The organism is Sphingomonas sp. PP-F2F-G114-C0414, assembly GCF_003688595.1.
GTDB lineage: Bacteria > Pseudomonadota > Alphaproteobacteria > Sphingomonadales > Sphingomonadaceae > Sphingomonas.
The window spans coordinates 574,070-631,740 of the sequence record NZ_RCWT01000010.1 but is presented as its reverse complement, the minus strand read 5'-3'; the positions used below and the strand labels follow the sequence as shown (position 1 = coordinate 631,740).

Below are 57,671 nucleotides of genomic sequence, written 5' to 3'. Positions count from 1 at the left end.
CGGTGAAGGCGATCCGGCAGCCTACCCTGATCGTGTGCGGCGGTGAGGATCAGGACAACGGGTCTGCGCCGGACCTCGCGGCGGCCTTGCCACACGGCGAATACGTCGAGACGCCCGGTGGGCACATGAGTGCGGTGGTGAAGCCCGAACTCGGTCAGGCCATCGCGGATTTTCTCGCTCGTTAATAACGAGCGCCCTTAGCCGGTCATCTTGGCGAACGTCGGGTTTAGGGAGACGAACCGCAAGCTTGCTTACTTCTGGTTCCCCCGCGAAGGCGGGGGCCCAGGGTTACAAACGCTTCCGTGGTCTTAGCTGGACCCCCGCCTCCGCGGGGGAACGGTCGGCAGCGCGGCTCTTGTGTTTTACCGCCCCGGCGAAGGCCGGGGTCCAATTGGGAAACGCCGCTAACGGAGCGATGAGCTTAGTTACTCAAGACGTTCCAATTGGGCCCCGGCCTTCGCCGGGGTGGAGGCTTGGTTTGGCAGCGTGCCCGGCACCTACTCCGGAACCGTTCCCGGATCGGCGATGCCGGCATCGAACGACTTCGACGAGTCTGCCCCGTCAGCCTGATGCGCGTGCTTGCCCTTCGGTTTGGGCGCCGGCTGTCCCTTGGGCGTGCTGCCTCGCAAGGTCAGCAACGCGCCAACCGCCGCTCCGGCAACCGCGACACCACTGAAGATCGCAGCCGCACCCCATTTGCCGCGGGTCTTTTCCGGTGGCTTGGCGACCGGGACCGGCGTCGCCGAGTTGCGCGCGGGTACCGGGCGCGGCGTGCTGCGCTTGGTCGAGCGCGGCTTTGGCGTCGGCTTGGCTGCGGGCTTTGGCGGTGCGGCGGCCACGGGCTTGTCGGCAACCGGTTTTGCCGCCGGCACCGGCTTCGACGCGACCGGCTTGGCGGACGACGTGGCGGCCGGAGCCGCTTTCGGCGCACTCGCCTTGCGCGGTGCGCGGCGGCGGGTGACGGGCTTCTTTGCTTCCGTATCGGGCGTGTCGGTGTCGGCCACGGTTATCTTCCCTCAGCAATGATTGCGGATGCGTAACCCATTCTCGCGCGATCCGCTCCGATTTTTACCGAAAAGGTGGCTCGTCGAATGCGCGGAGCTTGCGGCTGTGGAGCTTCGGTCCCTCTAGGCGGAGCTGTTCGCAGGTCTCGATCCCGATTCGGAGATGCTCGCTGATCGCGCGTTCGTAGAAGCGGTTGGCCTGGCCCGGCAGCTTTAGCTCGCCGTGGAGCGGCTTGTCCGAGACGCAGAGCAGCGTGCCGTAGGGGACGCGGAAGCGATAGCCTTGTGCGGCGATCGTCGCCGACTCCATGTCGATGCCAACCGCGCGTGACAACGAGAAGCGCAAAGCCGACTTCGAATAGCGCAATTCCCAGTTGCGGTCGTCGGTGGTGACGATCGTGCCGGTGCGGAGGCGGCGCTTGAGCTCCTCGCCCGATTGGCCCGAGACGATCTCGGCCGCCTTGGCCATGGCGAGCTGGACTTCGGCGATCGCGGGGATCGGGATTTCGGGGGGCAGGACGTCGTCGAGGACGTGGTCATCGCGCAGATACGCGTGTGCGAGGACGTAATCGCCGATCCGCTGGCTTGGACGCAGGCCGCCGCAATGACCGATCATCAGCCACGCCTCGGGGCGCAACACCGCGAGATGGTCGCAGATCGTCTTCGCGTTCGACGGGCCGACGCCGATATTGACCAGCGTGATGCCGGTGCGGTCGTCCGCCATCAGGTGATACGCCGGCATCTGGTGACGGCGCCAGGCGCTGTCGGAGATGATCTTGTCGATGTCGTCACCCGACGAGATCGTGATCCCGCCCGCGCCCGACAGGCTCGTGAAGCGCGAGCCTTCACCAAGCTGCGTTCCCGCCCACCGGACGAACTCGTCGACGTAGCGGTGATAGTTGGTGAACAGCACGAAGCGCTGCGCGTGTTCCGCCGGCGTGCCCATGTAATGACGCAGGCGGGCAAGGCTGAAGTCCGTGCGCAGGCCATCGAACAGCGCGAGCGGACGCGTCTCGTCGTTGGCGACCCAGAGGCCATCGGCGATCTCGTCGCCGATATGCGCAAGTTCGGTCGCGGGGAAGTGACGCGACAATTCGGTGGCGGAGACCTCGTCGAGGCTCAGCGCGTGGCCGGGCTCGATCACATAGGGGAACGGAATTTCCTGGCGCCCCTCGACGGCTTCGACGGTGACGTCGTAATCCTCGATCAGCAGCGTCAGCTGTTCGGTCAGGTATTCCGCGAAGATCGCCGGCTTGGTGACGCTGATGCGGTATTCGCCTGCGTTGACGAGCCGACCGAACGAGCGGAGCGGGGTGGGCCGGTCGACACCACCCTTATAGGTGAGGCGGATCTCGGGATAGGCGAACGAGCCGTCCGTGCGGCTGGCCGGATCTGGCGTCGTGCCGTCGGCGATATAGGCGCTCATCGCGGCTTGGAGGCGCTCGACGGAGGCGCGGTAGAGGCGGTCGAGGTCGGCGACGAGGTCGGATGCGATTGTCATCGGGCAGTGTTAGGTGGCGGACGTTACGGTGGCAAGACTTCGAAATCCTCCCCGGCACGGGGAGGGGGACCGTTCGCGAAGCGAAGGGTGGAGGGGGCGTGCCGCACACGGTACGTTCGCGGAGAGCCCCCTCCGTCAGCCCTGACGGGCTGCCACCTCCCCGTGCCGGGGAGGAATGATCAGATCTCGCTGAGCAGGTGCTCGGCCGAGCTGACCTTGAACTCACCCGGAGCCTCGACGTTCAACTGCTCGACGACGCCGTCGTTCACCAGCATCGAGTAACGCTGGCTGCGCGTCCCCATGCCGAAGCCCGAGCCGTCCATCGTCAGCCCGATCGCCTTGGCGAAGTCGCCATTGCCGTCCGCGAGCAACGTGATGTCGCCGGCGCCTGCCGACTTGCCCCAAGCGCCCATCACGAACGCATCGTTGACCGAAACGCACGCGACCTCGTCGACGCCCTTGGCCTTCAGTTCGGCTTCCTTCTCGACGAAACCGGGCAAATGCTTGGCCGAGCAGGTCGGCGTGAACGCGCCGGGGACCGCGAACAGCGCGACCTTGCGGCCCTTGAAGAAGCTGTCGGTATCGACCTGATCGGGGCCATCCGCGGTGGCCTTGACGAGAGTGGTGGTGGGAAGGCGGTCGCCGACGCTGATCGTCATCTGAAATCTCCTGTGCCGCGCGGTCGTCGCGCGCGGTCCGTACCTTGGACGCCGGGCGCCGTATTTCAAGCGTGGCGACGGAGTACGCGCAACGCTATGTTCCTGGTCATGGACAAAACGCGCTTTCTTTCGGGACAATTCCTGCTCGCGATGCCGGGCATGAGCGACCCACGCTTCGCCCGCGCGGTGATCGCGATGTGCAGCCATGACGATAATGGCGCGATCGGGATCGGGATCGGCGCGACGATCGACGGTTTGGGCTTCCACGACCTGCTCGAACAGTTCGGGATCGAGCCGGGCGATGCGCCGAACGCGCCGGTGCATTTCGGCGGACCGGTCGAGCCGCGGCGCGGGTTCGTGGTGCATTCGTCCGACTGGGGCGGGCAGGATTCGGTCGATGTCGCCGGTCGTTGGAAGCTGTCGAGCACGGTCGACGTGCTGCGTGCGATCGCCGATGGGAAAGGCCCATCGGAGTGGGTGGTGGCGCTCGGTTATGCCGGTTGGGATGGCGGCCAGCTCGAGGGCGAGCTGTCGCGGCCGGGGTGGTTCAACGTGGCCGGCGATGCCGAACTGCTGTTCGAGACCGCGGCGGAGGATCGCTGGACGCTGGCCTTCGCGCAGGCTGGCGTGGATCCGCGGTTGCTTGTCGCGGAGACGGGCCGGGCGTAATCTTCCCCCCTCCCTGGAAGGGAGCCGAAGAAGGGCAACGCGACTTGCACAGCGTGCATCCCTAACCATCATATAAAGATATCTTTATATTTGATTTGGGGCCTCCACTCTCCTATGATGCAGTATCCGGCACGGGCATGAGGCTCGCCGATCACGATATTCTCAGGAGACTCCTCGTGGCCACCACGCTTGCGCCTACGAAGACCGACGCCAAGGCCGACTACGTCGTCGCCGACATCAGCCTCGCCGATTTCGGCCGCGCCGAGATCAACATCGCCGAGACCGAAATGCCCGGCCTGATGTCGCTGCGTACCGAGTTCGGCGCAGCACAGCCGCTCAAGGGCGCGCGCATCACCGGCTCGCTGCACATGACGATCCAGACCGCGGTGCTGATCGAAACGCTGACCGCACTCGGCGCCGACGTCCGCTGGGCGACGTGCAACATCTTCTCGACGCAGGACCACGCCGCCGCCGCGATCGCCGCGACCGGCGTGCCGGTGTTCGCGATCAAGGGCGAGAGCCTCGCGGATTACTGGAACTATGTCGGCGACATCTTCTCGTGGGATCGCGACGTAGAGGGCCAGACCGCCAACATCATCCTCGACGACGGTGGCGACGCGACGATGTTCGCACTCTGGGGCGCCAAGCTCGAAGCCGGCCACACGATGCCCGAGCCCGAGAACGAGGAAGAGGTAGAGATGCAGCGTGCGCTCAAGGCGTACGTCGCGAAGAACCCGGGCTACCTGACCGAGACCGTCAAGAACCTGAAGGGCGTCTCGGAAGAGACCACCACGGGCGTCCACCGCCTGTACGAGATCGCCAAGAAGGGCGAGCTGCCGTTCCCGGCGATCAACGTCAACGACTCGGTCACCAAGTCGAAGTTCGACAATCTCTACGGCTGCAAGGAATCGCTGGTCGACGCGATCCGTCGCGCGACCGACGTCATGCTCGCCGGCAAGGTCGCCTGCGTCGCCGGCTTCGGTGACGTCGGCAAGGGCTCGGCGCAGTCGCTCCGCAACGGCGGCGCGCGCGTGATGGTCACCGAAGTCGACCCGATCTGCGCACTGCAGGCGGCGATGGAGGGCTTCGAGGTCGTGACGATGGAAGATGCCGTGTCGCGCGCCGACATCTTCTGCACCGCGACCGGCAACGCCGACGTCATCACCGCCGATCACATGAAGGCGATGAAGCCGATGTCGATCGTCTGCAACATCGGCCACTTCGACTCGGAGATCCAGATCGCCGCGCTGTCGAACTACGACTGGACCGAAGTGAAGCCCGGCACCGACCTGGTGAAGTTCCCGGACGGCAAGCAGATCATCATCCTGGCGAAGGGTCGCCTGGTGAACCTCGGTTGCGCCACCGGCCACCCGTCGTTCGTGATGTCGGCCTCGTTCACCAACCAGACGCTCGCGCAGATCGAGCTCTGGACCAAGGGCGAGAACTACAAGAACGAAGTCTACGTCCTGCCGAAGCACCTCGACGAGAAGGTCGCGATGCTGCATCTCGAGAAGCTCGGCGTGAAGCTGTCGAAGCTGTCGGACAAGCAGGCCGGCTACATCGGCGTGCCAGTCGAAGGCCCGTTCAAGCCGGACCATTACCGCTACTGATCCGCAGGATTCCGTGGGGTTTTCGAAAGCCGCGTCCGCCACCAGGCGGGCGCGGCTTTTTCGTTGCGGATCCGTGTTGCAGCGATGCAACATGTTTGTAATGTTTCGCCACCCCCGTTGATAAAGCGGCATAAAAGGTGTCCTTTCGGCCCGTAAAAAAGATTGTAAAAGGGGTTCGTCGGCATGGTTGGTATACCGCTTCTAAAGTCAGGGCTGTTCGTCACGGCGTCCACCGTGGCGTTCGTATTGGCCGCTGCAAATTCTGCGAGTGCCCAGACGACAGCGCCGGTCGAAGCCCAAACCCAGATGGAGCAGCCTGACAGCGCCGTGCCCGTTGATGCCAAGGCCGCGACCGATTTGCCGGAGACTGCTACATCGGACGCAAAAACGGGCGGCGATATCGTCGTTACCGGCTCACGTATTCCGCGCCGCAACCTGGATAGCGGACAGCCGACGTTAGTCGTGGATAGTCAGCTTATCGAACAGCGGGGCTATTCGAATGTTGCCGACGCGTTGCAGGATCTTCCGTCGTTCGGCGTGCCGGGCAGTAGCCGTGTCGGCGCCCAGGCCGGTGCGTTTGGATCAGGGCAGTCGTTCCTGAATTTCTTTGGATTGGGTGATCAGCGCACGTTGACCGTCGTCAATGGCCGTCGCTTCGTCAGTTCGAATACCTCTTCCATCTTCGGACCGACCGGGTCTGGTTCCCAGGTCGACTTCAATGTAATTCCAACGCTGTTGGTCGACCGGGTCGAGACGATCGCAGTCGGCGGTGCGCCAATCTACGGGTCCGACGCGGTAGCGGGAACGATCAACGTCATTACCAAACGCAAGTTCAGCGGATTGCAGTTGGACGGGCAATATGGGATCGCTGATCGCGGCGACGCGCCGGAATACCGCGTGCGCGGACTGGCTGGCTATAACTTTGCCGGGGGTCGAGGCAACATCACAATTGCCGGCGAATATAATAAGCAGTTCGGTTTGACGCTTGCTGATCGTCCCAACAGCCGACTCAATTCATCGTTCACGACGCCGCTCGACCCAGCGTCGCCGTTCAAGAATGCCTATATCGCGGACCGGCGCCTTCCCGCGCTGAACGAATTTGGCGCGCCGCTAGTTACCGACTATTTTCCGATCTCGGCTGGTCAGGTCGCCAATTTCGGGTTTCAGCCAAGCGTCACGAATGCCGCGGGGCAGGCCGTTGCTTTCGACAAGACGGGCAATCTTGTTCCAATCGATTTTGGCCATCAGACCGGAAACCAGATCAACTTTAACGGCGGCAATGGTTTCGTTATCCCAGGCAATCTTCTGACGCCCGTCCAGCGCTATCTCGGGACCGCGCTTGCCGAATTTCAGGTGACCAACAACGTGCGCATCTTTGGTGAAGGATGGTACGCTAACAGCAAGGGCAACCAGCTCCGCGATCAACCGGTCTACAACACAGCATTGTTCGATACAGCGGGCAGACCAGACGGGAACCTAATTCTTAGCGTTAACAATCCGTTCCTCAGCACAGCTGCCCGCAATACGATCGTCTCCGCACTTGCCGCCAATCCTGCGTCCGACTCCCAAGATAGTTTCTATCTTGGCAGGGCCAATACCGATCTCGTGTCGGGCGCTGGCTCATCGACGGTGGAACTGTACCGCTTCGTTGCGGGTGTCGACGGGAACTTCAATGCGCTCGGGAAACAGCAGAAATTCGAAGTGGTCGGCAATTACGGTCGATCGACCACGCAAGGCAGCGAACGTGTGCTGGTCCAGCAGAATTTCCAGAACGCGCTGAACGCGGTCCGTGACGCCAGCGGCAACATCGTCTGTGCCCCGGGCTCGGTAAATGCCAATATCGCGACGATCAGCAGCACGTGCAGCCCGATCAACCCGTTCGGCCAGCAGATCAGCCAGGCAGCGCGCGATTACGTCACGGCGGTCGCAAACCCGCGCGCGGTGAACGAACAGTGGGTCGTCACGGCATCGCTGTCGGGCGAATTGTTCGATGTCTGGGGCGGTGGCGTCGGCTATGCACTTGGTTATGAGCACCGCAACGAGAAGGCATCGTTCGATCCCGGCACGTTCTATTATGGCGAGGTCGATCCCACCGACCCGACTGGTGGGCGCACGCAGTTTGGTCGGACGATTCCGATCGATCCCGTCATGGGCAGCTTTCACACCAACGAGGTGTTCGGCGAGTTGAACGTACCGCTCATCGGGCCGGATCAGAATATCCCTTTGGTAAACCGGTTCGAGCTGCACGGGGCTGGCCGCTACATTGATAACTCGCTTGCGGGTGGCGACTGGACCTACACCGGCGACGTACGGTGGGAGCCGATCAGTGGTTTGGCGCTGCGGGGCAATTACACCCGCTCGGTACGTGCCCCGGCGGTGACCGAATTGTTCAACCCGACGAGCCAGATTTTCACGACGGCTAACGACCCGTGTGACTCGCGGTTCATCGGTGGTGGTCCCAACCCGACGCAGCGGGCTGCAAACTGCGCAGCGGCGGGCCTTCCGGCAAACTTCCAGTCGAATATTGTCGATGCGACTGCGCGCGGAACGATCTCCGGCAACACGGATCTCCGCAACGAGACCGCGAACGCGAAGACCTTCGGCGTCATCCTGCGTCCGGCCTTTCTCCGCGGGTTCAACGCAACCGCGGACTGGATCGATATCAAGCTGAAAGATGCGATCCAGACACTCGACGCGGATCAGGTACTTCAGGGCTGTTATGACAGCGCGAGCTATCCCACCGCACTCTGCTCCAACTTTACCCGCACCGGAGCCGGCCAGATCACGTTCATCCAGACCGGCTATGCCAACGCCGCGTCGACGAAATTCCGCGGGCTCGTCGCGCAGATCGGGTATCAGACGCGTACGCCGTTCCTGGGCGCGGAAAGCTCGCTCAATTTCACGGGGAGCTACCAGTATACCGACAAGCTGGAGACCCGGGTTGGTGATGGTGATCTGACGACGCTGCGCAATTCGATCGGCTATTCGCCACATAAAGGATCGGTAAACGCAACCTACTCGAATTCGGGCTTCAGCCTGTCGGGACAGTGGTTGTATATTGGTAAAACCAAGGTGGACCCGGATCAGCCCGACACGGCGTATGAGTATCCGACGGTGAAGGCGATCAGCTATTTCAACTCGACGATCGCCTTTAACGTCAACAGCCAGTTCGGATTGCGCCTGATTGTGGACAATATTTTCGACAAGGGGACGCCCTTCCCGACCCCTGCAGGCGGGGGAACGACCACCTATTTCGATGGCATTTTCGGCCGCGCCTACAAGTTCGGCACGACGCTAAAATTCTAAAACGCGACTTCGCACCGGGTGAGGGTTGGATTAAGCGGGAGATCATGATGCTTCCGCCCCCACCAATCACCCGGTCGTCGAAATGATCGTCACCGGTATGTTGGCTTTGGTCGGCGTGGCTTTGTTTGTCGCCCTCGCGGTAGCCGTTACGATCTTTTTCTTCGGCTTACGCGCGCGCAACGCGGCCGCCGAAACGATCGAGGCCAATGCGTATCTTCGGACGCTGCTCGACGGATCGCCAGCGATCGTCACCGTGATCCGCTCCGGCGGGCGGATCGAGATGACGCAGCGGATGGCGGATTGGCTTGGGTTGGAGATGCCGCCGCGTTCGATCGCCGAATTGGCAACCGGCGGGACGGGGCTGTCCGCCGACGACGCAGCGCGGTTGATTGCGGATATCACTGCGGCGCAGCGCGCGGGGCGGACGTTCGTGCGGTCGGTGCGACTGGTCGGCTCGACCCGGGCGATCACGTTTCGTGGTGGCCGTGCGCCCGGCGAGATGGGCGCGGCGGGGGCGGTTTTGCTGTGGGCGTTCGATGCGACCGACAGCGAGGCGGAGATCGCTCGGCTCAGCGCCGAAACCACGCGGCTGGGATCGGCGTATGACTCGCTGACCGGGCTGATCGAGGCGGCGCCGATGCCGATGTGGTACCGTGCCAACGATCTGCGTCTGACGATGGTCAACACCGCCTATGTCGATGCGGTCGAGGGGCGCGATGCCGCCGACGTCGTCGCGCGTGGGCTGGAACTGGTCGAGGGATCGGGCCGCGGCGGGCCGCTGGCCGGCGCGGCGGTCGCGCGCGAACAAGGTCGGCCGCACCAGCAGGTCTTGCCCGCGACGATCGACGGCGCGCGGCGCTCGTTGCAGATTTACGACGTGCCGCTGCCGAGCGGTGGCGTGGCCGGGTTCGCGATCGATATCGAGGAACTGGAGCAGGCGCGGTCCGGCGCCAAGCGCTTTGCCGAGGCGCAGCGCGCGATGCTCGATCGGTTGTCGGCGGGCGTGGCGCAGTTCGGCGGCGACCGGTCGCTCGTGTTCTGCAACCAGCCGTTCAGGCGGATGTTCGCGATGCGCAGCGAATGGCTAGCCGATCGCCCCGAATTCGACCGCGTGCTGGAACGGATGCGCGAGGCCAACCGCCTGCCCGAGGTTCGCGACTTCCCGAGCTGGAAGGCGGAACGGCGCGACTGGTTCCTGCAGACCGGCGGATCGCAGAGCGGCCCGGTCGGCGGGGGCGCGATCGAGGAGAACTGGCATTTGCGCGGCGGCACGCATCTGCGCGTCGTCGCCCAGCCGCTCCCCGATGGCGGGCTGCTGCTGATCTTCGAGGATCGCACCGAGCAGGTCCAGCTTGCGAGCGCGCGCGACACGCTGTTGCGGGTGAGGACCGCGACGTTCGACAATCTGTTCGAGGCGCTCGGCGTGTTCGCGGCCGATGGCCGGTTGCAGGTCTGGAACAACCGGTTCCGGCTGTTGTGGGGGCTCGAGGAGGAATTCCTCGCTGCGCACCCGCGCGTCGATGCGTTCGCCGAGGCGGTGGGCGGCAAGCTCGCGACGCCGAGCCGTTCGGCGCTGATCCCCGATCTGGTCCGCTCGGCGACGGTCGAGCGGCAACAGCGCGGCGGGCGTGTGGCGTTTGCCGACGGGCGCCATTTCGAGTTCGCGGGGGTCCCGCTGCCCGATGGGAATGCGCTCTTCACGATGCTCGACATCACCGACAGCCGGCGCGCAGAGCAGGCGTTGCGCGACCGCGCCGATGCGCTGGAGGCCGCCGACAAGGTGAAGACCGCGTTCGTCGCCAACATGAGCTACGAGCTGCGCACGCCGTTGACCTCGATCAGCGGGTTCGCGGAGATGCTGCATGGCGGCTATGCGGGCGAGATGACGCCGCAAGCCGTCGGGTATGTCGGCGCGATCCTCGAGTCGGTCGAGCGGCTCGGGCTGCTGGTCGACGACGTGCTCGACCTGACCCGCGCCGAGAGCGACCGCGACGAGACCGACCGCAGCGACGTCGATCTCGCCAACACCGTGCGCGCCGCGGCCGAGACGATCCTGCCGTCGGCGAAACGGCGCAAACTCGACTTCGCGGTCGAGGTCGCGCGGTCGACAGGGCGCGTCAACGGCAATCCGAAGCGGCTGAAGGAGGTCGTCGAGCACCTGTTGCGACATGCGGTCGCGGCGACGCCGGATGGCGGACGCGTGCTGTTGCATACCGACGGCAATGCTACGTCGGCGCGGATCGTGGTGTCCGACGATGGGGTCGGGATGGATGCCGAAGCGGTGGCGCATGCGTTCGACCGGTTTGCGGAGTCGAAGCCGATGGGGGATCGGGCTTTGGGTCTCGGACTGCCGTTGGCGAAACAGTTCGTCGAGGCGCATGGCGGGACGATCGAGCTCGTGTCCGAGCCGGGAGCGGGCACGCTGATCACCGTAGAATTGCCGCGTCGATGAGGGTGTATCTTCTGCTCCCTCTCCCCTCCGGGGAGAGGGGCGGGGTGAGGGGTCGCCAAGCAATGTACCACTTGGAACTGCCCCTCACCCAACCCTCTCCCCGAGGGGGAGAGGGCTCGTGCGCGTGATCCATTTACCCGACCCGCAAGCTACCGAAGCGTTCGGGGCTATGCTTGCCGAGCTGGTCCGAGCCGGCGACGTCATCACGCTTGTGGGCACGCTCGGCGCCGGCAAGACCAGCGTCGCCCGCGGTCTCCTCGCCGCACTCGGGCTCGCCGGCGAAGCGCCATCGCCCAGCTTCGCGATCGTCCAGCCCTACGAGCCGCCCGAAGTGCGCTTCCCCGTCCTCCACGTTGACCTCTACCGGATCGACGACCCCGCCGAGATCGAGGAATTGGCGCTCGACGACGCGCGCTATGATTCGCTGTTGCTGGTCGAGTGGCCGGAGCGCGCGGGTCCCGATCACTGGCCGGATGCGCTTCGCTTGACCCTGACGATCGAGCCGGACGGCACGCGCGGCTTGACAGTGGGAGTCCCGGAAGCTTGGAGGTCGCGATGGCCGACATGACCCCGCCGCCCGGCGCCGCCGCTTTTCTCGACGCTCATGGCTGGGGTGGGGCACAGATCCTCCCGGTCGCCGGCGACGCCTCGTTTCGGCGCTATTTCCGCGCGATCGAAGCAGGGCGGCAAGCGATCCTCATGGACGCGCCGCCGCCACACGAAGATCCCCGCCCGTTCATCGCGGTCGCCAAATGGCTCGTCGAACGCGACTTCGCGGCGCCGGCGATCTTGGCGTGCGACTTCGACCAGGGGCTCGTGCTGATCGAGGATTTCGGCGACGATCGGTTGCGAGAAGCAGTCGACGCTTCACCGGACGAAGAACTGTCGCTGTATGCGCCCGCGATCGACCTGTTGGTGCGGCTGCGTGCCCAACCGGCTGGGCCGGTCCCCCCCTATGATCGCGCGGTGCTGAAGCGCGAGGCGGGGCTATTCGTCGAATGGTACTGCCCGGCGGTCGGCATCGAGCCTGATCTTGCAGGATGGGACGCGGCTTGGGAGTCGGTGTTCGACCACGCCATCGCCGAGACGCCGGTCACTGTATTGCGCGATTATCACGCCGAAAACCTGATGCTCGTCGGGCCGGAGCGATCGCTTGGCCTGCTCGATTTTCAGGACGCTTTGGCGGGGCATCCGGCCTATGATCTGGTGTCGCTGTTGCAGGATGCGCGGCGGACGGTCGATCCGGCAGTCGAGGCGGCGATGCTGGCGCGATATCGCGCGGCGGCGGACGCGGGAGAAGAGTTCATGAACGCGTATCACGTGCTCGGCGCGCAGCGGAATGCGAAGATCCTCGGCATCTTCACGCGGCTGTGGAAGCGCGACGGCAAGCCGCATTACGCGACGATGTGCCCGCGCGTCTGGACGTATCTGGAGCGCGATCTGGCGCAGCCGGTGATGGCGACGGTCGCGGCGTGGTTCGCGGCGAACGTGCCGCCCGCGCTGCGCGGCGATCCGCTGGCCTTGAGCGCGTGAGCCGCCAGCAGACGATCCGCCCTGTTCCTCGCGGGATCGTGCCCGAAACGGCGATGGTGATGGCGGCGGGACTGGGCAAGCGGATGCGCCCGCTGACGGCGACGCGACCCAAGCCGCTGGTCAAGGTCGCGGGCAAGCCGTTGATCGATCACGTCTTCGAGCGGTTGCAGGCCGCCGGGATCAAGCGCGCGGTCGTCAACGTGCATTACCTCGCGGATACGCTGGAGGCGCACGTCACCGACCGGTTCGACGGGATCGACGTGGTGATCTCCGACGAGCGGAAAATGCTGATGGAGACGGGCGGCGGGCTCGTCCAGGCGCGGGGTCTCCTCGGCGATGCGCCGGTACTGGTCGTCAATAGCGACAACCTCTGGATCGACGGGCCGGTCGACGCGATCAGGCTGCTCGCGTCGCGCTGGGACGACGCGAAGATGGACGCGCTGCTGCTGATGGTGCCGCTCGCGCGCGCCAACAATCACTCTGGGATGGGTGACTTCTATCTCGGCAGCGACGGGCGGATCGTCGGCCGCCGCAAGCCGGGCCGCGTCGCACCATTCGCCTATACCGGCATCCAGATTATCCACCCGCGGTTGATCGCGGACTGGCCGGAGGGACCGTTCTCGACGAACATCTTCTGGGACCGCGCGATCGCCGCCGGCCGCGCTTATGGGCAGGTTCATCAGGGTCTGTGGTTCGACGTCGGCACGCCAGCCGCGATCCCGAAGACCGAGGCGATCCTCGCGGATGGCTGATCTCGTCGCGACGGATCACCCGACGCTCTACACGATCCCCGCGCACCGGGCGTTTGCGGATGCGCTGGTCGCCGGCCTGACACGGCGAGCCGGGCGCGATCCGTTGGCGCTCGCCCGAGCGCTCGTCGTGTTGCCAAACAACCGCGCGGTGAAGGCGGTAACGGAAGCATTCGTGCGCGCGAGCGGCGGCGGGCTCGTGTTGCCGCGTCTGGTAGCGCTTGGCGATCCGGAGATGGGCGAGGCAGTCGGCGCCGCGCTCGATCCGGCGGACGACATCGATCCGCCGCTGCCCGCGGTGCCGCCGTATCAGCGGCGCATGATCCTCGCGCGACTGGTGTCGGAAGAGCGAGCGCGCGAAGGCCATCCGGTCGATGCCGCTGAAGCGGTGCGCCTCGCAGGCGAACTCGCGCGGACGCTCGATCAGTTGCTGGTCGAGGAAGTGCCGCCGACCAAGCTGCGCGATATCGAGCTTGGACCCGAACTGACCGAGCATTGGCGCCGCGCACTGGCGACGTTCGAGATCGTCCTGCAACGCTGGCCGGGCGAACTCGCGCGGCTCGAACGGATCGACGCAGCGACGCGGCGCTCAGCGTTGCTCGACCGGCTCGCCCAGCGCTGGCGGAATGCGCCACCCGCCGGGATCGTCTGCGCGGCGGGCGTGACCGATTCCGCCCCCGCGGTCGCGCGCCTGCTCCGGTGCATCGCCGACATGCCGCAGGGCATGGTGGTGTTCGCGGGCCTCGACCTCGCGTTGCCCGACGAGGAATGGGACGCACTCGGCCCGCATGATCCGCACCCGGTGACCGGGCTCACGCGGCGATCGATCGAGACGCATCCGCAGTTCGATGCCAAGCTGATGCTCCTGCGCATGGGCGTCGCCCGAGGCGAGGTGCAGACATGGCGCGAGGGCGGCGGGCATGACGCCGACCCCGCGCGCGGCCGGGCGATCGCCAACGCGCTGGCGCCCGCGGACTTCACCGGCAAATGGACGCAGATCGCTGCGGAGGATCGCCGCTTGAAGGGGGTGACTGCCGCGGAACTCGCGACGCCGGCGGAGGAGGCGCAGGCGATCGCGCTCGTGCTGCGGGAGGCGTTGGAAGTGCCGGAGCGGACCGCCGCGCTCGTCACGCCGGATCGCGCGCTGGCGCGACGAGTGGCGGCGCATCTCGGGCGCTGGGGCATCGGTATCGACGATAGCGCGGGGCGGCCCTTGTCGATCCTGCCGCCGGGGACGTTGCTGCTCGCGCTGGCCGAAGCAGCAGCGCAGCGCTTCTCCCCCCTCGCGCTGCTGGCGTTGCTGAAGCACCCCTTGGTGCGCGCGGGTGACGATCGCTTGCTATGGCTCGACGGCGCACGCGCGCTCGACCGACGGTTGCGCGGGCCAAGGCCGGCGGCGGGGCTCGACGGCATCACCGGGCATCTGGAGGAGCGCAAGGGCACGGCGGCGACATGGTGGACCGATGTCCAGCCTCTGCTGACGCCGCTGGCGAACGCGTTCGATCAGGGGCCGCAGCCCTTGGCGTCGGTGCTCGCCTGCCTGCGCGAGACGGCGCAGACCCTGTGCGGGGACAATCTCTGGTCGGGCCTCGCAGGGCGTGCCGCAGCCGAGTTCCTCGCCGATCTGGAAGCCGAAGCACCCGCCGGACCGCCGCGGATAGATCCACGCGAGCTGCCGCAACTGTTGCGGACGTTGCTCGACGAGGTCGCTGTGCGACCAGCGCCGGGCGGTCATCCGCGGCTCGCGATTTATGGCCTGATCGAAGCGCGGTTGCAGACCGCCGACGTCATGGTGCTCGGCGGCTTGAACGAAGGCGTGTGGCCGGGGAGGCCTGCGCCGGATCCTTGGCTCGCGCCGCGCATACGCATGGAGCTTGGCCTGCCGGGTCTGGAGCGACGTGTCGGCACAGCCGCGCATGATTTTGCGCAGGCGTTAGGCGCACCTCGGGCGGTAGTCACGCGGGCACGCAGGGATGCGAAGTCACCCGCTCTGGCCTCGCGCCTCTGGCTCCGGTTGCAGGCACTCGCGGGCGATCGGTTCGAGCGGGCTTCGGCGCTGGAAGGCTGGACCCGGGCGCTTGACGATCCGGGCGAGCATCTCCCCGCCGACCGTCCCGCCCCGTCGCCGCCCGCGCTACTGCGTCCGAAGGCGATTTCCGTCACCGAGGTGGATCGCCTCAAGGCTGACCCCTACGCCTTCTACGCACGCCGCGTGCTCGGGCTTATGCCGCTCGATCCCGTCGATGCTGATCCGAGCGCCGCGTGGCGCGGCACCGCGGTGCACGACATCCTCGAGCAATGGTGGAAGCAGGACGGGTGCACCGTCGACACGCTGAGGCTGCGCGCGAAGGCGATGCTCGACGACGAACGCACGCATCCGATGATGCGCGCACTCTGGCAGCCGCGGTTGCTCGAGGCGATAGACTGGATCGCGGGCGCTATCGTCGCGCAAGGCGAAGACGGCCGGACGGTCGCCAGCGCCGAGGGCAAGGGCAAGGTCGAGATCGCCGGCGTGACCTTGTCAGGTCGCTACGACCGCATCGACAAGCTGCCCGACGGACGCCTCGCCGTGATCGACTACAAGACCGGCAAGCCGCCTTCGCCGACCGCAGTCCGCGCCGGCTACAGCCTCCAGCTCGGCCTGCTCGGCCTGATCGCGGAGCGCGGCGGGTTCCCAGACGTCTCCGGCACCGCGGGCGCGTTCGAATATTGGTCGCTCGGCAAGAAGCGCGACGCGTTCGGCTATATCGAGAGCCCGGTCGATCCCGAGGGTAAGCGCGACAAGATCCCGACCGCCGAATTCACGTCGATCGCCGCGCACAACTTCACCGAAGTCGTCGGCGAATGGCTCACCGGCAGTGCCGCGTTCACCGCGAAGCTCGTCCCCGAATACGCCCCCTATGCCGAGTATGACCAGCTGATGCGACGCGACGAATGGTATGGCCGTGAGCGGTGACGCGCTCGCCACGCTGCCCCGGCTGAGGGGAGCGCAGGCCGATGCGAGCAACCCGGCCTCGCACGTCTGGCTGTCCGCTTCGGCCGGCACCGGCAAGACACAGGTGCTGGCGGCACGCGTGTTCCGGCTGCTGTTGCGGGGTGTCGATCCCGGCGCGATCCTGTGCCTGACCTTCACCAAGGCGGGCGCGGCGGAGATGGCGCAGCGCATCAACGGCCGGCTCGCCGCATGGGTACGAATGCCCGCGCCGGCGCTGGCGGCGGACCTGATCGCGCTCGGCGAGAGCCCTATACAGGCGTTGCAGGACCGCGCGCGCACCCTGTTCGCCAAGGTGCTCGATGCGCCGGGCGGGGGCCTTCGTATCCAGACGATCCACGGATTTTGCCAGGGATTGCTGGCAGCATTCCCGGTCGAGGCCGGGCTGACGCCGGGGTTTCGACCGCTGGAGGCACGCGAAGAGGCGGGGCTCGCACGCGAGGCGCTGGCGACGATGCTGTCGGACGCCGAGCGCGAGGGCCGCGAGCGTCCCGTCGAGATCGTCGGACGCCTGTCGCTGCGGATGGGTGAGGGCGGGGCGGAGGCGTTCCTGCTCGCCTGCGCGCGCGCGTTGCCGGCTTTGGAGGCCCTCCCGGTCGGCATCCAGCCCTGGCTGCGACGTGAACTCGGGCTTCCGTCAGGAGATATCGACGAGGCAATCGCGGAATGGTGCGACGCGCTCGACCTCGACGCGATCGCGCGCATTGCCGCGGCGAACCGCGCGTGGGGGACGGCCACCGGGCAAGCCGCGGCGGCGACCGTGCAGCGGTGGCTCGACTCAGAGGATCGCGCGGCGACCTTGGACGAGCTCGCCAGCGTCGTGCTCACCGGCACGGGCACGCAGCGCAAAGCCTCGAAGAAACTGATCGATGCCGAGCCCGACTACGAAGTCCTTGCGCGTGACCTCGGCGAGGCGTGCACCGACGTGCTGTCGATGGTCCAGCGCGCGACGTACTGCGACCTGCTCGCCGACGGGCTTGAGGTCGGGCGCGACTATGCGCGAGGCTATGCGCTGGCCAAGCGGCGCGCGGGCGCGGTCGATTTCGACGACCTGATCGCGACGACGGTGGCGCTGCTCGACCAGCCGGGGATCGGCGAATGGGTCCGCTACAAGCTCGACCAGGCGACCGAGCACCTGCTGATCGACGAGGCGCAGGACACCAACGGGCATCAGTGGCGGATCGTCCGTGCGCTGGCGGACGAGTTCTTCGTCGGCCGCGGCATCTATGCGCCGTCGACGCGCACGCTATTTACGGTCGGCGATTACAAGCAGGCGATCTTCGGGTTCCAGGGGACCGATCCGCTCAATTTCCTGGCGGCCGAACAGTATTTCGGCGGTCGTGCGAGCGAGGCGGAAGGCGATGACGGTTGGCCCGAGGAGGAACGTGGGCTCCCCTTGGCGCGGCTGTCGTTGCGGCACTCGTTCCGGTCGACGCGGACCGTGCTGGAGTTCGTCGATGCGGCGATCGATGCGATCGGTGAGCCGGGGCTGGGCATTGCCGGCGAGGTCGAACGTCACGCTAGCGAGGTCGCGGGTCCGGGCACTGTGACCTTGTGGCCATCGGTGTCGGCCGGCGGTAGCGAGGACGATGAAGAGGGCTGGGTCGACGACGCGGTGCGCAAACTCGCGAGCGATATCGCGCGCGCGGTGAAGGGCTGGCTCGCCCCCGACACCGGGCTCATGCTGGAGAGCAAGGGGCGGCGGCTGCGGCCCGAGGACGTCATGATCCTGGTCAAGCGGCGCGGTGACCTCGCCTCGCTGATCGTCGCGCGGCTCTATGCCGAGGGCGTGCCGGTGGCGGGCGTCGATCGCCTGCGGCTGAACGCGCCGCTCGCGGTGCAGGATCTGCTCGCAACGATCCGCTTCGTGTTGCAGCCGGAAGACGATTTGAGCGTCGCGGCGTTGCTCGTCTCCCCGCTGATCGGCTGGACGCAGGATGAGTTGATGGCCGCCGCCCCGCGCGAGGCCGGACCGTTGTGGCGCCACCTGCAACGCACGCAACCCGCGGTTAGGCTCGCCCCTTTGCTGGCGATGCTCGCGCGCGCCGATATCGCCACGCCGTACCAGTTCCTGGAGGAACTGCTGTCGGGGCCGCTCGACGGTCGCCGGAAACTGATCCGCCGCCTCGGCACCGAAGCACGCGATCCGATCGAGGAACTGCTCAACGCCGCGCTGACCTTCGAGAGCACGACGACGCCGTCGCTACAACGCTTCCTGGACTGGTTCGACCGCGGCGATGTCGAGATCGTCCGCGATCCGTCCGCCCCCCTCGATGCGGTCCGGGTGATGACCGCACACGGCGCCAAGGGGTTGCAGGCGCCGCTGGTAATCTTGGCGGATGCGACGGCCGACCCGTCGGCGGCGCCGCGCTCGATCCTGAAATGGGCGCCCGAGCCTGGGGCTGCGCCGATCCCGGTGTTCCGGCCGCGGTCGAGCGAGCGTGGCGGCCCGCTGGATGCGGTCGTATCGGCCGCCGAGCAGCGCGAACTGGAGGAGCATTGGCGGCTGTTCTACGTCGCCGCCACGCGCGCCGAAGAGCGGCTGGTGATCGCCGGTGCGCTCGGGCCTCGCGCGAAGGGTGTGCCGCCAGAGAACAGCTGGTACGCCGCGTCCGATCGTGCGTTGACGGCGCTGGAGGCGCCGGTAGGCGAGGGCGCGCGGATTTTCGCCGGGGTCGAGCCTCAGCCTGCGGTGATCGCCAAGGCTCCGGCTTCGGTCGAGATTGCGGCGGACGCATACCTGCCTGCCTGGGCGCATCAACCTGCACCGCAAGAAGCACGACCGCCTCGTCCGCTGTCGCCGTCTGCGCTGGGTGACGACGCGGTGTCCGATCCGCCACCGACCCCAGCGATGCGCGTCGCGGCGGAGCGGGGCCGGCTGATCCATGCGCTGTTCGAGCGTCTGCCGGCGGTTGCTGCTGCCGACCGCGCGGTGAAGGCCGATAGCTGGCTGGCGAAGGCGGGGGGCGTCGGTGATCCCGCTGCACGGTCCGAGATCGTGCAGAGCGTGGTCGCAGTGCTCGACGATCTCCGCTTCGCCGAGCTTTTCAGCGCGGATACGCTTGCCGAAGCGCCGATCGCCGCGACCCTTGCGAATGGCATGGTCGTGTCAGGAACGGTCGATCGCCTGTTGATCGAGCCCGACCGCATCCGCGTCGTCGACTTCAAGACCGGTCGGCGCGCACCGCGCGGCCTCGACGACGTCCCGGAATACCATCTGAAGCAGATGGCGGCCTATGCCGAAGCCTTGGCCGTGATCTTTCCGGGTCGGTCGGTCGAGGCGGCCTTGCTGTACACGGCCGGCCCGCGGTTGATCGTGCTGAACGACGAGACGCTGGCCGCGAACAAGCCGCACTATCGGCCCACGGAGCAAAGCTAGCCTCCCGGTGGTTGAGCGCACACGCGAGCGACCTTAGATACGTCTCAACCAAGGAGAATTCACGATGGCGACCAAGCAGATCACCGATGCCAGCTTCGATGCGGACGTACTGAACGCCGACGGCCCCGTACTCGTCGATTTCTGGGCGGAATGGTGCGGCCCGTGCAAGATGATTGGGCCATCGCTCGAGGAGATTTCGGAAGAACTCGGCGAGAAGGTGACGATCGCCAAGCTCAACATCGACGAGAACCCCGACGCGCCGGGCAAGTACGGCGTCCGCGGCATCCCAACGATGATCCTGTTCAAGGGCGGCGCACCGGCTGCAACTAAGGTCGGCGCCGAGCCCAAGGGCCGGTTGAAGGCATGGCTCGAGGGTGAGCTGGCCTGATGCAATATCCGCCCGATTGCGCTAGATCATCGCCATGACGATGATGGGGCACAATCGGGCGGGCGCGTCCCCCTCAAAGCGAGGGGGCAGCATGTACGCGATTGTGTTCGATCTGGACGTTTCGATGCTGGAGCAGATGTATCCCAATCCGTCATGGCGAAACGCGTACCGCGATGTCGGAGATATTTTAAATAAGCGCGGTTTCGAGCGGCAACAGGGCTCGACCTATTTCGGGAACGAGAACATTTCGGCGATCGACTGCGTGCTCGCCGTGCAGGAACTGAACCGCACCTATTCGTGGTTCAGCCCTGCGGTGGGCGATATCCGGATGTTGCGGATCGAAGAGAATAACGATCTGTCGCCCGCGTTGCGGTGATTTAGCTCCGATAATCGGCGTTGATCGAGATGTAACCGTGCGTGAGGTCGCAGGTCCAAACTGTGGCCCGGCCTTCGCCCAGCGCCAGATCAACGCCGATCTCGATCTCGTGGCCCTTAAGGTGCGCGGCGACCGGCGCCTCGTCGTAGCCGCTCAGCGCTAAGCCACCTTCGGCAACCTGCGTATTCCCGAACCGGATCGAGAGCGTGTCGCGATCGGCGGGTTCGCCCGCCTTGCCGACCGCCATGACCACGCGCCCCCAGTTTGCGTCCTCGCCTGCGATGGCAGTCTTTACCAGCGGCGAGTTGGCGATGCTCATCGCGATGCGGTGTGCACTGCGGTCGCTGTCGGCGCCGGTCACCTGTATCTCGATCAGCTTCTGCGCCCCCTCGCCGTCGCGAACCACGAGCATGGCGAGTTGATGACACAGGTCCGCCAGCGCTGCACGGAAGGCGTCCGCCCCCACGCTGTCATCGTCCGCCAGCGGGACGTTGTCGGCCTTGCCCGTGGCGAATGCCAGCACCGTGTCGCTGGTCGAGGTATCGCTGTCGACGGTGATGCATGAGAAGCTCGGCGCGTTCGCCTTCGACAGCGCGGCTTGCAGGAACTCCGGCTCGACCGCCGCGTCGGTGAAGATGAACCCGAGCATCGTCGCCATGTCCGGCGCGATCATCCCCGAACCCTTGATGATCCCGACCAGCGAGACAGTGCGATCGCCGATCACCGCCGTCGTCACCGCGCCCTTGGTGAAGGTGTCGGTCGTCATGATCGTCGCGGCGGCATCCTCCCAGCCGCAGGGTTCCGCGGCGAACGCGGCGTCGAGCCCTGCTTCGGCCTTGTCGATCGGCAACGGCACGCCGATTACGCCCGTTGAGGACACGAACACGTCCGAGGGCTGGCACCCGAGATGCGCTGCCGTCCGCGCCGCGATCGCTTCGACCGCCGCCCGCCCACGCGAACCGGTGAACGCGTTGGAATTACCCGCATTCACCACCAGCGCCCGCGCCTGACCCAGCGTCAGCGCCGCGCGGCACCACTCGACTTCGGGCGAAGGACATTTGCTCGTCGTGAGCACACCCGCAACCACCGTCCCCTGATCGAGCGTCACGAACGTCAGATCGCACCGATCCCAGGTTTTGTACTGCGCGCGCGCGACATGCAGCGCGACTCCGTCGATCGAAGGGGCGGCGGGGAAGGGCAAGGCGAGGGGCGAGGTCTGCATGCCGCCTTCATAGTCTTTGCCGGGCGGGCGGCAAGACGACGCGCGCGGAGATCTCCCGGGCGGACGCTCCTCCGCCGCGTCCGCCGGGTGCTCTGTTGAGACGAATGGTAGATTTATCGCACGGGCTCGCATACAGCCGGTTCCGCATGAACCTGCTGCTACTCCTCTCCGCACTCTTGTCCGCGCTGACCGGCGCGGTGCCGGGCGGGCGTGGTCAATCGGCACAGGCTGTAGCACAAGGCAGCGTCTGCTCCCAGTCGGTGGCAGCAACGCCGGCCAAGGTCTTGATCAGGCCTGTATCCGACATCGTTACGCTGCCGCAGGTTGCAGTCGCCACCACGCTACGCACGATAGCAATCGTCTCGCGTCCGCTATGGGCAGAGCGCCGCCGCGAATAGCGTCTTGGTGTGACCTTATCGTAACCTTTGGATCCGAGCGATCCGCTTCCGCGTGCGCCCCCCGTGTGCCGCCGCGTCTCAAATTCAGGAAATCAGCCCATGTTCGGTGGCCTCGCCAAATCCTTGTTCGGTTCGTCCAACGACCGCTACGTCAAGTCGCTCAACCCGATCCTCGCCAAGATCGCCTCGTTCGAGCCGTCGCTCCAGGCGATGTCGGATGAGGAACTCTCGGCGCAGACCGTCAAGTTCCGCGCGCGGCTCGCAGAGGGCGAGAAGCTCGACGACCTGCTTCCCGAGGCGTTCGCGACCGTCCGTGAAGCGGCGCACCGCGTGCTCGGCCAGCGCCATTACGACGTCCAGATGGTCGGCGGCATCGTCCTCCACCGTGGCGAGATCGCCGAGATGCGGACCGGCGAGGGCAAGACGCTCGTCGCCACGCTCGCGACCTATCTCAACGCGCTCCCTGGTGATGGCGTCCACGTCGTCACCGTCAACGACTACCTCGCGGCGCGCGACGCCGAGTGGATGGGGCAGGTCTACACCTTCCTCGGCATGACGATCGGCGTCATCATCCCGAACCTGTCGGACGAGGAACGCCGCGCCGCTTACGCAGCCGACATCACCTACGGGACCAACAACGAGTTCGGCTTCGATTACCTGCGCGATAACATGAAGTACGAGCGCAGCGCGATGACGCAGCGCGCGTTCAACTTCGCGGTGGTCGACGAGGTCGATTCGGTGCTGATCGACGAGGCACGCACGCCGCTGATCATCTCCGGCCCGACCGACGACAAGTCCGAACTGTACATGCAGGTCGACGCGGTCGTGAAGCAGCTCGACCCGATCGACTACGACAAGGACGAGAAGCAGAAGACGATCATCCTCACCGAGGACGGCACCGAGAAGGTCGAGCGTATGCTCGAGGCGGCGGGGCTGCTCGAGGGGCAGAACCTGTACGACTTCGAGAACACGCAGGTCGTGCATCACCTCAACCAGGCACTGCGCGCGATCGTGATGTTCAATTCGGACATCGACTACATCGTCAAGGACGGCAAGGTCATCATCATCGACGAGTTCACCGGTCGCATGATGGACGGCCGGCGCTGGTCGGACGGCCTGCACCAGGCGGTCGAGGCGAAGGAGGGCGTGCAGATCGAGCCTGAGAACCAGACGATGGCCTCGATCACGTTCCAGAACTATTTCCGCATGTACCCCAAGATTGGCGGCATGACCGGCACCGCGGCGACCGAGGCGGCCGAATTCTACGACATCTACAAGATCAACGTCGTCAGCATCCCGACCAACGTCGAGGTCAAGCGCGTCGACGAGGAAGACGAGTTCTACAAGGACACGAAGGACAAGTTCGCGGCGATTGCCAAGAAGATCAAGCATCACGCCGACCTTGGCCAGCCGGTGCTGGTCGGCACGGTGTCGATCGAGAAGTCCGAGATGCTCAGCGAGTTCCTGGTCGGCGAGAACGTCGATCACAAGGTGCTAAACGCGCGCTTCCACGAGATGGAGGCGCACATCGTCGCGCAGGCCGGACGCAAGTCCGCGGTGACGATCGCGACCAACATGGCGGGCCGCGGCACCGACATCAAACTCGGCGGCAACCTCGAATTCCGCATGCTCGACGAGCATCCCGAACTGGTCGAGGGCACGCCCGAGTATGACGAGGCGGCGGCGCGGATCACGATCGAGATCGAGGCGGAGAAGCAGGCGGTGCTCGCCGCGGGCGGTCTGTTCGTGCTTGGCACCGAGCGGCACGAGAGCCGGCGTATCGACAACCAGCTGCGCGGGCGCTCGGGTCGTCAGGGCGATCCGGGCCTGTCGCGCTTCTATCTGAGCCTCGACGACGATCTGCTGCGGATCTTCGGGCCGGACACGCTGTTCGCCAAGATGATGCGCAACAATATCGAGGACGGCGAGGCGATCGGCAGCAAGTGGCTGAGCAAGGCGATCGAGACCGCGCAGAAGAAGGTCGAGGCGCGCAACTACGACATCCGCAAGCAGGTCGTCGAATATGATGACGTGATGAACGAGCAGCGCAAGGTCATCTACGAGCAGCGCGCGGACATCATGGACGCGGACACCGTCGGTGACGTGGTGACCGACATGCGCGCGGAGACGGTCAACGTGATCGTCGGCGATGCGTGCCCGCCCAACTCGTATCCCGAGCAGTGGGACGTCGCGGGCATGAAGACGCGGCTTGCCGAGGTGATGAACCTCGAGCCGCAGATCGACGCGTGGCTGCTGGAGGAGTCGGTCGACCCCGAGGTGATCGAGGAGCGCGTCCGCGCGATGGCGGACGAGGCAATCGCGCAGAAGTCGGCGGATCTCGATGCGGAGACGTGGACGTCGGTCGAGAAGTCGATCCTGTTGCAGAATCTCGACCATCACTGGAAGGAGCATCTCGCGACGCTCGACGCACTGCGTCAGGTCGTCCATCTGCGCGCGTACGCGCAGAAGACGCCGATCAACGAGTATAAGCAGGAGGCGTTCTCGCTGTTCCAGCGGATGCTCGAGACGATCCGCGAGGACGTGACCAAGACGATCGCGCACGCGCAGTTCCAGATGCAGGCGCCGGTCGGGCTGCCCGAACTGCCGGACTTCATCACGACGCATTTCGACCCGTTCACGGGGGAGGATGACTCGAACGACTTCGATGCGGGCACGCGTGGTCACATCACGTCGACGATGCCGCCGTTGCAGATCCCGCAGCCGCAGGAGGCCGATATCGGCGAGGATCCGGCGAACTGGGAAGGCGTGGTCAGCCGCAATGCGCCTTGTCCGTGTGGGTCGGGGCGTAAGTACAAGCAGTGCCACGGGGCTGTTTGAGCTTTTAGGACTGAACCTGTCTCCACCCCGGCGAAGGCCGGGGCCCAATTGGTGAGGTCGAAGTAACGAAGCGCGTCCGTCGTTAGCGACGTTCCCCAATTGGGCCCCGGCCTCCGCCGGGGTGGTTAATAGGATGCGGGCCGCCTCCAACTGTTCTCCCGCGAAGGCGGGAGTCCAGGCTACCGGCGATGGCCTATGGGACTCCTGGACCCCCGCCTTCGCGGGGGAACGGTGGAGCAACCCGTCCGACCGATCGTTAGGACCCCATGCACCAAGCCTCCACCATCCTAACTATCGACACCACCCGCCAAGGCCTCGTCGACGTAACCGCCCAGATCGCCCGCTGGACCCGTGACCAAAGCCTTACCGAAGGCCTGCTGACGGTATTCTGCCGCCATACCTCCGCCTCGCTCCTCATCCAGGAAAACGCGGCGCCCGAGGTTCGAACCGACCTCGAAGCCTATTTCGCCCGTATCGCTCCGGAGTCGCGTGAGTACGAGCACGACGACGAAGGCCCGGACGACATGCCCGCACACCTCCGCACCGCGCTCACCCAGGTCCAACTCTCGATCCCACTGATCGACGGCCGACTCGCGCTCGGCACATGGCAGGGCATCTATCTGTTCGAGCATCGCCGCCGCCCGCATTGCCGCACATTGGCGCTGCACTTGATCGGCGTTTAGACGAAACGTGAAAAATGAGTCAGTAAGGTGGCGCATTGGAGCGAACCCGTTCATCAACCGTTCCACCACTGACGGCTATTAAGAGGCGTTTCGCCGCACTCGCCGCGAACGGAGACATACCATGTTCATGAAACCTGGTCGCAAGGTCGCATTGGCAGCGCTCGCTACGGGCGCTCTGTTGCTGGCCGGTTGCGCGACCGAAACCACCTATCGGCCGGCGACGGGCCAGGGGTTCAGCCGCACCGGCTATAGCGACCGGCAGGTAGAGCCGGGCCGCTTCCTCGTCAGCTTCGCCGGTAACAGCGTGACGTCGCGCGATACCGTCGAGCGGTACCTGTTCTTCCGCGCCGCCGAACTGACGTTGCAGAATGGCTACGACTATTACCTGATGGCCGACCGGGACACCAACCTCCAGTCGCGCACCTACTCGACGCCGGGTATTGGTGGCGGGTTCGGCTATGGCGGCTTCGGCGGCTATTGGGGTCCGTCGTGGCGCTATTACGGTCGCGGCTTCGGCTGGCGCAACTGGAGCCCCTATGGCGGCTTCGGTGGTGGTTTCGGCGGCGGCTATGGCGGTTTCGGTGGTGGCCCATGGGGCAACGACTTCGATATCCGCACGATCGACCGGTATGAGGCGACCGCTGAGATCGTGATGCGCAAGGGCCCGATCCCGCGCGACAACATCCGCGCGTTCGATGCGCGCAAGGTGGTCGACAGCATCGGACCGAGTGTCGTGTTGCCGAAGTAAGCGGTACCTTCAAGATGCCAAAAAGGCCGGGCTACCCCAGGGTAGTCCGGCCTTTTTCTTAGCGCTGCTCCCTCTCCCCTTCGGGGAGAGCGTCGGGGTGAGGGGCAGTTGTAAATGGCAGCGCTCGCGGCGCCCCTCACCCAACCCTCTCCCCGGAGGGGAGAGGGCTTTAAGAAGCCGCCTTCGCCAACCCCTTCGACAACTGCAGCGCCCCATGCAGCCGAGCCTTCGGATCGCCCCAGGCCCGCTGCAGCACCAGCTTGCTGTCCGGCCGCAACCGCGCAACGCCGTTCAGCCGCTCGACATAGGCCAGCAGCTTGTCGATGTTCGGCGGCTTGTCGTCGTGGAACGAGACGAGCACGCCCTTCGGCCCGACGTCGATCTTCGACACGCACGCGCGTTTCGCGTTCAGCTTGATCTCGATGACCTTGATCAGGTTCTCGGTCGCATCCGGCAGCGGGCCGAACCGATCGATCATCTCGGCAGCGAACGCCTCAATCTCCTGGCCCTCGTCGAGATCGTTGAGACGACGATACAGCCCCATCCGCAGATCGAGATCGGGGACGTAATCCTCCGGAATGAGGATCGGCGCATCCACGGTGATCTGCGGCGAGAAATCGCGCGGCCGCGACGAGGTCATGCCGCCGGCCTTGGCGTCCATGATCGCCTCCTCCAGCATCGCCTGGTAGAGTTCGAAGCCGACCTCCTTGATATGCCCGGTCTGCTCGTCGCCCAGCATGTTGCCCGCGCCGCGGATATCGAGATCGTGGCTCGCCAGCTGGAAGCCAGCCCCCAGCGAATCGAGATCGGACAGCACCTTCAGGCGCTTCTCGGCCGTCACTGTCATCTGCCGCTCGGGCGGCGTCACCAGATACGCATACGCCCGCGTCTTCGAGCGACCGACCCGCCCGCGCAACTGGTACAGCTGCGCGAGGCCGAAGCGGTCGGCGCGGTGGACGATCATCGTGTTGGCGGATGCGATGTCGATCCCGCTCTCGATGATCGTGGTCGAGACCAGCACCTCGAACTTCTTGTCGTAGAACGCCGACATGCGCTCCTCGACCTCGGTCGGCGACATCTGGCCGTGCGCAACGACGAAGCGGATCTCGGGCACCTGTTCGCGGAGGAAGTCCTCGATCTCGGGCAAATCCGCGACGCGCGGCGTGACGACGAAGCTCTGCCCGCCGCGGTAATGCTCGCGCAGCAGCGCCTCGCGCAGCACGACCGGATCGAACGGCATGATGTACGTCCGCACCGCGAGGCGATCGACCGGCGGGGTCTGGATCACCGACAGCTCGCGGATGCCCGACATCGCCATCTGCAGCGTGCGCGGGATCGGCGTCGCGGTCAGCGTCAGCATGTGGACGTCCGCCCGCAGCGCCTTCAGCCGCTCCTTGTGCGTCACGCCGAAGCGCTGCTCCTCGTCGACCACCACGAGGCCCAATCGCTTGAAGTCGATGTTTTTCGCCAGCAGCGCATGCGTGCCGATGACGACGTCGATCGTGCCGTTCGCCAGCCCCTCCTTGGTCGCCTTCGCCTCGCTCGCGGTGACGAGTCGCGACAGACGGCCCATGTTCATCGGGAAGCCTTCGAAGCGGGCGACGAAGTTGTTGTAGTGCTGGCGCGCGAGCAATGTCGTCGGGCAGACGATCGCGACCTGCTTGCCGCCCATCGCCGCGACGAACGCGGCCCGCAACGCGACCTCGGTCTTGCCGAAGCCGACGTCGCCGACCACCAAGCGATCCATCGGTTTGCCCGCCGCCAAATCGCCGAGCACGTCCTCGATCGCGCGGTCCTGGTCCTCGGTCTCCTCGTAGGGGAAGCGGTCGACGAAGCTCGGATAGCCACTCGCATCGGGTTCGAGCACGTCGCCCGGATGCAGCGCGCGTTCGGCCGCGGTCGCGATGAGTTCGCCGGCGATCTCGCGGATCCGCTCCTTCATCTTCGACTTGCGGCGCTGCCAGCCTTCGCCGCCGAGACGGTCGAGCGTCGCGCCTTCCTCGGACGAGCCGTAGCGCGAGAGGACGTCGATATTCTCGACCGGCACGTACAGCTTGTCGCCGCCGGCATAGCTCAGCGCGACGCAGTCGTGCGGGCTCTGGCCGACCGGGATCGAGGTCAGGCCCTCGTATCGCCCGATGCCGTGCTCGGTATGGACGACCAGATCGCCCGGCGTCAGCGTCGCGAGTTCGGCGAGGAACGCGTCGGCGGACTTCTTGCGCTTCTTGCGGTGGACGAGGCGGTCGCCGAGCATGTCCTGCTCGGTGAGCACCGCGATCCCCGGCGCGGTGAAGCCGTGATCCAGCGGCAGGACGATCAGCGCGACGCCGAAGCTGCGCGCAGTGTCGGCGATGCCGAGCGCGTCCTGCCAAGTCTCGGCGTGCTTGCCGCCTTTCATGCCGTGATCGGCGAGCAGGCTCCCCAGGCGTTCGCGTGCGCCGATCGAGTAGCTCGCGAGGATCGGTTTCCGCCCCTGCTTGCGCAGTTTCTCGACGTGATCTGCGACGGCTTCGTAGATGTTCGCCTGCGCGGCGCGCTCGGGTCCGAAATCGCGCGGGCCGTCGACGTCAAAATCGAGGACGGTGTCGCTCGGGGGTTCGTGGAACGGCGAGGTGATATGCGCGGCGAACGCCTCGACCCCGCCGGACCATTCCTGCGCGTCGAGATACAGTGCCTTGGCGGGCATCGGCCGATAGCTGCCGGGCTGGGCGGCTTCGGCGCGCTTGCGGTTCTCGTAATAGTCGGCGATCGATTCGAGCCGGCTTTCGACCGCCGCGGCGACGCCGCTATCGCGCACGACCACGTCGTCGGCGCCGAGATGGTCGAACAGCGTCGCCATCTTCTCCTCGAACAGCGGGAGCCAATGCTCCATGCCCGCGATGCGGCGGCCTTCGGAGATCGCCTGGTACATCGGATCGCCGGTCGCGGTCGCGCCGAACGCGTCGCGGTAGCGCGTCCGGAAGCGCTTGATCGAGTCCTCGTCGAGCAATGCTTCGGAGGCGGGGAGCAGGACGAAGCCGTCGATCCGGCCGGTGGTGCGCTGGTCCGCTGCGTCGAACGTGCGGACGCTCTCGATCTCGTCGCCGAAGAAATCGAGGCGCAGCGCGTGGTCTTCGCCTGACGGATAGAGATCGACGATCCCGCCGCGCACCGCGTACTCGCCCTGGTCATGGACGGTGTCGGTGCGGACATAGCCGTTCGCCTGGAGCAACACGGCGAGCTTGTCGCGGCCGATCCGTTCGCCGGGCGCGAGCCGCGCGACAAGCTGGCGGATGCGGAACGGGGTGAGGACGCGCTGAGTCGCGGCGTTGGCGGTGGTGAGAAGGAGCTGTGGCCCCTTCGGCTTGCCCTGCAGGCGTTGCAGCGCCGCGACGCGTTCGGCCATGATGCGGAGCGTGGGCGAGGCGCGGTCGTAGGGGAGGCAGTCCCAGGCCGGGAAGCTTAGCACTTCGAGATCGGGCGCGAAATACGCGGCGGTCGAGGCGACCGCGCGCATCGCCGCGTCGTCTGGTGCGATAAACACCGCGCGCGTCTTCACGGCACGCGCGAGGTCGGCGAGCAGCGACGGCTGGAAGCCGGACGGTACGCCCGAGAGGATCAGCGGGCTGGTCGCGGAGAGGATCGTCTTGAGGTCTGGCATTGGTTTCCTAAAGCCCTCTCCCCGTCGGGGAGAGGGTTGGGTGAGGGGCTGTTACGGGCGCTGCACTGCTTGGCTACCCCTCACCCCGACCCTCTCCCCGGAGGGGAGAGGGAGTATGTTACTTCACGACCGTGACGTAGTTGATATCCCGCATCGCCTGCATCATCGGCCCATCCCATTCGGGCGGGCACACGATCGAGCCGATCGCCCAGCCCATGATGTCGACGTCCTGTTCCTCCAGCAGCGCCTCGAACCAGTCGAGCTCTTCCGGCGTCCACGTCCGGCCATAGGTTTCGAAGAAGCCGCCGATCATCATGTCGGCTTCGCGCGTGCCGCGGTGCGAGCTGCGGAAGCCCAGGCGCTTGAGGCGGGTCTCGTGGTCCATCGTATCTCCAAACACGAAGAGCCGGCGACCCGCTGGTAGCGAGCGTCGGCTAGGCTATAGAGGCCAGATAGTCATGCGACCCGAAATCCTCAATCCGCTGTTCGCCGAAACCCTCGTCCTGAAGGGGGTGGGGCCCGCGCTCGCCAAGCCGCTCGACCGGCTCGGGCTCGCGCGCGTCGTCGACGTCGCCTTCCATCTGCCGACCGGCTACGTTGATCGTCTGCCACGCACCGAGCTGATGTCGAGCGATGCCGGGCGGATCATCACGATCACGCTGACGCCGCGCGACTACAAGATCAGCGCCGGCCGTGGTCCCACCCGCGTGCAGGCGACCGACGAGCTTGGCAACTACGTAAGCCTCGTCTTCTTCGGCGGCAGTTCGGGCTGGGCGAAGAAACTGCTGCCGATCGGCGAGGCCAAGCGCGTATCGGGCCGGCTCGACGAATACGGCCAGGAATTGCAGATCGTCCATCCCGACATCGTCGAACCCGACGAGGAGTTGCGCGAGCGCGAGCCGATCTATCCGCTTTCGGAAGGCCTCACCTCGCGGCGGCTGGCGGCGCTGACCACGCAGGCGGTCGCGCGCGCGCCGGACCTGCCCGAGTGGATCGAGCCAGGGCTGAAGGCGAAACGCGAATGGCCCGGCTGGCACGAGTCGCTGGAGCGCATCCACGCCGACCCATCGGATGCGAAGGCGCGCGAACGGCTGGCCTATGACGAGGTGTTCGCAAACCAGTTGGCGATGACCATCGTCCGCGCGGATACCCGCAAGCGCCGGGGGCGTGCGTTGCAGGGCGACGGACGGCTCCGCGACCTGCTCAAGCTCCCCTACACGCTGACCGGCGCGCAATCGCGGACGGTCGGCGAGATCGAGGGCGACCTCGCGCAGACCGCGCCGATGCTGCGGCTGCTGCAAGGCGATGTCGGCTCGGGCAAGACGCTGGTCGCGGCGATGGCGATGCTGATCGCGGTCGAGGCCGGCGCGCAGGCGGCGATGCTCGCGCCCACCGAAATCCTCGCGCGCCAGCATTACGAGACGCTGCGAAAGACGCTCGCCGGCCTGCCGATCGAGATCGGCGTGCTCACCGGGCGTGACAAGGGGCGCGTGCGGGAGGCGACGCTGATGGCGCTGGCGAGCGGGGAGATCGACATCCTCGTCGGGACGCATGCGATCTTCCAGGATGCGGTCGGCTACAAGGACCTGGGTCTGGTGGTGGTGGACGAGCAGCACCGCTTCGGTGTCGCACAACGCATGACGTTGCAGGCGAAAGGCGTCGCCCCGCCGCATCTGCTCGCGATGACCGCGACGCCGATCCCGCGCACGCTGACGCTCGCGCAGTACGGCGAAATGGACGTCAGCCGCCTCGACGAGATGCCGCCGGGCCGCCAGCCGATCGAGACGCGCGTCATATCCGAGGACCGGCTCGACGACGTGGTCAACGCGCTCGGCCGGCATCTGGCGGATGGCGGGCAGGCGTACTGGGTATGCCCACTGGTCGAGGAGAGCGAGAAGAGCGACCTCGCCGCTGCCGAGATGCGTGCCGAAACGCTGCGCGCCCGGTTCGGCGAGAAGGTCGCGCTCGTCCACGGCCGCATGAAGCCTGCGGAGAAGGACGCGGTGATGGCCGAGTTTTCCGCAGCCCGCACGTCCGTCCTCGTCGCTACCACTGTGATCGAGGTCGGCGTCGACGTCCCTAACGCGACGCTGATCGTGATCGAGCATGCCGACCGCTTCGGCCTCGCCCAGCTGCACCAGCTCCGCGGGCGGGTAGGGCGCGGCACCGGGCGGTCGATCTGCCTGCTGATGCGCGGCTCGTCGCTCAGCGAGACGTCCCGCGCGCGGCTTGCGCTGATGCGCGAAACCAACGACGGCTTCCGCATTGCCGAGGAGGATCTTCGCCTTCGTGGTGCCGGCGAACTGCTCGGTACGAAACAGTCTGGCGAAATGGCGTTCCGGCTCGCGACTCCGGACGTGATGGCCGACCTGCTGCAATGCGCGCACGACGACGCGCGGCTGCTGATCGATCGCGACGGTGGGTTGGAGGGACCGAGGGGGCAGGCGGCGAGGACGGCCTTGTACCTGTTCGACCGCGATGCCGGGGTAGCGCTGCTGCGATCGGGGTAAGGGCTGTTGCTTTCGCCCGCGCAGGACGGCACGGGGGACGCATGCCAGCACTTTTCCCGATCCTCATTGTCCTGCTCGCCGGCGTCGGGCTGGCGGTCCAGCCGCCGACCAACGCCGCGTTGGCAAAGGCGTCAGGCTCGGTCTGGCTGGCGTCGCTCGTCTCGTTCGCGATGGGCACCGCGGTCCTGTTCGCGATCTGGGCGGCGGCCGATCGCACGATGCCGTCAACTTTGAAGGGGGCACCCAGTTGGGCCTGGCTTGGCGGGCTTTACGGTGCGTGCTTCGTCGCGGCGCTGGCCTATGCGTCGCCGCGTCTCGGGCTCGCCTCCGCGTTGACGATCGCGGTCGGGAGCCAGCTGGTAACCGCTTTGGTGCTCGACCGGTTCGGTCTGCTTGGGCTCAGCGCCCAGCCGATCAGCCTCATGCGCGTTGGGGGCGTCGTGCTGGTGATCGGCGGCGTGTTGCTTGTCCGCGCCGGCTGATGTCAGCTGTTGCGGACCATCACCGTGAGCATGCCGTAATAATCGGAGAGCGGGATCGTCCGTTCGAGTTCGCAGCCGATCCGCCCGCCCAGCGACCAGCGCACGATCGCGTCGACGCCGCCCAGAATCGGCAACGTGATGCGCAACCGGTCGCCAGCCGCGGGCGCCCCCTCGCACCGTGCCATGAGGCCGTTCGCGGACATATTGACCAGTACCAGCTTCATTTTGCGGCCGTCGCCGTCGATCGCGTGCGTGCGGTGCATCACCCCGTCGCGCGGTTCGCCGCGATGGTCTCGAACAGCCGTGGCATAGTTTGGCATCGGACGTCCCCCGTTTCGAAGATCACCGACTTAACCCATTTGCGGTGAAGCTGGTGCAAACGGGGATGCTTAATACCGTGTTTTCCGTAACATAAAGGCGTTGGTTACGAAGGGTTTAGCATCCCGTGTCGCTTCTTCCCAAGGCTCAGGCGCACGGGAGCCGCGACGTCGATCGAGGCGGTCGGCTCCTTCACGGCCTCACCATCGACCCGCACCGCGCCCTCGGCGATCTTGCGGCGGGCCTCGCCGTTGGACGCGACGAAGCCCAATCCAACGAGTGCCTCAACGATGCCGATCGTGCCGCCGCTGACCGCAAAGCTCGGGAGCGAGTCGCCCGACGCGCCTTCCTCGAAGGTCTTCCGCGCAGTCTCGGCGGCCTGTTCGGCGGCAGCGCGACCGCGGCACATCGCGGTCGCTTCGTTAGCGAGCACGATCTTGGCGGCATTGATCTCCGCGCCTTCGAGCGCCTCGAGACGTGCGATCTCGTCGAGCGGGAGGTCGGTGAACAGCTTCAGGAAACGGCCGACATCGCGGTCATCGGTATTGCGCCAGAACTGCCAGTAATCGAAGTGCGGCAACTGGTCCTCGTGCAGCCAGACCGCGCCGGACATCGTCTTGCCCATCTTGCCGCCATCCGCGGTCGTGATCAGCGGCGTGGTGACGCCGTAGACCTCGGTCGAGTCCATGCGACGCGCGAGTTCGATGCCGTTGACGATGTTGCCCCATTGGTCCGAGCCGCCCATCTGCAACCGGCAATCGGCGCGGCGGGACAGCTCGAGGAAGTCGTACGCCTGGAGGATCATGTAGTTGAATTCGAGGAAGCTCAGCGACTGTTCGCGGTCGAGGCGGAGCTTAACCGAATCGAACGCGAGCATCCGGTTGACCGAGAAATGCTGACCGACGTCGCGCAGGAACGGGATGTATTCGAGCGCGTCTAGCCATTCGGCGTTGTCGAGCATGACCGCGTCGGTCGGGCCGTCGCCGAAGGTCAGGAAGCGTTCGAAGATTCGGCGGATCGAGGCGACGTTGGCCTTGATCCCGTCCTCGCCGAGCAGCTTGCGCGCTTCGTCCTTGAAGCTGGGGTCGCCGATCTTGCCGGTGCCGCCGCCCATCAGGACGATCGGCTTGTGACCGGTCTGCTGGAGCCGGCGGAGTAGCATGATCTGGACCAAGCTGCCGACGTGGAGCGACGGCGCGGTCGGATCGAAGCCGATATAGCCGGGCACCACCTGCTTGCCGGCGAGCGCATCGAGCGCGGTGGCGTCGGTCATCTGGTGGACATAGCCGCGCGAGGTCAGCGTGGTGAGCAGGTCGGACTGGTAGGTCATGGCAGGGCGCTTAGGACAAAAGCTCGGTCAGGAAAACGGCGCGCACGAAACTTGTTTCCCCGCGAAGGCGGGGACCCAGCCAGGGCTCCCGCCTTCGCGGGAGAACGATCTTACGTTCGCGGCAGTTGCGACGTGGGGTCGACCGGCGTGCGGCCCTTGCGGAGTTCGAAGTGCAGTTCGGGCCGATCCGCGAAGCCTGTGTCGCCCGACAGCGCGATCGTCTGGCCGCGCTTCACGCTCTGGCCACGCTGCACGAGCAGCTTCGACGCGTGGCCGTAGACGCTGGTCCAGCCGCCGCCGTGCTTGACGATTACCAGACCGCCGAGCGCGGCGATGCCGTCGCCGACGTAAGCTACGACGCCGTCAGCGGCGGCGTGGATCGGCGTCGCCATTGGCACGGCGATCTTGATGCCATCGTTGCGCTCGCCGCTTGCGCCGGGGCCGAAGCGCTTCACGACCCGACCGTCGACGGGCCATAGGAACCCGCCGCTCGCCAGCCGTGCCGGTGCTGTGACGACCGCGTTCGACGGCAGCACGCGGCGCGGCGTCGCGATTGGTTTCGCCGGTGCCTGGTTATTGGCAAGCGCCGGCTCGCCACCGGTCAGGATGTCGTCGATGTCGAGCTTGAACGCCGACGCGCGTTCCGCGGCGCTGGGCCTGCCGCCGCCGGGGGCGTCGGGGATCAGGACCCGTTGGTCGGCGCGCAACACGTATGGCTCGACCAGCGCGTTGGCGGCGACGATGCGCGACCATTCGACCCCATAGGCGCGCGCGATCGCGATGCCGGTCTCGCCGCGGCGGACCTGGTGATAGCGCCCGCCGGGGATCGTCAGCCGCTCGCCGGTTTCGATCGTGTAGGGCGAATCGAGATCGTTCGCGCGCGCGATCGCCTCGAGGCCCGCACCGCTCCGATCGGCGACCTTGCTCAGCGTATCGCCGGGCTGCACGACATAGGTCGTGTCAGGGATAGTCTTGGCATCAGCGCGGACCGGACGCGCCTCCCAGGCCGGGCGCGGCGCGGGCAGGGTCGTCACCGCGCCGGTATCGCGGCCGGGTCGGTCGTCGGACCTGTCCTGCGGTACGGCCTGATCCTGACGAGGCGGCGGATCGTAACGCTGAACGGGTGGATCGCGGTACGGTCGCTGCGGACGACGGTCAGGGGCCGGCTGGCCGTAGCCGGCGGGGCGGTCGACCTGCGGAATGCACGCGGCGAGCCCAAGCAACGGCAGCGAGGCCGCCGCCAGCAGGGACCGCACGCGGACCATCACCGATAGGCCTGGGTGAGCACGTCCAGCGATTCGGTGTGAGTCAGGTCGAGATGCAGCGGCGTCACCGAGACGAATCCGTCCGCGGTCGCTTCGAGATCGGTCGCATGCGCGGGCGTCTCGACGGTCCGACCTAGCGCGAACCAGTGATATTCGTAGCCCCGCGGATCGGTGTTGGTAACAATTTCCAGCCGCCCGTAATCCCGCAGGCCCTGGCTGACCACACGCACGCCCTTTACCGCATCGGCGGGGCCGGCGGGAAAGTTGACGTTGACCAGCGTCCCCGGCGCCATCGGTGCGTCGAGCAATGGCCGCAACACGCGTTCGCCCCATGCCGCCGCCGCCTCGAACGGCACGCTGTCGCCCATGCCTTCGCGGCTGTAGATCTGGCTCAGCGCGATCGAGCGGATACCGCCCAGCGCGCCCTCCATCGCCGCGGAGACGGTCCCCGAATAGGTCACGTCCTCGGCAAGGTTCGCGCCCCGGTTGACGCCGGAGAGGATCAGGTCGGGCGGGCAATCCTTCATGATCTTGGCGAGCGCCATCATCACCGCATCGGTCGGCGTGCCCGCGACGGCATACCGCTTCTCGCCATGCTTCCGCACCCGGATCGGCCGCGACAGCGTGAGCGAATGGCCCGCGCCCGATTGTTCCTCGGCTGGGGCGACGATCCAGACGTCGTCGGACAAGGTCCGGGCGATCGTCTCCAGCACCTTGAGGCCGGGCGCGTGATAGCCATCGTCGTTGGTCAGCAGGATCCGCATCAGCGCTTTGGCTCCAACAGCGTCAGCCCGCCGAGATACGGCTGGAGCACCGCCGGCACTACGACCGAGCCGTCCTCCTGCTGGTAATTCTCCAGCACCGCGACCAGCGTCCGCCCGACCGCGAGCGCGGAGCCGTTGAGCGTGTGGACGAACCGCGTGCCTTTCTCGCCCTCGGGCCGATAGCGCGCGTTCATCCGGCGCGCCTGGAAGTCGGTGCAGGTCGAGACGCTGCTGATTTCGCGATAGCGCGCCTGACCCGGCAGCCAGACTTCGAGATCGTAGGTGCGTGCCGCGGTGAAACCCATATCGCCGGTGCATAGGAGCATCCGCCTGAACGGTAGCTGCAACGCGTCGAGCACGCCCTCAGCGCAGGCGGTCATGCGCTCATGCTCGGCCTCGGACATGTCGGGGGTGACGATCGAGACCATCTCGACCTTGTCGAACTGATGCTGGCGAATATAGCCGCGCGTGTCCCGACCCGCAGCGCCAGCCTCGGAGCGGAAGCACGGCGTCAGCGCGGTGAAGCGGAGCGGCAGTTCGGCTTCGCTCAGGATCTGTTCGCGGACGATGTTGGTGAGGCTCACCTCCGCGGTCGGGATCAGCCAGCGGCCGTCGGTGGTCCGGAACAGGTCCTCCGAGAACTTCGGCAGCTGGCCGGTGCCGAACACAGCTTCATCGCGGACCAGCAATGGCGGCGAGACCTGTTCGAAGCCCGCGTTCGCGACATGATCGAGCATGAACTGGCCAAGCGCCCTTTGCAGCTTGGCGGCAGGCCCGCGGACGAGCGTGAAGCGCGCGCCCGACATTGCTGCCCCAGTCTCGAAATCGAGGCCGATCGCAGGACCGATCGCGTCATGCTCGCGCGCCGTGAACGGGAAGGTCGTCGGGGTTCCCCGCGTGTGAACCAGCGCGTTGTCGTCCTCGCCGCCGCCTTCGGGCACGTCGGTCGCGGGAAGGTTGGGGATCGCGGCAAGCATGGCGTGGAGCTCGCCACCCAGCCGCGCTTCGTCGGCTTCCAGCGCGGGCAGTGCCTCCTTCAGGCTCGCGACCTCGGCCATCAGCGCCTGCGCCTTGACCTCGTCCTTCTGCGCCTTGGCCTGGCCGATCGCCTTCGACAGTTCGTTGCGGCGGGTCTGCGCGCTCTGCGAGTCCGCGATCGTCGCCCGGCGCTGCTCGTCGAGCGACACCAGCGATGCGGACTGCGGTGCGACACCCCGCTTGGCGAGGGCGGCGTCGAAGGCGGCGGGATCGTCGCGGATCAGGCGTATGTCGTGCATGGCCGGGCTATGCCGAGGGCCGCGAGCGTACGCAAGGCAGGCCCTCTGAAACCTCCCCCCTCGGCGGCGGAGGACCAGGGGTTCGCAACCTCTCGCGTTCGCGGCGCGTTCTTCGACCATACGCATAGCGAAAAGGAGAAACCTGCATGCATCTTCCCCACAACTCCGTCGTGCTCGTCGCGGACGGCCGGAAAATGCTGTTTCTGCGTAACGAGGGCGACGCCGAGTTTCCCAATCTCGTCGTTGAAAAGGCGCAGGAGCAGGACAATCCGGCAACGCGCGACCAGGCGACCGACTCCGCAGGGCGTGCCTCTTCGCCGCAGGGCGGCGTGCAGAGTTCGGTAGAGCCGACCGACTTCCATCAGATCGAGGAAGATCGCTTTGCGGCCGACGCCGCCGACTTCCTCAAGACCGGCGCGCTGAAGAACAAATATGACTCGCTGATCGTGGTCGCACCCCCGAAGACGCTCGGCGAACTGCGCAAGCATTATCACAAGGAAGTGGTCAGCCGCCTCAAGGGCGAACTCGACAAGGACCTGACCGGGCATCCGATCAAGGACATCGAGAAGGCACTCAAGAACGCCTGATCGCCGCTAACAAGCCTGATTGCCGCTAACAAAAAAAGGCCCCGATGGATCGATCCACCGGGGCCTTTTTCCTGCTTTGCTTCAATAACGCCGGTTCAGGCCTTGGCCGCCGCCGGTTTCGCGAACCGCTTGCGGGCCACCAGCGCGGCTGCGGCGGCACCGAACAGCAACACCATCGGCGGCGCGGGGACGGGGGCAGGTGGACCACCGCTGGATCCTGGTGGATCGCCATGATGCCCACCGGAACTCGTGCTGCTGCTGGTCGACGTGCTGCTCGCCGACGAGGTCGACGAGGCGGAGGAGGTGCTGCTGCTCGACGCCGACGTCACGTTGCCGCTGGACGACGACGAGACATTGCCGCTCGAGGACGAAGACACGTTGCCGCTGGACGACGACGATACGTCGCCGCTCGAGCCGCCCGACGCCGAGGTGCTGCTGACTCCGCCGGTCGACGACGACGTCGACCCACCGCTCGAGGTCGACGAGATCACGATGCTACCGCTCGATCCGCCGCCACCGCCGCCGAAGCCCCCCCCGAAGCCGCCGCCAAATCCACCCGAACCACCAAAGAAACCGCCGCTGCCGCCGACCACGACGGGAACGCCACCACCGCCACCGCCGCCGATGAAGCCGCTACCGACCGGCGCGATCGCGGGGTTGGGCGCAGCATTGGCGACCGTGACGATCGTCGGCGTGCAGGCGGTGCTGGTCGTCGTCGTGACCCGGCGACGCAGGCGCGGGCGGGCAACCGACGCGACCTGACGATGAACCGCATGTTTCACCAGGACGCGCTTGGTGTTCGCGGTTCGCGCCGGCCGTTCGGCGACGTGCACCGCACCCCCGCCGATCAACGCACCGCCGCATGCGCATGCGCACAATTTAGCCAGAGCCATCCTCACCGACATATCGTCATTCTTTCATTGTCGACATTCGCTGTAATGCCGCACCCCGTCCGCAGCTTGCATCCTGCTATCCGACTAACTGCAAAAGAAACGGTTAAGTGCAACCGCATTATCCGAACCTAGTATAGGTAACGAACTATTTACGCATCCATAGCTGACACGATCGACGTTAACGTGCCGGGCTGGGACATAAAAGCACCAAAAGCAGGCGCGTGCCGCGGTATCGCGGTTGCGCCGCCAGAGCAGAAGGTCCGGTTCGGTCTCGCCAAATGTTGGTGCGCGACGCGAGCGGCAAGCCACGCAATAAAATGTCCGTTTTGATGCAGGATGCGCAAGTGGGGTCGCTTGTGGTGCCGGACGGCTGCGACTATAGGCGCTTTCACCATTTGGGGGAGGCTTCTGGAGATCGGCGTGGCTGATCCGACGAGGCCAAAGGGAGAGTGGTATGGCGACCGTTATGAATCGTATGGACGATACCGACAATTCCAACCACGGCGCGGCAAACGACCGTAGCGCGGATGACGGCGCAGACGGCGCGTATCGTCCCGATGCCGACGAACCTTTCATGAGTCTTCGGCAACAGGCCTATTTCCGACGCAAGCTGCAGGCGTGGAAAGAAGCGATCCTGCGAGAGTCGCAGGAAACCCTGTCGCAGCTGCAGGTCGACTCGCTGCGCGAGGCCGATCTGACCGACCGCGCGTCGAGCGAGACGGACTGGTCGATCGAACTGCGAACGCGCGATCGGCAGCGCAAGCTGGTCTCGAAGATCGAATCCGCCATCCGCCGGATCGACGAGGGCGAATACGGCTATTGCGAAGTCACCGGCGAGCCGATCAGTCTGGCACGTCTGGAGGCACGACCGATCGCGACGATGACGGTCGAGGCGCAGGAACGCCACGAGCGGCACGAAAAGGTCTCGCGCGAGGATTGAGCGCCGCAGGTCGACGGCGCGGGAACCGACGGCGCGGATCAACGGCATCGTCGGATCCGTTAGGTCTTTTGTCGCAGTATGATGCTATGATCCGTCGGCAGTAAGGATCGGGACGGCCGGGAGCGCACGGCGACCAAACGGGACGAATGGCGTGACAGAAGCTTTTGACCGGTCGACGACGACTGACACCGCGGCCGACGCGCAGGACACATCCTCTCCAAATGCGTCGGGCAACCGCGTCGGCAGCCGCGACAGCCTGTTTCTCATGGCAAAGCTCAGGCTGGCGGACGAGCGGAGGCCTCGTGAGGTTCGCGTCCGCAATCTTTCCGAGCGCGGAGTGATGCTCGAACTGGACAAGGTCGTCGCGATCGCAACGCCGGTACTGCTGGAACTGCGCGGGCTCGGGGAAATCGGCGGCAAGGTCGCATGGTGCACCCAGGGTCGCATCGGCGTCGCGCTCGACTCGCCGATCGATCCCAAGAAAGCCCGCAAGGTTGCCGGTGTGTCGCAATCGGCCAATACGCCTTTCTATGCCAAGGCAACGACCGAACGCTGATCGCGCGGACTGCCTCGCAGTGTCCCCCCGGACCAGCGTCCGGGGAGTGCTGCGGTAATGAAAGGCAGCGGATCAGAGGCTGACGATTTCCTCTTTCAGCTTGAGTTTCTGTTTCTTCAATCCTGCCAGGATGGTCGCATCGGGCAAAGGCCGGTGAGCTTCGGCTGCAATCCGTTTATCGAGCACGGCGTGCTTGGTTTCCAGAGCTGTCTGATGCGTCGTCTGCACGGTAGGATACCTCCTGCATTCGGGTTGGGGAGCAGAGTAAACCACTGTGTCATCGAAATGTCTTCATCGGAAATGGACCAAATCGATTGAACGACCGGTTTTCCGCGATGACCGGTGCACGGATCGCAGATCGTCCCATTGCCGCAAATCGCCGGCTCGGTCGGTTTAGCGCTCGCGCCGGTCGGCGGATTTGCTAAGGGGCATGGCAGCAGCCAGTAATACCGGGGGACGAGGTGGACGAGGCGCAGACCAAAGCTCAACTCGAAGCCATGCGCATCGAGCATCGCGATCTCGACGACGCGATCGCGGCGCTGGCGGCCAAGCCCGTGCCCGATCAGCTGCAGATGGCGCGATTGAAGAAACGCAAGCTGCGGCTCCGCGACGAGATTGCCGCGCGCGAGGATATGCTGATCCCCGACATCATCGCGTGATCGCCGTCGTCGTCTAACGCGTTCCACGCTCAAATCAGGAGCCGTCGCACCGAACGACGCATTTCGGGACAGATCTTGGTTAACGCGGCGTTCGCCATGATGGGCTAGGCGGGCCCGCTATGCCATCGCGCTGTCCATGACTGACTCTCGACACGAAACGCAGATGCATCGTCGGTTGATCGACGCGCTGTATAGCGAATCGATGCTGCTGGCCGACGAAGCGCGCGCCTATTTCGATGAAGTGGGTCGCAACGAGCGCGACGGGCTCGATCCGTTCGTGCGCGTCGGTTTCAGTTGCGAATCGCTCAAGGTCACGACGCGTCTCATGCATGTGATCGCGTGGCTGCTGACGCAGCGCGCGGTTCAGGCTGGCGAATTGGACATCAAGGATGCGCTCGATCCGTCGCGCCGCCTGGGAGATGGGCCGGTTACCGACAGGGTTCTGCTTGAATCCCTGCCGGCCCGTGCGCGTGCGTTGATCGACTCGAGTACGGACCTGCATCGACGGGTCGCACTGCTGGACGCCGCGCAATCGCTGCCCGACACGCTGCCGAGTGCGGTACGTTCGATGCATCGGCGGCTGGCCCAGGCATTCTAGGCGGCCGATGCACCGCGATATCGTGCATCGGCCGCGGTCCGCGGCAAGAGTTGGTCGCGATCAGCTGATGTGTACGGTCTTGGTGATCAGGTGTGCGGCAACGCCTTCCGGACCGTCCTCGGAGCCGTGGCCGCTGTCCTTGATCCCGCCGAACGGGCTGTCGGGATAGCTGAGCCGGACGTTGTTGATCGCGATCATCCCCGCTTCGATCGCGTCGCCAAGCATGTTCTGCCGGCGTCCATTCTCAGTGAAGCAATAGGCCGCCAGACCGAACGGCAGGCGGTTGGCTTCGGTGATCGCGTCCTCGTCGGTCGCGAAGCGGCTGAGTAGCGCAATCGGGCCGAACGGCTCCTCGTTCATCGCGCGCGCCGATAGCGGCACGTCCGACAACACGGTAGGCTGGAAGAAGAACCCGCCGCTGCCGCCATACTCGCCGCCCGCCAGCAGCTTGGCACCGTGATCGGTCGCATCGCCGACCAGTTCGGCGATCGCCTCAGGTCGGCGCGCATTGGCCATCGGGCCCATCTGGCTGGTCGCGGCCATCCCGTCGCCGACCTTCAACGCGCGAGTCCGTTCAGCAAAGCCTGCGGCGAACCGGTCGTAGATGCCGTCCTGGACGTGGAAGCGGGTCGGTGCGACACAGACCTGCCCCGCGTTGCGAAACTTGTGCGCGACCAGCGTGTCGAGCGTCTTGTCGAGATCGCAATCGTCGAACACCAGTACCGGACCGTGCCCGCCAAGCTCCATCGTCGTCCGCATCATCGTGTCGGCGGCGAGCTTCATGAGCGCCTTGCCGACCGGGACCGATCCGGTGAAGCTCAGTTTCCGCGTGATCGGCGACGCCAGCAGATGGCGCGAGACCATGTCGGGGACGCCGAACACGCACTGCGCGACGTCGCCGGGAAGCCCGGCATCCTGGAAGCACTTCAGCACTTCGACCGCGCTGCCCGCGGTTTCCTCGGACGGCTTGATGATGATCGAGCACCCCGCCGCGAGTGCGGGCGCGATCTTGCGGACGACGTTCATCACCGGGAAGTTCCAGGCGCAGAACGCGGCGACCGGACCGACCGGTTGATGCAGGACGAGGCTGCGCGTGCCCGACGGACGCGGGAGCACGCGGCCATAGATGCGCTGCGCTTCGCCAGCATGGAAGTCGAGCAGCGCCGCGGCGAACGCGACCTCACCCTTCGCCTCGGCCTGGATCTTGCCCTGTTCGAGCGTAGCGATCAGGGCGATGTGATCGGCACGCTCGCGGAGCAATTGGGCGGTGCGGATGAGGATCGCCGCGCGCTTTTCCGGCGGAGTCGCACGCCAGGCGATAAACCCGCGCTGGGTCGCCTCCAAGGCGCGGTCGAGATCGGCTGCGGTCGCCAGCGGCAACGCGGCCTGACCCGCGCCGGTCGCTGGATTGAGCACGTCGCGCGTCTCGCGCCCGCCGCCGCTCACCCATTCGCCAGCGATGTACAGGCCGAGGCTCGTGTCATAGGCCGTCGTCATAGATCGTCTCCATCCTTGTTGCGGGGCGTTGCGCACTGGTGGGTCGCGCTTTGCCTGAACGTGAGGCCACGCACTGCCCATCGCGAGTACATCGTCGGGGCGTCGCCGAGGCGCAACCCCGTGCGGGACGTGCGTCGCGCTGGATGCCCACCGATGCGCGACCAATGGTCGTGTCGACGATCTTGGTGCATGCTCGCCCGTCTATGGCGAAGAAGAAGTATCTGCTGACCGCGACCTTGCCGGACGGGTATGTGAAGACGATCGGCCCGACGGCGACGCCGTTCACGCATTACTGGCGGCTGGTGGCGCATCTCGGCGGCGGGCGGACCGAGGTGTTCTGGGGCCATACCAAGTCCCTCGCCGAGGCCCGCCGCAAGCGTGCTGCCGCAAGCGATCCCGGCATTTCGCGTGGCTGGGATCGGTATGATTTCGAGATCGTCGAACTCGTTCGATCCACGGACTAGCGCGCTTTCGGTCATCGGCGCGACGCGCGATCGGGAACGTCCACGCCGTCCCTGCGCTCTGATACGGCGTACCAGGACAGGATTGATGACATGAAGATCGGTTTTATTGGCCTCGGCCAGATGGGCAGCGCGATGGCCGCCAATCTGCTCAAGGCTGGGCATGACGTGACGGTGTGGAACAGGTCGGCGGACAAGGCCGCCAAGCTCGTCGAAGCAGGCACTCACTTGGCCGAGAAGCCGGCCGATGCGGCGCAAGGCGAGGTGGTGATGACCATGCTCGCGGACGATCGCGCGCTGGAGGCGGTGGTGTACGGCGAGGGGGGGATCCAAGACGCCCCCGCGCTGCACGTGTCGCACAGCACGATCGGCATCGCGCTGGCGGATCGGCTCACCGCCGAGGCGAGCAACGGCTTCGTATCGGCGCCGGTGTTCGGCCGTCCGGTCGCGGCGGAGGCCGCCAAACTGTTCGTGATCGCTGCCGGCGCGCCGGCCGACCTCGATCGCTGCGAGCCGCTGTTCGCCGCGATCGGGCAGCGGACGTTCCGCATCGGCGACACGCCGTCGGCCGCGAACCTCGTCAAGCTCAGCGGCAATTTCATGATCATGGCGGCGGTCGAGGCGATGGCGGAGGCGATGACGCTGGCCGAAAAAGGCGGCGTCGATCGCCGGACGTTGCTCGACGTGCTGACCGGCACGCTGTTCGGCGCGCCGATCTACCAGACCTATGGCGACATCCTCGTCGAGGACCGGTTCCACCCCGCCGGGTTTGCCGCGCCGCTCGGCCTCAAGGACATGACGCTAGCCGATACCGCGGCGACCACGCTACGCGCGCCGATGCCGATCCTGGGTATCGTCCGCGACCATTTGCGCTCGGTGATCGCCAGCGAGGGCGAGGATGTCGACTGGGCGGGCGTCGCGCTGGCGGTTCGGCGCGGTGCAGGTATCGCCTAGCCGCGGGCTAGGGCCGGTGGCGAGGCGGCGATCGCCGTCGCCAGCGGAGCAGACCGGTGACCAGCATCGCGCACGGTACCAGTCCGGTCACGAACGCCAGCCACCGCCCGATCAGCCCGAATGCTTCGCCGCCGTGTAGCGGGTGCAGCCAGCTCAGCACCGTATCGCCGCTGGCGTCGGCGAGCCCGTCGCGGACGGCGAGGATCCGGCCGGTATACGGGTCGAGCCAGACGTTGGTACGCGGGAACCGGCGGCTCGGCTCGCCCGGCCGCGCCAGATTGATCCGGATCGGCGCCGTAGTCGTTGCCGGTGTCTCGATCCAGGCAAGCGCGCCGTCGGGAAACCGGCGCTGGGCGACTGCGATCAGGCGGTCGACCGGCGGCGCGCGGCCCACCGGTTCGACCGTAAGCGCAGGCACATGGAAGAGCGGCGAAGCGCGGGCGATCAACGGTCGGGTCTGGTCGGGCAGGTCGAGCAGGACTCCGGTCGCGGTGATCGCGAGCAGCGGGATCAACCCGATCAGCCCGGTCAGCTTGTGGAGATCGTAGAGCCGGCGGATCGCGGCGGCGGGGCGCTTGAACCGCAGCGCCCGCCACCATCCACCCGGTCTCGGCCACCACGCCCAGAGCCCGCTGGCGATCAGGACGAGCATTGCGATGCCGGCGATGCCCATCGCGATGCCGCCCGGTTCGCCGAGCAGCAGGCGATAATGCAGGTCATAGATCCAGGTCACGACGGTATCGCCCCAGAACCCGGTCCGGATCGTCGTCAGGCGGACCGGGTCGATCCACAGCAGCAGCGGCGCGAACGCACGCCCCGCGGTCTCCTTCGGCGTGTAGTAGCGGACCGGGATCGCGCCGCCGCTCGGGTCGATCTCTATCCGCCAGGCACCGGTTCGCGAAGGATGCTCGCGGTGCAGCGTATCCACGACCGCCTGCCACGATGGCGGGCGCGTACCGTCCGGCACTGCGCGTAACGCCGGGCTGAAGGCGGCGTCGATCTCGGGGTAGAAGACGAGTGCACTGCCGGTCAGGCCAGCGAACGCGAAGATCAGTCCGACCGAAAGACCGAGCCACAGATGGATGTGACGAACGACGACGCGCGCCGATCGTGGCCGGGCGGGAATCGGGGCGGCGATCGGGGCGGTAATCCGGGCGGGCATCAGAGCCGCAGCCGCACCGCGCCGAACAGCGCGCGCGGATCGGCCGGGGCGTGGAGCCGCTGCGTGCCGTCGTACCAGACATATTCATAGTGGTCGTTGGCGAGGTTCTTGACCTGCAGCGACAGTTCGACGTGCGGCGTCACGGCATAGGCGACCTCGGCGTTGAGCACGACATAGCTGCCATAGCGCCCCTGCGTGTTGGCCGGGTTGAGTTCGTAGCTCGACTGGCCATTGCCCCAGAGCGACAGCCGCAACCGGTCGATCGCCGTCACGTCGAGCCCGCCCGAGACGACGTTCTGCGGGACATGATCGATCGCGTTGCCGGCTTGCGACGGCGTTGCGGGGTCGGGCGTGACGATCGTCGCGGTCTGGTGCGAATAGCTGCCCCACAGGCCGACGCCGCGCGCGGGTTTGACGTCGAGCTGGAGATCGATTCCGCGCCGCCGGGTCTTGCCGAGATTGTCGAAATCGCCCGACGGGTCGTTCAGCCGTCGCTTCAGTTCGCCGCTTGCGGTCTGCTGCCACAGCGCGACGCGCGCCTCGAGCCAGCGACCCCGTGCGACCTTGATACCGCCTTCATATCCTTCGTTGATCGAGGGGGCGACATCGACGGTGCGCGGCGGCACCAGATAGGCGCCCGAGCCCGCACCGATCTGGAACGTCCGGCCATAGTTCGCATAGAGCGTGACATCGCGGACCGGGGTGATCGCCACGCTCAGCTTGGGCTGGCTGATCGTGCCATAGTCGTTGATCGGCGCGGTGGTTCCCGCAAGTCGGTTGGCGAAATGCCCGTCGACCCGGTCGACCCGCCACGCCGGCGTGATCTTGAGCCAGGCGGTCGGCTCGATCACTGCTTGGAGATAGCCGCCATACACGGTCAGGCCGAATTGCTGGTCCCGCGTCTGGCTGGTGATGACGCGGCGGTCGGTCAACCAGCGCAGGCTGCGATTGTCCTGCACCTGGATGTCGCCCCCCGCCTCGATCATCAGCGCGTGGATAAAGTCGACATGCGGATGATAATGCAGCGCGACGATGCCGCCATATTGCCATTCGTCGGTCAGCCGCCGCTGCTGCGCGACGCTGGCCGAGAACCGGACATAGCGGTCGTCGGTGAGGCTGTTCGCATAGCCCTTCGCGCTGAGCGCCAGCGTGTCGGCCAGGTCCGAATCGAGGTGGAGGCTGTACTGGCCGATCCGACGCTTGCCGCCATCGGTTTCGGACACGGCATAGGATCGCTGCCGGTCGGTGTAGGCGTCGGCGTCGGTGAGATAGCCCGGTTCCTGTGCGGTCGCGGTCGAGTAGCGGACGATCGCACCCAGCCGGGTCGCGCCGAAATCGTAGAACCATTTGCCCGCGAGATTGAGGCGATCGAGATCGGCATGGTCGCGATAGCCGTCGGTGCGGCGATAGCTGACGAGGTAATTCTGGCTGAACTTGCCGCGTTCGAGACCCGCCGACACCTGGCCATCGGCGGTTCCGAACGCGCCGCCGATAACGCGCGCGTCGAGGTAATTGCCGCCGATCCGGGTCAGGATGTTGGCGTTGCCCGCGATGTTGTTCAGCCCCCAGCGCGGATCGGACGTGCCGCGCACCAGTTCGATCCCGGCGATGTCGAGCGGCGCGACCATGTCGATACCGGTCATCCCGCCGGCATTGTCGTTGGTCGGGACGCCGTCGATCATCAGCTTGACGGCGTTGATCTCTCCCTCGCCGTTGAACCCGCGGATCGAGAAGCGACCCGATGTCGTGCCCTGGTTGAAATCGGTCAGCACGACGCCCGGCAGCCGCGCGAAGATCTCCCAGGCGTTGTCGACCGACTGGCGCTGCGCGACGTCGCCGCCGAGCAGATCGACCGAGGTCAGGACGTTGCCGGTCGAGCGCGCCATGCTCGGCGCGGTCACGACGATATCGCCGATCGTGAAGCGCGTATCGCTCTCGGTCGGCGGGGCATTGGCGGTTTGCGCGGCACTCGGGATGGCGAAGGCGAGCAGCGGCACGACGACGGCCAGCGCCATCGTCGCCTCGTGAGGAGGCGTGAATCGAAACATCGGTAATTCCAGTGATCGGCGCGCAGCTCGGGTATGCGCGTCATGAAGCGGTGCACATCGCGCTCGGCGACATGCGTTTCAGGCGATCAGAGGTAGGCCGGCGGGCCGCGTAACGGCGGGCGCAGATACCGCGTCAGCGCGCGCGGGAGCGGTCGGACATACCGCCATGCGAGCGCCATGGCGAAGGCGATCGCGGCGATCCGCAGGACGAGATCGACGCTTTCCAGCGCGTGCGCGGTCAGGCTCGAGAACGCGCAGGGCATCTCCGCCTTGTCGTGCTTGGTCGAGCGATCGTGGTTCATCGCCAATCCGGCACCGTCGTCGTGCATGCCCGGCATCACCATCGCCTGTGTTGCCAACAGCTGGGCCGTCATGTCCTGCGGGGTCATGCCCGAGCATAGCGTGATCGCGATCCGGCCGTGCTCGCTAGACACCATGTAGCCCGAGGGCACCAGCAGCTTCATCGCCAACGCCGCCACGCACAGCAACGCTGCGAGGTAGCGATGGGACAGAGCAAGGCGGCGAAGACGGTACACGAATCGGGGGTAGCCGGGTGCGGGCGGCCTGTCACTTGGCCATCCTGTCCTCCCCGCACGGAAAGGATCAGCGGATCATGCGGGCGATCGTCTTGGCGGCCGCCGCACCATAAGGCGGCTTCAGCCCGGCAAGCTTGGCGACGTCGAGCCGCGATTGCTTGAAGACGGCGCGCGCGTGGCTGAACGTGCGGAAGCCGTCGATGCCGTGATACGCGCCCATCCCCGATGGGCCGCTGCCGCCGAACGGGAGGTCCTCCATCGAGATGTGGAAGATCACATCGTCGAGCGTCACCCCACCCGAGATCGTCCGGTCGAGCACGCGGCGTCGTTCGGCGTCGTCGCTGCCGAAATAATAGAGTCCTAGCGGTCGGTCGCGGCGGTTCACCTGCGCGATCGCGTCGTCGATACCGTCGTAGCGGCGGATCGGCAGCACCGGGCCGAAGATCTCTTCCTGCATCACGATCATGTCGTCGGTCGCGTCGCGGACGATGTGCAGCGGCATTTTCCGCGAGTTGGCGGCGCCGAAATCCTCGTTGGCGGGGTTCACGACCTCGACCGTCGCACCCTTCGCGCGCGCATCGGCGATCCAGTCGGTGAGGCGCTGGTGGTGGCGATCGTTGACCACCGACGTGTAGTCGGCGTTGGCGAGCAGCGTCGGGTACATCGCGCTGGCCGCCGCCTTGATGCCGTCGACCACCTTCGCCTCGTCCGCCGAGGGCACGAGCATGTAATCGGGCGCGAGGCAGATCTGTCCGGCGTTCATCATCTTGCCGAGCGTGACGCGTTCGGTTGCCTTGGCGATGTCCGCCGAGGCGCCGAGTATGACGGGGGACTTGCCACCGAGTTCCAGTGTCACCGGGGTCAGATTATCCGCGGCGGCGTGGAGGATGTGGCGGCCGATCGCGGTCGCGCCGGTGAAGATCAGGTGATCGAACGGGAGCGCGGAGAACGCCTTGCCGACTTCCGCATCGCCGGAGACGATCGCGAGTTCGTCCTGCGCGAAATATCTGGGGGCAATTTCCTCAAAGAGCGCGGCGGTGGCGGGCGTGTATTCGCTCGTCTTCGCCATCGCGCGATTACCCGCGGCGAACACGCCCGCGAGCGGACCGATCAGCAGGTTCACGGGAAAATTCCACGGCGCGATGATGCCGATCACACCCTTGGGCTGGTATTCGACCCAGGCCTTGGCGCCCAGCAGCCCCAGGGGAAACTGCACCGGGCGGCGGTCGCGCTGCATCCAGCGGTCGAGATGCTTGGCGGCATGCGCGATCGGCGCGAGCGAGGCACCGATATCGGTGATCATCGTCTGCTCGCGGCTCCGATGCCCGAAATCCTCCGACACCGCGTCGCAGAACCGCGCGGCATTGTCCCGCACCATCGCCGCCGCGCGCTTGAGACGATCGAGGCGGACGGCCTTGGTGACCGGAAGCTCCGCCATGAACGCTTCGCGCTGGGCAGTGAGGATGGTCTGCATGTCGGTCATCGGGGTATCCTCGAATGGGTAACGAACCCGCCTCGCAAGGTGTGCGGGGTTAAAGCGAACGCCACGCGATCGTGTGACGTTGTAGATACCGCCGCTAGTTGCGGTGCTCGGCGGGAGGCGGTGCCAACGGCTTTCGTTTGTGCTTTCCTCCCGCCGCCAAGACGATGACGGCGCTCGACAGCAGAATACTCGACACGAGAACGCCGACCGATAGCAGGCCTGCGTTGGTTACGCGGGCATCGAATTTCGTCCGTGCGCCGATCCTGATCGAGACTTCCGCGGCGTGACTGTGACCGATCGATCGGCGTTCGGAGATATCCAAGTTTTTCATCGGTAAAAACTGAACCTCCGTTGGTCATCGGGCAAGCCCTCAAGTCTTCGATAGCGGAGCGACGGCGTCGGCCCATGGGCTACGTCTTCGGGCGTGACGTTCCACCGCGTCGGCGGCGACGAAGGATGCGGGGTGGGGAGCATTGCGCTTCACGCCCCCACCGGCAAATCCCGGAACGCCTGGTCCTTGTCGACGCGGATTTCGCCGGGTAGGCCGAGGACGCGTTCGGCGATGATGTTCTTTAGGATCTCATCGGTGCCGCCGGCGATACGCAGGCCTGGCGCCCACATCGTCGCGGCGTGGAACGCGCCTTTGAGCGGGGTGAGCGCGGGGTCGGAGATGATGCCGTATTGATCGCCCGCCTCGACCGCGGTGTTGCCGATCGCCTGTAGCTGGTTGGCGGCGACGATCTTGCCGATCGAGCTTTCGGGGCCTGGGACCTGCCCCTTCGACAAGGCGGTGATCGTCCGCATCCGGGTGTTGCGCAGGCCCTCCGATTGCACCCACCAGTCGGCAAGCGTCTGGCGGAACGCGGCGTCCTTCAGCAGCGGGCCGTCTGCGCCATTGGCCTGGGCGGCGAAGGCGAGGATGTCTTCGGGCCCGACGCCGCCGCTCGTGCCGATCGCGAGACGCTCGTTCATCAGCGTGAACAGCGCGACCTTCCAGCCGCCGTCGACTGGGCCGAGGCGCTGTGCGTCGGATATGCGGACGTCTTCGAACCAGACCTCGTTGAAGCTCGACCCGCCGGACATCTGGTGGATCGGGCGGATCTCGATCCCCGGCGCCTTGAGGTCGAGCCAGAACATCGTCAGGCCCTGGTGTTTCGGCACGTCGGGGTTGGTCCGGACCAGAACGATGCCATAGTCGCTATAGTGCGCGCCCGAGGTCCAGACCTTCTGGCCGTTGATCACCCAGTCGTCGCTCCCATTCTCGTTTTTGGCGCGCACGGCTCGGGTACGGATCGCGGCGACGTCGGAGCCGCCGGCGGGCTCGGAGAAAAGCTGCGACCAGATCTCGTCGCCGCGCACCGCGGGGCCGACGAAGCGGTGCTTGGTCGCGTCGTCGGCATAGGCCATCACGGTCGGCACGCACATCCCGAGCCCGATCGTGAAATAGCTGCCGTCGACCGCGTGGCGCGCTTCTTCCTGTCCGAAGATGACGCTTTCGATCGGCGTGCCGCCACCGCCGCCCCATTCCTGTGGCCAGGTGATGCACGCATAGCCGCCGGCCGCTTTCCGCGCCTGCCACGCCTTAGCCCTGGTCATGTCGTCGGCGTAATGGCCCGCGTCATGCTCAACGATGTTCGCGTCGAGCCACGCGCGCGCGGCGGCGCGATACGTGGCTTCGACGTCGCTGTCCTTGAAGTCCATGCTCGTCCTTTCAGGCAGCGTTGCGCATTTCGAGTTGGCCGACGAGGCGTTCGCGCCACGCCGCGGGGCTGCCGGCGACGAGCGCGAGCTGGCGCGAGCGGCGGTAATAGAGGTGGCAGTCGGACTCCCAGGTGAAGCCCATCCCGCCATGCGTCTGGATGTTTTCCTTCGACGCGAACCAATAGGCGTCGGACGCGGCAACGCGCGCGGTGGCGGCGGCCAGAGGCAGTTCGGCGGCGCCCGCGTTCAGCGCCCACGCGCCGTAATACGCGTTCGAGCGCGCGAGTTCGTTCTTCACGTACATGTCGGCAAGCTTGTGCTTGATCGCCTGATACCCGCCGATCTGCCGCCCAAAGGCGTAGCGATCGAGCGCATAGCCCTTCGCCATCTCAAGACAGCGATCCGCGCCGCCAAGCTGCTCGAACGCGAGCAGGACCGCGGCCCGGTCGAACACGGCCTGCATCGCCGCGATCCCATCGTCGGTGCCAAGTTTCTCGCAATGCACGCCATTGAAGGTGAGCCGCGCCGCGCTCCGCGTCGGGTCCAGCGTTTCAAGGACTTCCGCTGTGACGCCCGACCCATTCTCGACGAGGTAGAGGCCGTCGCGCGCGAGGACGACGATCAGGTCGGCGACATCGCCGTCGGTGACGGGGATCTTGTCACCAGTGAGCTTGCCACCGGAGACGGTGGTGCGGATCGAGCGCGCGGTGACCGGGCCGGCGCCTTCGGAGGTGGCGAACGCGCCGATGACATCGCCCGCCGCGATCCTCGGCAGCCATCGGACTTTCTGGGTGTCGCTGCCGTACAGCATCAGCGCTTCGGCGACGAAATAGACGGTCGAGGCGAACGGGATCGGCGCGCAAGCCCGCCCGAGTTCCTCGGCGATCGCGCAGAGTTCGATATGGCCGAGGCCCAGTCCGCCAAATTCCTCGGGGATCGCTGCGCCGAGCCAGCCCTGTGCGCCTACCGCTTTCGACAGGTCCGCGTCATACGCTTTGGCAGGAACGTCGAGTACCGCGCGGACCCGGTCGCTGCCGCAATGCGAGGCGAGGAACTTGCGCGCTTCGTCCTTGAGGAGTTTCTGGTCGTCGGAATAATCGAAGTTCATGCGGACTCCTTAGGCTTCGCCCAATATTCGTCGCGGAGCAGGCGCTTGTAGAGTTTGCCCGTCTCATGCCGCGGCAAGGTCTCGCGAAAATCGATCCGGCGCGGCGCCTTCACATGGCTAAGGTTCGCGCGGGCGAAGGCGCTGAGTTCGGCGGCAAGCTGCATGCGATCCTCGGTCGGGTCGGCGGGGCAGACAATCGCCACCACCTGCTCGCCCATCTCGTCGTCGGGCGCGCCGATCACCGCGACGTCGGCGACCTTCGGGTGAGTGACAAGCAGGTTCTCGATCTCGGCCGGGTAGATGTTCACGCCGCCCGAGATGATCATGAAGCTCTTGCGGTCGGTGAGGTAGAGATAGCCTTCCTCGTCGACCCAGCCGACGTCGCCGAGCGTTGTCCAGCCATGCGCATTGGCGGCTTCCGCGGTCTTGGCGGGATCGTTGTGGTATTCGAACGCGCCGCCGCCCGCGAAATAGACGTCGCCTTCCGCGCGTGGAGGGAGTGCGTTGCCGTCCTCGTCGCAGATCATCGTCTGCGCGGTCAGGTTGCGGCCGACCGAGCCCTTGTGCGTCAGCCACTCCGCGCTGGAGATCGCGCAGAACCCGTTGCCCTCCGTGCCGGCGTAATATTCGCCGATGATCGGGCCCCACCAGTCGATCATCGCCTGCTTGACCGGGAGCGGGCAGGGGGCGGCGGCGTGCCATACCGCTTTCAGCGACGACACGTCGTAACGGGCGCGGACTTCGGGCGGCAGTTTCAGCAGGCGGATGAAGTGCGTCGGCACCCATTGCGCGTGCGTGATCCGATAGCGTTCAATCGCGGCGAGCGCAGCTTCGGGGTCGAAATGCTCCATCACGACGACGGTGCCGCCGACCTGGTGCACGGCCATCGACCAGCGTAGCGGCGCCGCATGATAGAGCGGCGCTGGCGAGAGATAGATCATCTCTGGCGTGAACCCGTACAGCCCCTTGCCGAGCATCACCAGTGGCGAGACATTGGTCCCGAACGGCTCGTCCGACAGCGCGTGCTTGACGCCCTTGGGCTTGCCGGTGGTGCCCGAGGAATAGAGCAGGATGCCGCCGGGCGACGGGTCGGCAATCGGCGTGGCGGGCTTTGCATCGCGCGCGGCTTCGTAGGCCGCGTAACCATCGATCGCGCCGTCGACGACGTAGCGGCGCACGTCATCGACCATCGGCACTAGCGCGGCGGCTACTTCTGCGCATCCTTTGCCCGCGATCAACACGCGGCAATCGCCATCGCGGATGATGTACGCCGCCTCACTCGCGGTGAGTTTCGAGGACAGGCAGGTGCAGTAGACGCCGGTGCGCTCGGCCGCCCACATCACCTCGAGATAGCGCGGCGAGTTGTCCATCAGCACCGCGATGCCGTCGCCGCGCTTGAGCCCGAGTGACCGGAGCAGATGCGCACCCCGGTTCGCCCGTACGTCCAAGTCGCGATACGTCACCGTCTCGCCCGTCGCCGCCATGATGTAGGCGGGCTTGTCGGGCGTCGTCAGCGCGTGCGCGACGGGGTGCATCAGACGCGCTCGATGATGATCGCCGGGGCCATCCCGCCGCCCGCGCACATCGTCACGAGCCCGCGTTTCAAGTCGCGGCGTTCGAGTTCGTCCAATATCGTGCCGATCAGGATCGCGCCGGTCGCGCCGATCGGATGGCCGAGCGCGATCGAGCCGCCATTGACGTTCACCTTGTCGCGGTCGAGCTTCAGGTCGCGGATGAACTTCTCCGCGACCACCGCGAACGCCTCGTTGATCTCCCACAGGTCGATGTCGCCGACCGTCAGCCCGGCCTTCGCCAGCACCTTCCGTGCCGCCGGAACAGGCGCGTTGAGCATCAGCGTCGGGTCGTCCCCCATGTTCGCCATCGCGACGATCCGCGCGCGGGGCTTCAGGCCGTGCTTGGCGGCATAGTCGGCGCTTGCGAGCAGCACGGCGGCGGCGCCATCGACCACGCCGGAGGAGTTGCCGGCATGATGGACATGCGCGATCTCGAGGTCGGGATAGCGGCGGTTGATCTGCTTGCGATACGTCGTGCCCTTGTCGTCGAGCGGTATGTCGGCGATCCCCGCAAACGACGGGCGCAGCGCGGCGAGGCCCTCGGCAGTCGTGTCGGGCCGCGGATATTCGTCCTTTTCGAGCACGAGCGCACCGGTATCGTCGGTGACCGGCACGAGGCTGCGATCGAAGCGCCCTTCGGCGATCGCCACCGCGGCACGGCGCTGGCTCTCAAGCCCAAGCGCTTCGAGCGTTTCGCGGTCGATCCCCTCGATACTGGCGATCGCGTCGGCGCAGATGCCCTGGTTCGATTGCGGATGCGCGGCGTCGAGCCTGGCGTTGCCCGAACCGATCCCGAGCGGCCGCTTCCCCGCCGCCATATCGTCCTGCATCATCGTCGCGGTCAGCGACATCATCTCGGTGCCGCCAGCGATCACGAGGTCTTCCATCCCGCTCATGATCTGCGCCGCGGCGAAGTTCACCGCCGTGATCCCGCCGCCGCAGAACCGGTCGAGCGTCGTTCCGCTCGCCTTCACGTCATAGCCTGCATCGAGTGCCGCCATCCGCCCGAGATCTCCGCTCTGCTCGCCACGCTGAGTCGAGGTCGACCAGATGATGTCGTCGACATCGGCGGTATCCAGCTTGTTTCGCTCGGCAATCGCCTTCAGGACGGTCGCGGCGAGATGTTGGGGGTGCATGTGCGCAAGCGCGCCCTTGCCGGTCTTGCCGATACCGCGCGGGGTACGGACGGCGTCGATGATCAGTGCCTCGGCCACATCGCTCTCCTGTTGCACCCGCCGGTTCGGTCGTGGTGCCTGGTGCCGGATTGCGTCCGGTGCCAGCACGGCGTAACATTCGTTATGGGGAATGGCTTGTCAAGCAGGGTATTGGTGGAAGACGCGACGGCACCACGGGCGGATCTGGCGCCGCGCGACTGGCTGGAAATCGGCTTGCAGTTGCTGAAGGATGGCGGGTTGCGTGCGCTGAAGCTTCGCGGTCTGGCGCAGACGCTGGGCGCATCGACGGGTAGCTTCTATCATCACTTCAAGGACTTCGACGGGTATCATGCGGCGCTCGCGGGGTATTTCGTCGAGGCGCATATCGACCCCTTGATCGTAGCGCTCTCCGCGTCGGATCTTGCGCCGGTGGAGCGGATCCGTGCGTTTGCGGACCATGTCCGCGATCACGACATGGCCCAGCTGGCGCTGGCGATGCGGGCGTGGGGAAAGAGCGACGTGCGGGCGGCGGCGGCGATCCGCGAGCATGACGAAAAGGTGATGGCGTTCCTGATCGCGGAACTGGTCGCTCACGGATTCGAGCCGGTCGAAGCCGAGATCCGCAGCTATGCGCTGCTGGCGATCGGTCTCAGCCAGGTCCATGCCAACGAGGGGATCGACCGCAGCGTGTTGCGCGAGGGATTGCTGACCCTGCTGTGCGAGCGCTAGCGTAGCGGACTGACGCGACTCCGTAAAAAAGCGGAGCGCGAAACGGGGGGATGCGGGCATGCGGACGTATGACTACGTGATTATCGGCGCGGGCTCGGCCGGCTGCGTGCTCGCCGCGCGACTAACCGAGGACCCGGCGGTGAGCGTGCTGCTGCTGGAGGCGGGCGGGCGCAACGACGGCGTGCTGGTGCGGATGCCCGCAGGAGTCGGCGAACTCATCAAGAGCAAGAATGCGAGCAACTGGGGCTTTTCGACCGAGCCCGAGCCGCATCTCGACAAACGCAGGCTGTGGTGGCCACGCGGCAAGGGGCTGGGCGGTAGTTCGTCGATCAACGGCATGATCTATACGCGGGGCCATCCGCAGGATTACGACGAATGGCGGCAGATGGGCTTGCCCGGTTGGTCGTTCGACGACGTGCTGCCGTATTTCAAGCGGCTTGAGGGGCATCATCGCGGCGAGTGCCCCTTGCATGGCGGCGGCGGGCCGCTGACGATCTCGGGCGGCGAGTCCGACAGCCCGTTCTACGACGCGCTGGTCGAGGCGGGGCGGCAGGCGGGCTATCCGGTCACCGAGGATTTCAACGGGGCGAGCCAGGAGGGCTTCGGGCGCTACGACCTGACCGTTGCGGATGGGAAGCGCTGGAGCACGGCAGCGGCGTATCTGCGGCCGGTACTGTCGCGGCGCAACCTGACCTGCGTGACGGGTGCGCGGACGACGCGGATCCGGATCGACAAGGGACGTGCGACCGGCGTCGATTACGTGCTCGACAAGGGTCCGCGCCCTGAGAGCGTGACGGTGGCGCGTGAGGTCTTGCTGTGCGCGGGGGCGGTGCAGTCGCCGCATATCCTCCAGCTGTCGGGAATCGGCGATCCGGATCGGCTGACCGCGGCGGGGGTCGGCGTGGTGCATGCGCTGCCCGGCGTCGGGGAGAATTTGC

At 66.2% G+C, this 57,671-nt stretch carries 50 protein-coding genes (2 of these 50 running past the window's edge); 28 read left to right on the top strand and 22 right to left on the bottom strand.

Going from position 1 to position 57,671, the window contains the following annotated elements; genetic code table 11:
• A protein-coding gene (locus tag C8J47_RS07825; protein WP_404969257.1) for an alpha/beta fold hydrolase crosses the window boundary here: on the top strand, window positions 1-185 show its final stretch. The gene continues 589 nt to the left of window position 1, outside the view; the window shows 185 of its 774 coding nt (coding positions 590-774); the start codon falls outside the window, past its left edge; its stop codon occupies window positions 183-185.
• Between the two features lie 312 nt (window positions 186-497).
• Here C8J47_RS07825 and C8J47_RS07820 read toward each other — a convergent pair whose 3' ends face one another.
• The 3 genes from C8J47_RS07820 to C8J47_RS07810 all read right to left on the bottom strand — a co-directional run bounded on the left by C8J47_RS07820 (window position 498) and on the right by C8J47_RS07810 (window position 3,164).
• On the bottom strand, window positions 498-1,004 hold the full coding sequence (locus C8J47_RS07820; RefSeq protein ID WP_121885161.1) for a hypothetical protein: 507 nt from the start codon (window positions 1,002-1,004) through the stop codon (window positions 498-500).
• Window positions 1,005-1,068: 64 nt separating this feature from the next.
• Entirely contained in the window at window positions 1,069-2,505 is a 1,437-nt protein-coding gene (locus C8J47_RS07815; protein WP_121885160.1) for an AMP nucleosidase, read from the bottom strand.
• A gap of 179 nt (window positions 2,506-2,684) precedes the next feature.
• On the bottom strand, window positions 2,685-3,164 hold the full coding sequence (locus tag C8J47_RS07810) for a peroxiredoxin (RefSeq protein ID WP_121885159.1): 480 nt from the start codon (window positions 3,162-3,164) through the stop codon (window positions 2,685-2,687).
• A 108-nt stretch (window positions 3,165-3,272) separates the two neighbouring features.
• On the opposite strand from C8J47_RS07810, the gene C8J47_RS07805 reads away from it, so the two are divergent.
• The 11 genes from C8J47_RS07805 to C8J47_RS07755 all read left to right on the top strand — a co-directional run bounded on the left by C8J47_RS07805 (window position 3,273) and on the right by C8J47_RS07755 (window position 20,618).
• Window positions 3,273-3,833, top strand: a complete 561-nt coding sequence (locus C8J47_RS07805; protein ID WP_121885407.1) for a YqgE/AlgH family protein — start codon at window positions 3,273-3,275, stop codon at window positions 3,831-3,833.
• A gap of 176 nt (window positions 3,834-4,009) precedes the next feature.
• Window positions 4,010-5,443 (top strand): adenosylhomocysteinase, encoded by a 1,434-nt coding sequence (gene ahcY / locus C8J47_RS07800; RefSeq protein WP_121885158.1) that lies wholly within the window; start codon window positions 4,010-4,012, stop codon window positions 5,441-5,443.
• A 183-nt stretch (window positions 5,444-5,626) separates the two neighbouring features.
• Window positions 5,627-8,749, top strand: coding sequence for a TonB-dependent receptor domain-containing protein (locus C8J47_RS07795; RefSeq protein ID WP_121885157.1), 3,123 nt, complete (start codon window positions 5,627-5,629; stop codon window positions 8,747-8,749).
• Window positions 8,750-8,831: 82 nt separating this feature from the next.
• Window positions 8,832-11,201, top strand: a complete 2,370-nt coding sequence (locus tag C8J47_RS07790; RefSeq protein ID WP_121885156.1) for a PAS domain-containing sensor histidine kinase — start codon at window positions 8,832-8,834, stop codon at window positions 11,199-11,201.
• Window positions 11,202-11,328: 127 nt separating this feature from the next.
• Window positions 11,329-11,769 (top strand): tRNA (adenosine(37)-N6)-threonylcarbamoyltransferase complex ATPase subunit type 1 TsaE, encoded by a 441-nt coding sequence (gene tsaE, locus C8J47_RS07785; RefSeq protein WP_121885406.1) that lies wholly within the window; start codon window positions 11,329-11,331, stop codon window positions 11,767-11,769.
• Window positions 11,766-12,734: an aminoglycoside phosphotransferase family protein gene (locus C8J47_RS07780; RefSeq protein WP_183129059.1), complete on the top strand. Its 969-nt coding sequence runs from the start codon at window positions 11,766-11,768 to the stop codon at window positions 12,732-12,734. The genes tsaE and C8J47_RS07780 overlap by 4 nt, the downstream gene beginning before the upstream one ends.
• Window positions 12,735-12,787: 53 nt before the next feature.
• Complete coding sequence (locus C8J47_RS07775; protein WP_121885405.1) at window positions 12,788-13,486, top strand: nucleotidyltransferase family protein; 699 nt, start codon at window positions 12,788-12,790, stop codon at window positions 13,484-13,486.
• Window positions 13,479-16,439, top strand: a complete 2,961-nt coding sequence (gene addB / locus C8J47_RS07770; RefSeq protein ID WP_121885154.1) for a double-strand break repair protein AddB — start codon at window positions 13,479-13,481, stop codon at window positions 16,437-16,439. The genes C8J47_RS07775 and addB overlap by 8 nt, the downstream gene beginning before the upstream one ends.
• The gene (gene addA, locus C8J47_RS07765) at window positions 16,423-19,854 is read left to right on the top strand and encodes a double-strand break repair helicase AddA (protein ID WP_183129049.1); all 3,432 of its coding nucleotides are present in this window, start codon (window positions 16,423-16,425) and stop codon (window positions 19,852-19,854) included. Before addB ends, addA begins: the two co-directional genes overlap by 17 nt.
• Before the next feature lie 64 nt (window positions 19,855-19,918).
• Window positions 19,919-20,242, top strand: coding sequence for a thioredoxin TrxA (gene trxA / locus C8J47_RS07760; RefSeq protein ID WP_055877560.1), 324 nt, complete (start codon window positions 19,919-19,921; stop codon window positions 20,240-20,242).
• 91 nt (window positions 20,243-20,333) lie between these two features.
• The gene (locus tag C8J47_RS07755) at window positions 20,334-20,618 is read left to right on the top strand and encodes a virulence factor (RefSeq protein WP_121885153.1); all 285 of its coding nucleotides are present in this window, start codon (window positions 20,334-20,336) and stop codon (window positions 20,616-20,618) included.
• A 1-nt stretch (window position 20,619) separates the two neighbouring features.
• Here the strand turns inward: C8J47_RS07755 and argJ are convergent, their stop codons facing one another.
• Entirely contained in the window at window positions 20,620-21,840 is a 1,221-nt protein-coding gene (gene argJ / locus C8J47_RS07750) for a bifunctional glutamate N-acetyltransferase/amino-acid acetyltransferase ArgJ (RefSeq protein WP_121885152.1), read from the bottom strand.
• A 146-nt stretch (window positions 21,841-21,986) separates the two neighbouring features.
• Between argJ and C8J47_RS18880 the strand changes: the two genes are divergently transcribed.
• The 4 genes from C8J47_RS18880 (at window position 21,987) to C8J47_RS07735 (ending at window position 26,507) form a co-directional block, all read left to right on the top strand.
• A complete protein-coding gene (locus C8J47_RS18880; RefSeq protein WP_147454297.1) occupies window positions 21,987-22,238 on the top strand; it encodes a hypothetical protein in 252 nt (83 codons plus the stop codon).
• 99 nt (window positions 22,239-22,337) lie between these two features.
• Window positions 22,338-25,076 (top strand): preprotein translocase subunit SecA, encoded by a 2,739-nt coding sequence (secA, locus tag C8J47_RS07745; RefSeq protein ID WP_121885151.1) that lies wholly within the window; start codon window positions 22,338-22,340, stop codon window positions 25,074-25,076.
• Between the two features lie 266 nt (window positions 25,077-25,342).
• On the top strand, window positions 25,343-25,759 hold the full coding sequence (locus tag C8J47_RS07740) for a secondary thiamine-phosphate synthase enzyme YjbQ (RefSeq protein ID WP_121885150.1): 417 nt from the start codon (window positions 25,343-25,345) through the stop codon (window positions 25,757-25,759).
• A gap of 127 nt (window positions 25,760-25,886) precedes the next feature.
• Entirely contained in the window at window positions 25,887-26,507 is a 621-nt protein-coding gene (locus C8J47_RS07735; protein WP_056059563.1) for a CC0125/CC1285 family lipoprotein, read from the top strand.
• Between the two features lie 169 nt (window positions 26,508-26,676).
• On the opposite strand, the gene mfd is transcribed toward C8J47_RS07735, so the two are convergent.
• Together mfd and C8J47_RS07725 are read right to left on the bottom strand one after the other, a co-directional pair.
• Window positions 26,677-30,147 (bottom strand): transcription-repair coupling factor, encoded by a 3,471-nt coding sequence (mfd, locus tag C8J47_RS07730; RefSeq protein WP_121885149.1) that lies wholly within the window; start codon window positions 30,145-30,147, stop codon window positions 26,677-26,679.
• A gap of 118 nt (window positions 30,148-30,265) precedes the next feature.
• A complete protein-coding gene (locus tag C8J47_RS07725; protein WP_121885148.1) occupies window positions 30,266-30,532 on the bottom strand; it encodes a succinate dehydrogenase assembly factor 2 in 267 nt (88 codons plus the stop codon).
• A gap of 73 nt (window positions 30,533-30,605) precedes the next feature.
• Between C8J47_RS07725 and recG the strand changes: the two genes are divergently transcribed.
• Together recG and C8J47_RS07715 are read left to right on the top strand one after the other, a co-directional pair.
• Complete coding sequence (recG, locus tag C8J47_RS07720; RefSeq protein WP_121885147.1) at window positions 30,606-32,657, top strand: ATP-dependent DNA helicase RecG; 2,052 nt, start codon at window positions 30,606-30,608, stop codon at window positions 32,655-32,657.
• Between the two features lie 41 nt (window positions 32,658-32,698).
• Window positions 32,699-33,139: a DMT family transporter gene (locus C8J47_RS07715; protein ID WP_121885146.1), complete on the top strand. Its 441-nt coding sequence runs from the start codon at window positions 32,699-32,701 to the stop codon at window positions 33,137-33,139.
• Window positions 33,140-33,141: 2 nt separating this feature from the next.
• Here the strand turns inward: C8J47_RS07715 and C8J47_RS07710 are convergent, their stop codons facing one another.
• From C8J47_RS07710 to serS, 5 genes are all read right to left on the bottom strand, one after another.
• Entirely contained in the window at window positions 33,142-33,459 is a 318-nt protein-coding gene (locus tag C8J47_RS07710) for a PilZ domain-containing protein (protein WP_121885145.1), read from the bottom strand.
• Window positions 33,460-33,563: 104 nt separating this feature from the next.
• Complete coding sequence (gene tyrS / locus C8J47_RS07705; RefSeq protein ID WP_121885144.1) at window positions 33,564-34,787, bottom strand: tyrosine--tRNA ligase; 1,224 nt, start codon at window positions 34,785-34,787, stop codon at window positions 33,564-33,566.
• Window positions 34,788-34,897: 110 nt separating this feature from the next.
• Complete coding sequence (locus C8J47_RS07700) at window positions 34,898-36,052, bottom strand: M23 family metallopeptidase (protein ID WP_121885143.1); 1,155 nt, start codon at window positions 36,050-36,052, stop codon at window positions 34,898-34,900.
• Window positions 36,052-36,816, bottom strand: a complete 765-nt coding sequence (gene surE, locus C8J47_RS07695; RefSeq protein WP_121885142.1) for a 5'/3'-nucleotidase SurE — start codon at window positions 36,814-36,816, stop codon at window positions 36,052-36,054. Before surE ends, C8J47_RS07700 begins: the two co-directional genes overlap by 1 nt.
• Window positions 36,816-38,093 (bottom strand): serine--tRNA ligase, encoded by a 1,278-nt coding sequence (serS, locus tag C8J47_RS07690; RefSeq protein ID WP_121885141.1) that lies wholly within the window; start codon window positions 38,091-38,093, stop codon window positions 36,816-36,818. Before serS ends, surE begins: the two co-directional genes overlap by 1 nt.
• Before the next feature lie 146 nt (window positions 38,094-38,239).
• On the opposite strand from serS, the gene C8J47_RS07685 reads away from it, so the two are divergent.
• The 4 genes from C8J47_RS07685 to C8J47_RS07670 all read left to right on the top strand — a co-directional run bounded on the left by C8J47_RS07685 (window position 38,240) and on the right by C8J47_RS07670 (window position 41,069).
• The gene (locus C8J47_RS07685; RefSeq protein ID WP_121885140.1) at window positions 38,240-38,680 is read left to right on the top strand and encodes a host attachment family protein; all 441 of its coding nucleotides are present in this window, start codon (window positions 38,240-38,242) and stop codon (window positions 38,678-38,680) included.
• 249 nt (window positions 38,681-38,929) lie between these two features.
• Window positions 38,930-39,442, top strand: coding sequence for a hypothetical protein (locus C8J47_RS07680; RefSeq protein WP_121885139.1), 513 nt, complete (start codon window positions 38,930-38,932; stop codon window positions 39,440-39,442).
• 585 nt (window positions 39,443-40,027) lie between these two features.
• Window positions 40,028-40,513, top strand: a complete 486-nt coding sequence (gene dksA / locus C8J47_RS07675) for an RNA polymerase-binding protein DksA (RefSeq protein ID WP_060525537.1) — start codon at window positions 40,028-40,030, stop codon at window positions 40,511-40,513.
• Between the two features lie 151 nt (window positions 40,514-40,664).
• Window positions 40,665-41,069, top strand: coding sequence for a PilZ domain-containing protein (locus tag C8J47_RS07670; RefSeq protein WP_147454296.1), 405 nt, complete (start codon window positions 40,665-40,667; stop codon window positions 41,067-41,069).
• A 72-nt stretch (window positions 41,070-41,141) separates the two neighbouring features.
• Here the strand turns inward: C8J47_RS07670 and C8J47_RS07665 are convergent, their stop codons facing one another.
• Entirely contained in the window at window positions 41,142-41,297 is a 156-nt protein-coding gene (locus C8J47_RS07665; protein WP_082444127.1) for a DUF465 domain-containing protein, read from the bottom strand.
• Between the two features lie 269 nt (window positions 41,298-41,566).
• Between C8J47_RS07665 and C8J47_RS07660 the strand changes: the two genes are divergently transcribed.
• Entirely contained in the window at window positions 41,567-41,728 is a 162-nt protein-coding gene (locus C8J47_RS07660) for a DUF465 domain-containing protein (RefSeq protein ID WP_082444168.1), read from the top strand.
• A gap of 136 nt (window positions 41,729-41,864) precedes the next feature.
• Window positions 41,865-42,326 carry a DUF1465 family protein gene (locus tag C8J47_RS07655; protein WP_259467430.1) on the top strand — a complete coding sequence of 154 codons (462 nt, stop codon included), beginning with the start codon at window positions 41,865-41,867 and terminating at the stop codon, window positions 42,324-42,326.
• Window positions 42,327-42,386: 60 nt separating this feature from the next.
• Here C8J47_RS07655 and C8J47_RS07650 read toward each other — a convergent pair whose 3' ends face one another.
• Window positions 42,387-43,823: an NAD-dependent succinate-semialdehyde dehydrogenase gene (locus C8J47_RS07650; protein WP_121885136.1), complete on the bottom strand. Its 1,437-nt coding sequence runs from the start codon at window positions 43,821-43,823 to the stop codon at window positions 42,387-42,389.
• A 203-nt stretch (window positions 43,824-44,026) separates the two neighbouring features.
• On the opposite strand from C8J47_RS07650, the gene C8J47_RS07645 reads away from it, so the two are divergent.
• Together C8J47_RS07645 and C8J47_RS07640 are read left to right on the top strand one after the other, a co-directional pair.
• On the top strand, window positions 44,027-44,287 hold the full coding sequence (locus C8J47_RS07645; RefSeq protein ID WP_121885135.1) for a hypothetical protein: 261 nt from the start codon (window positions 44,027-44,029) through the stop codon (window positions 44,285-44,287).
• A gap of 90 nt (window positions 44,288-44,377) precedes the next feature.
• Complete coding sequence (locus tag C8J47_RS07640; RefSeq protein ID WP_121885134.1) at window positions 44,378-45,238, top strand: NAD(P)-dependent oxidoreductase; 861 nt, start codon at window positions 44,378-44,380, stop codon at window positions 45,236-45,238.
• Window positions 45,239-45,245: 7 nt separating this feature from the next.
• Here C8J47_RS07640 and C8J47_RS07635 read toward each other — a convergent pair whose 3' ends face one another.
• From C8J47_RS07635 to C8J47_RS07595, 9 genes are all read right to left on the bottom strand, one after another.
• Window positions 45,246-46,400: a PepSY domain-containing protein gene (locus tag C8J47_RS07635; RefSeq protein WP_121885133.1), complete on the bottom strand. Its 1,155-nt coding sequence runs from the start codon at window positions 46,398-46,400 to the stop codon at window positions 45,246-45,248.
• On the bottom strand, window positions 46,400-48,448 hold the full coding sequence (locus tag C8J47_RS07630) for a TonB-dependent receptor (RefSeq protein ID WP_259467429.1): 2,049 nt from the start codon (window positions 48,446-48,448) through the stop codon (window positions 46,400-46,402). Before C8J47_RS07630 ends, C8J47_RS07635 begins: the two co-directional genes overlap by 1 nt.
• An 86-nt stretch (window positions 48,449-48,534) precedes the next feature.
• Window positions 48,535-48,984, bottom strand: coding sequence for a hypothetical protein (locus C8J47_RS07625; RefSeq protein ID WP_259467428.1), 450 nt, complete (start codon window positions 48,982-48,984; stop codon window positions 48,535-48,537).
• 67 nt (window positions 48,985-49,051) lie between these two features.
• The gene (locus C8J47_RS07620) at window positions 49,052-50,467 is read right to left on the bottom strand and encodes a coniferyl aldehyde dehydrogenase (protein WP_121885131.1); all 1,416 of its coding nucleotides are present in this window, start codon (window positions 50,465-50,467) and stop codon (window positions 49,052-49,054) included.
• A gap of 94 nt (window positions 50,468-50,561) precedes the next feature.
• On the bottom strand, window positions 50,562-50,798 hold the full coding sequence (locus C8J47_RS07615) for a hypothetical protein (protein ID WP_121885130.1): 237 nt from the start codon (window positions 50,796-50,798) through the stop codon (window positions 50,562-50,564).
• Window positions 50,799-50,947: 149 nt separating this feature from the next.
• A complete protein-coding gene (locus tag C8J47_RS07610; RefSeq protein WP_121885129.1) occupies window positions 50,948-52,168 on the bottom strand; it encodes an acyl-CoA dehydrogenase family protein in 1,221 nt (406 codons plus the stop codon).
• Between the two features lie 10 nt (window positions 52,169-52,178).
• The gene (locus C8J47_RS07605; protein WP_121885128.1) at window positions 52,179-53,276 is read right to left on the bottom strand and encodes an acyl-CoA dehydrogenase family protein; all 1,098 of its coding nucleotides are present in this window, start codon (window positions 53,274-53,276) and stop codon (window positions 52,179-52,181) included.
• Window positions 53,273-54,811, bottom strand: a complete 1,539-nt coding sequence (locus tag C8J47_RS07600; RefSeq protein WP_121885127.1) for an acyl-CoA synthetase — start codon at window positions 54,809-54,811, stop codon at window positions 53,273-53,275. Before C8J47_RS07600 ends, C8J47_RS07605 begins: the two co-directional genes overlap by 4 nt.
• Window positions 54,811-56,064 (bottom strand): acetyl-CoA C-acetyltransferase, encoded by a 1,254-nt coding sequence (locus C8J47_RS07595; protein WP_121885402.1) that lies wholly within the window; start codon window positions 56,062-56,064, stop codon window positions 54,811-54,813. Before C8J47_RS07595 ends, C8J47_RS07600 begins: the two co-directional genes overlap by 1 nt.
• 114 nt (window positions 56,065-56,178) lie before the next feature.
• Between C8J47_RS07595 and C8J47_RS07590 the strand changes: the two genes are divergently transcribed.
• Complete coding sequence (locus C8J47_RS07590; protein ID WP_183129048.1) at window positions 56,179-56,733, top strand: TetR/AcrR family transcriptional regulator; 555 nt, start codon at window positions 56,179-56,181, stop codon at window positions 56,731-56,733.
• Between the two features lie 58 nt (window positions 56,734-56,791).
• Window positions 56,792-57,671, top strand: partial view of a choline dehydrogenase gene (locus C8J47_RS07585; protein WP_121885126.1) — the 5' portion only. 740 nt of this gene lie beyond the right edge of the window; only the first 880 of its 1,620 coding nucleotides appear in the window; it begins with the start codon at window positions 56,792-56,794; its stop codon lies beyond the right edge, outside the window.

Coding starts and splice junctions, on each gene's coding strand:
- C8J47_RS07610 (WP_121885129.1), bottom strand. CDS start 52,168: ATGGACTTCAAGGACAGCGACGTCGAAGCCACGTATCGCGCCGCCGCG.
- C8J47_RS07600 (WP_121885127.1), bottom strand. CDS start 54,811: ATGCACCCCGTCGCGCACGCGCTGACGACGCCCGACAAGCCCGCCTAC.
- C8J47_RS07735 (WP_056059563.1), top strand. CDS start 25,887: ATGAAACCTGGTCGCAAGGTCGCATTGGCAGCGCTCGCTACGGGCGCT.
- C8J47_RS07815 (WP_121885160.1), bottom strand. CDS start 2,505: ATGACAATCGCATCCGACCTCGTCGCCGACCTCGACCGCCTCTACCGC.
- C8J47_RS07725 (WP_121885148.1), bottom strand. CDS start 30,532: ATGGACCACGAGACCCGCCTCAAGCGCCTGGGCTTCCGCAGCTCGCAC.
- C8J47_RS07655 (WP_259467430.1), top strand. CDS start 41,865: ATGACTGACTCTCGACACGAAACGCAGATGCATCGTCGGTTGATCGAC.
- tyrS (WP_121885144.1), bottom strand. CDS start 34,787: ATGACCTACCAGTCCGACCTGCTCACCACGCTGACCTCGCGCGGCTAT.
- surE (WP_121885142.1), bottom strand. CDS start 36,816: ATGCGGATCCTGCTGACCAACGACGATGGCTATCACGCGCCCGGCCTC.
- C8J47_RS07790 (WP_121885156.1), top strand. CDS start 8,832: ATGATCGTCACCGGTATGTTGGCTTTGGTCGGCGTGGCTTTGTTTGTC.
- C8J47_RS18880 (WP_147454297.1), top strand. CDS start 21,987: ATGAACCTGCTGCTACTCCTCTCCGCACTCTTGTCCGCGCTGACCGGC.
- C8J47_RS07615 (WP_121885130.1), bottom strand. CDS start 50,798: ATGAAAAACTTGGATATCTCCGAACGCCGATCGATCGGTCACAGTCAC.
- C8J47_RS07645 (WP_121885135.1), top strand. CDS start 44,027: ATGGCGAAGAAGAAGTATCTGCTGACCGCGACCTTGCCGGACGGGTAT.
- addA (WP_183129049.1), top strand. CDS start 16,423: ATGGCCGTGAGCGGTGACGCGCTCGCCACGCTGCCCCGGCTGAGGGGA.
- C8J47_RS07700 (WP_121885143.1), bottom strand. CDS start 36,052: ATGGTCCGCGTGCGGTCCCTGCTGGCGGCGGCCTCGCTGCCGTTGCTT.
- C8J47_RS07650 (WP_121885136.1), bottom strand. CDS start 43,823: ATGACGACGGCCTATGACACGAGCCTCGGCCTGTACATCGCTGGCGAA.
- secA (WP_121885151.1), top strand. CDS start 22,338: ATGTTCGGTGGCCTCGCCAAATCCTTGTTCGGTTCGTCCAACGACCGC.
- C8J47_RS07620 (WP_121885131.1), bottom strand. CDS start 50,467: ATGACCGACATGCAGACCATCCTCACTGCCCAGCGCGAAGCGTTCATG.
- C8J47_RS07715 (WP_121885146.1), top strand. CDS start 32,699: ATGCCAGCACTTTTCCCGATCCTCATTGTCCTGCTCGCCGGCGTCGGG.
- C8J47_RS07710 (WP_121885145.1), bottom strand. CDS start 33,459: ATGCCAAACTATGCCACGGCTGTTCGAGACCATCGCGGCGAACCGCGC.
- C8J47_RS07630 (WP_259467429.1), bottom strand. CDS start 48,448: ATGTTTCGATTCACGCCTCCTCACGAGGCGACGATGGCGCTGGCCGTC.
- C8J47_RS07660 (WP_082444168.1), top strand. CDS start 41,567: ATGCGCATCGAGCATCGCGATCTCGACGACGCGATCGCGGCGCTGGCG.
- serS (WP_121885141.1), bottom strand. CDS start 38,093: ATGCACGACATACGCCTGATCCGCGACGATCCCGCCGCCTTCGACGCC.
- recG (WP_121885147.1), top strand. CDS start 30,606: ATGCGACCCGAAATCCTCAATCCGCTGTTCGCCGAAACCCTCGTCCTG.
- C8J47_RS07605 (WP_121885128.1), bottom strand. CDS start 53,276: ATGAACTTCGATTATTCCGACGACCAGAAACTCCTCAAGGACGAAGCG.
- trxA (WP_055877560.1), top strand. CDS start 19,919: ATGGCGACCAAGCAGATCACCGATGCCAGCTTCGATGCGGACGTACTG.
- C8J47_RS07640 (WP_121885134.1), top strand. CDS start 44,378: ATGAAGATCGGTTTTATTGGCCTCGGCCAGATGGGCAGCGCGATGGCC.
- C8J47_RS07795 (WP_121885157.1), top strand. CDS start 5,627: ATGGTTGGTATACCGCTTCTAAAGTCAGGGCTGTTCGTCACGGCGTCC.
- argJ (WP_121885152.1), bottom strand. CDS start 21,840: ATGCAGACCTCGCCCCTCGCCTTGCCCTTCCCCGCCGCCCCTTCGATC.
- C8J47_RS07740 (WP_121885150.1), top strand. CDS start 25,343: ATGCACCAAGCCTCCACCATCCTAACTATCGACACCACCCGCCAAGGC.
- dksA (WP_060525537.1), top strand. CDS start 40,028: ATGGCGACCGTTATGAATCGTATGGACGATACCGACAATTCCAACCAC.
- C8J47_RS07685 (WP_121885140.1), top strand. CDS start 38,240: ATGCATCTTCCCCACAACTCCGTCGTGCTCGTCGCGGACGGCCGGAAA.
- C8J47_RS07775 (WP_121885405.1), top strand. CDS start 12,788: ATGGTGATGGCGGCGGGACTGGGCAAGCGGATGCGCCCGCTGACGGCG.
- C8J47_RS07810 (WP_121885159.1), bottom strand. CDS start 3,164: ATGACGATCAGCGTCGGCGACCGCCTTCCCACCACCACTCTCGTCAAG.
- C8J47_RS07780 (WP_183129059.1), top strand. CDS start 11,766: ATGACCCCGCCGCCCGGCGCCGCCGCTTTTCTCGACGCTCATGGCTGG.
- C8J47_RS07635 (WP_121885133.1), bottom strand. CDS start 46,400: ATGCCCGCCCGGATTACCGCCCCGATCGCCGCCCCGATTCCCGCCCGG.
- mfd (WP_121885149.1), bottom strand. CDS start 30,147: ATGCCAGACCTCAAGACGATCCTCTCCGCGACCAGCCCGCTGATCCTC.
- C8J47_RS07805 (WP_121885407.1), top strand. CDS start 3,273: ATGGACAAAACGCGCTTTCTTTCGGGACAATTCCTGCTCGCGATGCCG.
- addB (WP_121885154.1), top strand. CDS start 13,479: ATGGCTGATCTCGTCGCGACGGATCACCCGACGCTCTACACGATCCCC.
- C8J47_RS07755 (WP_121885153.1), top strand. CDS start 20,334: ATGTACGCGATTGTGTTCGATCTGGACGTTTCGATGCTGGAGCAGATG.